The sequence below is a fragment of the Prochlorococcus sp. ALOHA_ZT_50 genome, from assembly GCF_022447305.1.
Classification (GTDB): domain Bacteria; phylum Cyanobacteriota; class Cyanobacteriia; order PCC-6307; family Cyanobiaceae; genus Prochlorococcus_A.
This window is the reverse complement of record NZ_JAKVCI010000013.1, coordinates 1-56,704: the sequence shown is the minus strand read 5'-3', so window position 1 is coordinate 56,704 and position 56,704 is coordinate 1. Positions and strand designations below refer to the sequence as shown.

Sequence of the window (56,704 nt, the reverse complement as noted above, 5' to 3'; positions counted from 1 at the left end):
TTAATTTTTCTGCGATTTTATTTTCAAATTGTTCATTTGAAGGTTGTTCTTTCATTCCTAAACCTCCAAATGTACTTCCTCTATGACAAGCAAATCCTTCAAGATCAATAGTTTGATATTTATATTTATCAAGTAATGATAATAATCTTGTCTTCCCTGTTCCCGTTTTCCCGCCAATAACTACTAAATTCAACTTATTTGAAAAACTATCTAATACCCATCTTCTATATATTTTGTATCCTCCATTAAGTGTTATTGGATTTAATTTATATTTTTCTAGTAACCAAGCAATGCTTTGTGAACGCATTCCTCCTCTAGAGCAATATATTTTGATAAATAAATCATTATCTTTATTAGGAGAATTTTTATAAGACTCAATACTCATGAATAAATTATCAAGAAGTAATTCCATTTTTTTTTCAAAAAATTTTAATCCCTCTATGACTGCTTTTTTTCTTCCTTCTTTTTTATAAATCGTGCCAATTATAGATCTCTCATCATTATCAAATAGTGGAATGTTAATAGAATTAGGCAGGTGTCCTTTATAATATTCACTCGGGCTTCTAACATCTATAAGTGGTCCTTTAAAACTTCTAAATTTCTCTAGTTCTTTTCTTTTGAAATACATGGATAGTTTTTATTTTTTTAGATTGATTTTTTAAAATGAATAACAAAGAACAGGATAACTATAGTAATGCTACATTAGATCTTATAAAAAAATTTGTAGATTCCAATCAAAGAAAAAGAATAAATTCATTAACTCAAATAGAATCTGAAGTCGAAAATATTTTTAATCTTGGCCCTTCACTTTTTGATATCTTTGATAGTGATGGAGATGACTGGGCTGCTGGTTGGATATTGCAAGTTTTAAAAAAATTTAAGCCTGAATTCTTTGAAAACTCTAAATTCAATAATTGGTTTAATACATATTCAGATATTGATATTAATTATGAAGATTTGCAATTGATGTTGGTTGAGCAAAAATTTGAAGAGGCAGATAGATTAACAAGTTCCTATTTACGAAAATTAGCTGGAAAATTAGCTGAAAAACGTGGATATGTTTTCTATAGTGAAGTTAAGAATATGTCAGGTAAAGATCTAGAAACAATAGATAGATTATGGACTATTTATTCTACTGGTAGATTTGGATTCTCAATTCAAGCAAAGATATTAAAATCAGTAGGGAAAAAATATGAATTAATGTGGCCGAAAATAGGTTGGAAAAAAGAGGGCTTATGGACTAGATATCCTGGATCTTTTTGCTGGTCATTGGATGCTCCTGATGGACATATGCCTTTAATAAATCAACTAAGAGGAGTAAGACTTATGGACTCCATCCTACGGCATCCTGCTATTGCAGAGAGACATAATAATATTCTTTAAATTGAGGTATTTAATAAGTTAAAATTAAGACAGTATCAAAATATTATTATGTCCTTACTTCGGGGCAAAAATATTTTAAAAAAATTTTTTAAAAGACCAAAGATTAACTGGTCAAACTACGAATTCGAATCATCATTACAGTTAAATGAATTTGTCGATCAATTATTAGAACCTATTAAAAATTCTCAATCAAGCTATCTTATAAAACTTGGTTTACATGAAGCTCTAGTTAACGCAGTAAAACATGGAAATAAATTAGATCCTAAAAAAAATATTAGAGTAAGAAGAATAATTACTCCTAATTGGTGTGTTTGGCAAATTCAAGATCAAGGTAATGGTTTAGAAATAAAAAAAAGAGACTACAAATTACCAAAAAAAATAAGTAGTGTAAATGGCCGTGGCCTATACATTATTAATGAATGTTTTGATGATATTAGATGGAGTAGTAAAGGTAATAGGCTTCAGTTGGCTTTAAAAAGGTGATTTTTACTAGGGCAAGGTTGATCTACGTTAATTTCTTTTAACCATTTAATACTTTCTTCTATATACTCAATAGTTTCCTTCTCATTACAAGAAATAATTAAATGGCATAATCCCGCCGAAATTAGTTCTGCAGATCGTTTATATTTATTTCCTTTATCTTTATGCCATTTAGAATGATCAATCTTTAATTTGTCATTAAGACTTTGAACAAGCTGAATAGTATCTTTATCCCAATAGGTCATAGAAGTTTTTATTTACTTTACAGCAGACCATACTTTGGTCATAAAAAAGGAATTTGATTTTACATCTTTAAACCCTACATCCTCAATTTTAGAATCTATATCCTCTTTTATGTAATCACAATAAAAAGGCTCATGAAAAGATTTATAGAAGCTTTCCATTACGGATGTAAAGTCAGGTGAATCACTTATTTGAATTGAATCAGCTAAAACTAATATTCCGCCAGGTTCAAGAACTCTAAAAAATTCATTTAATACTTTAGCTCTAATTGTTCTAGGTAATTCATGAAATAAGTAAACACAAGAAATGCATTGAAAACTATCATTTTCAAAAGGTAATTCTTCAGCATTACCTTTTATTAACTGAATTAAATCTCCATCTAAATCTGAAATATATCTACTTGCCTCTTTTAAGTATGAATCAGATAAATCAATGCCTGTAATTTTTTCTTTAGGAAATGCTGCTCTTAATTGTTTTAATGTTCTTCCTGATCCTGTAGCCACATCAAGTATTTTTATAGAACTTTTTTTTCTATCTCTAAAAATTTCAAGTCCTTCTTTTATTGGCTTAATTATTCTTCTCCTCATTGAGTCAGCACTACCATTGAAAAGTATCTCAACTTGTAGGTCATAAATGCTAGCTGAAAAATCTGATAAATAACCATCTGTTTGATGATGAAAATTTCTCAAGTAATATTGAGGATAATTATCTTTATCAATTGATTTTGGAAGATCATCAAAGTTTTGTTTTCTGCGTCTATCCCATGTATTAGGCATATCAAGCCAAATTTTAGGATATTGAGTTAGATATCTAAGCCATGGTTCGTCAAACAATAATTTTTTTGGATATATATTTTTTTCTGCATCATTCCAATCTTCTTCTCTTAAGATATCCATTGAATTTTGGATTTGCATAAGAAGGTCTCTATCTATATTAAAATTTTCAAGCTTTGAATCGGGAAGAATAAAGTTCATTAATCTTGAACTAATCTGCTTGTGAGCGAAACCTGCAATGCTTTTACTTTGTTGTAGCGTTTTATATGCAATTTTTGAGATAGATTCCCTAGCCATTTTTCAATTTATATATATATATTCCAACAAAAAAAAAATCAATTTGAGAATATTTTGTGATATTTCTCAAATTGATTAATTTAAACTAATGAGTTCTTTTAATTATGCATCGTAATACATGAAGAATTCATGTGGATGAGGCCTTTGTCTTAGTTGTTGTACCTCTTCGTATTTTATATCGATAAAGTTATCAATAAAATCTTCAGTAAATACTCCACCAGCTAATAGATAATCCTTATCTGCTTTTAGCGCATTAAGTGAGTCATTTAGAGATGAAGGTACTGTATCAATTTTTGCAAGTTCATCAGCTGGAAGTTCAAATAAATCTACATCTACTCCATCACCAGGATCAATTTGATTTTTAATTCCATCAATACCAGCAAGCATCATTACAGAGAATGCTAAGTAAGGATTTGCAAGTGCGTCACCTGATCTGAATTCTAATCTTTTAGCTTTAGGGCTTGGACCTGTTAAAGGTATTCTTACTGCAGCTGATCTATTACCCTCAGAATAAACTAGATTTACAGGTGCTTCGAATCCTGGAACCAATCGTTTATAACTATTTGTAGTTGGGTTAGTAAATGCTAAGAATGATGGTGCATGTTTAAGTATGCCTCCGATGTACCATCTTGCTGTTTGAGATAAATTTGCATATGATCCTTCACCAAAGAATAGTGGCTGTCCACTCTTCCATAAACTTTGGTGAACATGCATTCCTGTTCCGTTGTCGTTAAAAACAGGTTTGGGCATAAATGTTGCTGTTTTTCCATATTTTTTTGCAACATTTCTGACAACGTATTTATAAGTCATAACGTTATCAGCAGCATTTATTAACGAATCAAATTTCATTCCAAGCTCGTGTTGGCCGGCACCAGCAACTTCATGGTGATGTTTTTCTGTGGGGATACCTAATTCACCCATAAGAAGAAGCATCTCAGATCTGATATCTTGCGCAGTATCATTTGGAGCTACTGGAAAATATCCTTCTTTATATTGTATTTTGTATCCTAAGTTTCCCCCTTCTTCAATTCTCCCTGTATTCCATGGAGCTTCAATAGTATCTACACTATAAAAACAACCTCCTTCTTTAGAGTCATATCTAACATCATCAAATAAAAAGAATTCTGGTTCTGGTCCAAAAAATGCAGTATCTGCTATACCAGTCGAGTCTAAATATTTTAATGCCTTTTGAGCTAAAGCTCTTGGACACCTATCATAAGGTTCCCCGCTTCTTGGCTCTTGAATAGAGCAAATCATACTTAGAGTTTTATGTTTATAAAAAGGATCTATCCAAGCTGTACTTGCATCGGGCACCATTGACATATCCGAGGCATTAATTGCTTTCCAACCTCTTATTGATGAGCCATCAAATGCCAAACCTTCTGTAAAAGAATCCTCCTCTATCATGTCTGATGTAAGAGTTAAATGTTGCCATTTTCCATGAATATCAGTGAATTTTAAATCGATGAGTTCAATTCCTTCGTCTTTAATTTGACTTAAAACATCTTGAGGAGATTTAGACATAATTTTGTAATACCTTATATGAAATTAATAACTTGATGATTCTTGTTATGTATCAACGGTAACTTTTTTTAAGACTTGATGTCTTCTTTTAGTGTTTCAAGTCATAAGTTTAATAATTGTTTACCTAAATATTTAAATTGAATGAATTTCTTTAAATAAATATCGCTTATGTGGCGATATTAGTTTAATTTAAAAGTAATTGAATGTAATGCTTTGACAGAAGCAAAACTTATTTCGGCTTTAAATGAAGAGAATTTATCTCATTTCTCAAAGACTTATGTTCCCTCTAGACTTTTATTAGGTCCTGGTCCTTCAAACGCACATCCAGAAGTCTTAAGCGCTCTTTCTTTGAATCCTATTGGTCACTTAGATGAAGCATATATTTCATTGATGTCTGATGTTCAACAACTTCTAAGATATACCTGGCAATGTAATAATCGTCTGACTCTTCCAATGAGTGGTACTGGAAGTGCAGCTATGGAAGCATCAATAGCTAATTTTATAGAGGAAGGAGAAAAAATTCTTATCGCTAAAAAAGGATATTTTGGAGACAGACTTGTTGATATGGCAACAAGATATAAAGCAGATGTATCTGTTATTGAAAAACCTTGGGGTGAATCCTTTTCTTATGAAGAAATCAAGTATGAAATAGAAACTAAAAAACCAGCAATTTTTGCTATTGTCCATGCTGAAACATCAAGTGGTGTTTTACAACCTCTTGATGGTATTGGGGATGTATGTAGAAAAAATAACTGCTTGTTTTTAGTTGATGCAGTTACTTCTCTTGGAGCTCTAGAACTATTGATTGACGAATGGAAAATTGATCTAGCATACAGTTGTAGTCAAAAGGGATTAAGTTGTCCCCCAGGATTAAGCCCTTTTACAATGAATAAAAGAGCTGAAGAAAAACTAAGTTCAAGAAAAACAAAAGTACCTAACTGGTATTTAGATTTATCTCTATTAAATAAATATTGGGGTTCTGATCGTGTTTACCATCATACTGCCCCTGTAAATATGAATTTTGCTATTCGTGAAGGTTTACGATTAATTGCGAATGAGGGTTTAGAAAATGTTTGGAATAGACATAATACTAATGCAAAGAAATTGTGGAATGGTTTAGAAAGTCTTGGAATGGAATTACATGTATCAGAGGATTATAGATTGCCAACTTTAACCACAGTTAAAATACCTCCAGCAGTTGATGGGGATGGTTTTAGAAATCATCTTTTAAGAAACTTTGGAATAGAAATAGGAAATGGACTTGGAGAATTGTCTGGTAAGGTATGGCGCATAGGATTAATGGGCTTTAACTCAAGTGAGGAGAATGTAGACAGATTATTAAACCTATTTGATACTGAGTTAAAAAAATATTCTATTTTTGAGTCCTCAACTTTTTAAACCATAATTGTAAAATTTTACTGCATTCGTCTTCTAAAATACCTCCTACAATTTCCATTTTGTGATGAGCACTTTCATGTTTTGATAGGTCAATTGAGCCACCCAATCCACCTCTTTTCTTATCGTAAGCCCCGAAAATAACTTTACCCATCCGCGCTTGAATAAGAGCAGAGGAACACATAGTACAAGGTTCTAAATTTGTGATAATAGTACATTCATTAAATCTCCAATCATTTTTTATTAGAGATGCCTGCCTAAGTGCCATTATCTCAGCATGACCTAATGGGTCTTTATTTATATTCCTCCTGTTAACCCCTCTCCCGATACATCTTCCTCTCTCATCTAAAATTATTGAACAGATTGGTAGCTCAACTTTTCCAATTTCTTTGGATCTTCTTAATATCGAATTCATCCACAAAGTGTATTTTGAATTATTTGTTTTTTTTTGTTGATCTTTATTACTATTTCCATTTTCAAAAATATATCTCATTTACCAATATTGAGAATAGAATTATTAATAGATATCTTATCTGATGGCTGAAGATTTAATTAATAATAAAGATATATATTTCCCCTCATATTTAGGGACTAATGACAAATTGATTACTCTTCTGAATAGAGCAAGTCAAACTCTTTGTGACTGGTTCTCTAAAGCTGATAAAAATGGTCCTTTACCTTTTGATGAGAGTTTCAATTGTATTATGCCTGCGGAAGATGGTAACTCTGAGGAAGATTTGTTTTCTGAGATTGAATCTCTTTTGAATAATTCATTTAATCCCGTTCATCCTGGCTCACTAGCTCACCTTGATCCCCCACCTTTAATTTTCTCTATTTTGGGAGATTTAATTGCTGCTGGTTTAAATAATAATCTTCTCGCTTACGAGTTATCACCAAGTGTAACCTTGCTTGAGGAATCATTATGCAAATGGTTTGCCAAGAAAATAGGGTTTAATGATTTCTCAGGAGGTATAGCTGCTAGCGGAGGTACATTAAGTAATCTGAATGCACTTATAGCAGCTAGAAATAATGCTGGATTAGGTACAAATCCTAATTCTGTATTACTTGTTAGTGAAGATGCTCATTCTTCCTTCGTTAAATGTATAAGAGTAATGGGTCTTGATACTAGGAATCTTGTCAGGATTAAAACTGATAATCAAGGTCGAATGGATATAAACGATCTGAGAAACTCTTTAGATAAATGTTCAATAGAAAATAAAAAAATATTTGCTATTGTTGCCACCCTTGGGACAACTGTAAGAGGAGCCATTGATCCTATTAAAGAAATAAGTGAAATCTGTAAACAAAGAAACATATGGTTACATATTGATGGTTCAATTGGAGGGATTTTTGCTATAACTTCTATTCCAATAGAAGGTCTAAATAATATTAATCAGGCTAATTCGATAACGATAAATCCACAAAAAATTATTGGCATTACAAAGACTTCATCTTTGTTATTGGTTTCAAATATGAGTACTTTAGAAAATACTTTTAATACTGGACTACCATATATATCATCTAAAGAAAATATTATAAATAGAGGAGAAATAGGCATACAAGGTTCTAGACCTGCAGAGGTTATCAAACTATGGCTTGGGTTACGTTTTTTAGGTCTCAAAGGAATAGAAAATATATTAAAATCATCAATTAAAAGAAAAGATTTTTTTGTAAAAAATATTAGTAAAAATAAATTTGATATATATTCAGGTCCTCTTCATATTGTTTCATTCTTACCAAATAAACTTGAGCCAAAAGACTCTGATGCATGGACTCAAACTAAAGTTAATGAACTAATTAACAATAATTTTATGCTTTCTAGACCAAAATTTAAAGGTAAATATTTTTTACGGGTTGTCATGGGAAATTACAATACAAAAGAATCTCATATTGAAGAACTTTTGAGACTTTTAGATGCTTAACTAATGAATATGGGTAGACCAAAAATTATTGCAATAGTAACAGGGTTTATCTCTATAGCTATTTGCATTGCTTATTTACTATTAATAACTATCTTTGATTTCAGAACTTATCTAAATGATCAATTATCCAATATTAATTAGTAAATGGAGGCAAACTTTTATTTGATTTAAAATATTTTTTCATTTCAATTTTTGAAATAGCTTCTTTTACGAAATTATTTAAAATATCCTCTCTTTTACTTATTCTATAGATCTTATCTACTACTTCTTGAATTCCTCCATCTCCCCAATCTTGACCATTTTTAAAATATTCAATCAAACTTAGTCCTACTATTCTTATTAACCAGCCTGCTGTAACTGATTGTATAGATTTAGATAATATTATTTTAGTCAAGCTTGTAGCTAAAGCAGGAGAAAGAATGGCGAGACCCCCTTTTAGTATTCCTTGTTTAGCCAATGCGCTTAGCAATGAAGTCGCCAAATCTTTTGCATCTTTTTTTGTAAGCTTTATTTCATATATTTTTGATAACTCCATTATCATTTGAAGGTTTACGGAGGTAGTAGTAAGAAAATCAACAGCTGGTAGTGGATTAACTAGTATTACTCCTCCTGTTATCCACATATATTTATTAATCACTTTATTTGACATTAAATATCTTTGTTCTTGTACGAAATTTTTACTTTTAATACCTAACTTATTTGAGCGAAAAAGAATATTATCCGCCAATAACTCTTCACCATTATTATCGAGCGTTTCAATTATTTCTCTAAATAAACTTCCTACCTCTGGAACTAAATTTAAAGCATCTGATTTTATATAGGGAGATTGTTGAGGTACTGCAATTGTTTGAACAACTGAAATTTTATTTTTTCTAGCGGAAGTTATAGAAATTATATTTTCTTTGATGAGGTTATTTTCATCTCTAGACCTCAAATCACATTTATTTAGAACTATTATTATTTTTTTTCTTAATTTTAATAATTCTTTAATTAAATAGTTTTCGTATTTATTTATGTCCTGATCTAACACAAAAAGAACTAAGTCAGAATTTGATGCTTGTATAATTGTTGCTTTTTCTCTTTCTTCTCCTAATTTAGATGGTTCGAATAAACCCGGAGTATCAACTATATTAATGTTTCTTTTTAAAATTGGTATACGAATTTTATAGCTATTAATTTGCTTTGTTGTACCTATTTTTGCTGAGGTTTGTCCGACAATATTTTTCAATAAAGATCTTGCTATAGATGTTTTTCCTGAGGAACCTGCTCCAAAAAGAGTAACTTTATAATCTCCTGTTTTTAATTGGGACTCTAGTTTATTTTTTTGGTAATTTAACAATTCAACTTTTACTTTATCGTTAATTTTTTTATTAATTTTCTCGACCCCTTCCAAACTTATCTTGGCAGCACCATATGTATTTTTGAATGAAAGTGTATTTTTTTTATTTTTATATATAACTTTATAAACTATTTTTTTAAATAATTTTTTATCAATATTATAAAAAGTATAAATAATTATAATTAAAAATAAAAGAGTATAAATATTTACTATTCTTACAAATATGGAAAATAAAATATAAAGAAATAATATCAATACTACATACTTTATATACTTTAATTTCAAGTAATTCATTTTATCGATTATTTTTAAAAATGTTATACAGTAAAATAATGAAACCAATATTAATAGATATATCAGCAATATTAAATACTGGAAAATTTATAATATTTAAATTTATAAAATCAACTACAAAACCTCTATATATCCTATCTATACCATTACCAATAGTTCCCCCAAGAATAAAGCTATAAGAATATAGATCGAATGAGTTTAAAGTATTCTTCCTAAATATCAAATAAATAAGTAATATAGAAAAAAAAATACTTATTAAAGATAAAAATACTCTACTACCACTAAATATGTTAAATGCTGCTCCGTAATTTTTTACAAAGTCTAATTTGAATAAAAGAAAATCTTTATTAATAAATAATTTTTTATTATAAAACATTAAATATTTCGTAAATTGATCTATTAGAACAATAAAAATACTTAAAGATACAAAATATAATTTTGTTTTTATATTAATAATCATTATTTGCTACGTTTTAAACGTTCTATAGGTTTAATAAGTAATAAAAGTGGAAAAAGCATTAAAAAATGATATCCAATCTTACCTAATGAGTATTTCCCTAAATTATATAAAAATAAATTAAATTGACTGTAGAATATAATTTGTATGAAGTTGTAAAATATTCCAGTTAAATGCATAGCACCTATTGCTATAAATCCATTTTTTAAAAAGTTTCCAACGTTTATTTTATTTCTAGTATTTAAATTATCAATTATTTTGATTAATGGATATAAACCTAATAAATAACCAAAATTTGGAGTGAGCAAATAACCTATTGAACCTCCTTGATGAAAGACAGGAAATATAAATAACCCCAAAATTATATATATAGAAAATGCTCTGAAAACAACTTTTTTATGAAATATAAGTGTTAATAAAATTATGGTTGGAATTTGCCATGTGATAGGCAACTCAAAGTTATTACTAGATTTATAGATAAAAGGTAGTGGAATATAAACAGGTAACATTGATGTTATTACTAGTGATTGAAGACTCACCAGTATCTCAATTAATTTATAAAAATTGAGCATTATTATAAATTCTATTTATAAACTTCTCAATGCAACAATTGGATCTAATTTAGAAGCTCTTTTTGCAGGTAAAACGCCAAAGATTAAACCTATTGATCCTGAAATGATCATGGTGGAAAAAGTAGTTGTAATTCCTACTGATGCAGGAAGTGGTGTTATCAGAGATAAAAGAAAAACACCTGATAATCCCGTTGTTGTTCCAATTAATCCTCCAATTGTAGATAAAATCAATGCCTCAATTAAAAATTGAATTAATATATCTGACTGTTTAGCTCCTATTGCTTTTCTAAGTCCAATCTCTTCAGTCCTTTCGCTTACAGAAACGAGCATAATATTCATGATTCCTATGCCTCCAACCACTAAAGATACTGCCCCAATACCAGCCAATAAAAACGTTAGTCCACTTGTTATGTTGGTTACTATATTCAATGCATCTTCTTGTGATCTAACCGCAAAGTCATCATCTCTGATTATTTTATGTCTTTGCCTTAATAAGTTAGTAATCTGAAATTTAGCGGCACTAGTTGCATTTTTATTTATCGCTTCAACACTAATGAAGCTTAAACTTACTCCATATGTCGGGTCCTTCCCTGTAATCCTATTGACCATGGTGGTTAATGGAATATAAGCATTTTTGTCTTGATTACTTCCAAATACAGCACCTTTTGGTTTTAATATTCCAATAATTTCATAAGTATGATCTTTAATTCTGATTTTTTCCCCAAGTGATGAAGAATTATCTTTGAAAAATTCGTCTTTAAGATCAGGACCTATTACTACATAACTTCTTGCACTATTAATATCACTCTTAGATATAAATCTTCCCTTATCAACTTCAAAGCTTCTTACTTCAAGAAATTCAGGAGTAACTCCTGCAATTGATATATTTAGACTTTTAGAATTTGACTGCACTATTTCGTTAGCAGAAATTTGAGGCGCAACTTTTTTAACTGTTGGGACTTGATTACTTATTGCTAGTGCATCTTCTAAAACAAGATTTTTAGGAAATGAAATACCTCTTCTTCTTGTGTCATTATTTCCAGGAACAATGAATAAAACATTGGCACCTAAATTACTTAATTGGTTTTTTGCTAATGTTTGAGCACCTCTACCAAGTCCAACAAGTGTAATAACTGAAGCATTTCCTATAATTATCCCCAGCATTGTTAACGAACTTCTCAATTTGTTCGAAACTAAAGTTTTTGTGGCCATGCCTAAGGCTTCTTTTATTGAGATATTCCTAGACATATTTATATTTATCTATTGCATCATCATCTTCAATTTGTCCCATGTATATAACACCTTCATTAAGCTGGAGTGTAATAAGGTCGCCATTACTGATTTGATGATTATCCATATTTTCTAAATTACAAATTGTAGAAATCTTTTTATTATTTTTGTTAAACAAAGCATAAACATCATTTACATTTTGGTTCGTAACAATACCGGCAATATTTTTACTCAGTGGAATATTTTTCATTAATTCCTTCGGAACAAATAATATTTCTCCTGGGCAAATTAAGGATATATCAAGATTATTTTTAATTATTCTTGCTTTACCTGTAACACCGATTTCCCCTATTGAAATTCCTCTTGATACAATCTTTCTTACTAAACCGACTTTTATTAAATCTGTAGAGCCGCTAATTCCAGTTAATGTACCTGCGGTTTGAACTACTAAATCTCCTTGATTTAGGATCCCCATCTCCTGAGCAATTTGCATAGCTAAACTAAAAGTTTTTGCTGTTCTTTCATCATTTTTAACTACTATTGGAGTAACTCCCCAAACAAGTTGCAATCTTCTCGCTACACTTCTCTCTGTAGTAGTTGCCAAGATAGGTGTTGGTGGTCTGAACTTACTTACATTTCGAGCGGTAGAACCTGATTTTGTTAAAGGGATTATAGCTCCTGCATCAAGTTGTCTAGCTATATTACTTACTGCTGCACTAATAGCATTTGGGATCGTACTGGGTAAGTGGCTTTCAATAGCCTTAAGTGGATAATCCCTTTCAATTCTTCTTGCTATGGTTGCCATCGTTTCAACTGCCTCTACAGGATAATCGCCAACTGCAGTTTCGTTTGAAAGCATTACAGCATCTGTACCATCCAGAATTGCATTTGCAACATCACTAACTTCGGCCCTAGTTGGTCTTGGGTTAGAAGCCATAGAATCAAGCATTTGAGTCGCTGTAATTATTGGGATACCTAATGAATTAGCTTTTCTTATTAATTCCTTTTGTAAAAGAGGAACTTCTTCAGCAGGCATTTCTACTCCCAAATCACCTCTTGCAACCATAACCCCATCACATAAGGGTAATACTGTATCGATCTGATCAATTGCTTCAAATTTTTCTATTTTTGCGACTACAGGAGTTGAATGCCCATTTTTGTTTATTAAATCTTTTATCTCATTTATATCGGATGGATTTCTTACGAAACTTAGTGCTATCCAATCAACTCCTTCAGATAAACCGAATTTTAAATCCTCTTTATCTTTTTCTGTTAATGCTTTTACTGATAATTGAACATCTGGAAAATTAACACCTTTATTGTTTGAAAGAACCCCTCCTACAGTTACCATGCACTCCAAATTATTAGCTTTTGTATCAACTTTTTCTACAATCATTTCTATTTTTCCATCATCTAAAAGTATTCTTTTCCCTTCGCTAACTTCTTGAGAAAGTTTGTCGTAGGTTACATTTGCAATAGTATTTGTACATTCGACTTCATTTGATGTCAGTGTGAATTTATCGCCTTTTTTAACTTTTACTGGCCCATCTTTAAAGCGCCCTAATCGTATTTTAGGTCCTTGAAGATCTTGCAATATTCCAATATCTATATCTAACTTTTTTGATACTTCCCTTATGGTTTTTATTCTCTCAGCATGATCTTTATGATCTCCATGTGAGAAATTTAATCTGAATGTTGTTACTCCAGCTTTAATTAAATTTGTAATTATCTCTTCAGATTGAGTTGCAGGGCCAATAGTTGCTACTATTTTTGTTCTTCTTTTTAAATCAATATTCGACATATATAGATAATATTGCTAGATATAAATAAATTTACCATACCCAAAGTTAGTTATTTAAGTCATGGATTTTAAAACTTATCAGAAAAAAGCTAGAGAAACAGCACAATATCCAGATTTAGGCTCAAATAATATTTATCCAACTCTTGGTTTAGTTGGAGAGGCTGGTGAGGTGGCAGAAAAAGTGAAAAAGGTTATAAGAGATAAAAATGGAATATTTGATAACGAATCAAAATTAGGTATTAAAAAAGAGTTAGGAGATGTTTTGTGGTACATATCAAATCTTTGTACAGAATTAAATTTCAATTTAGAGGATGTTGCATTACAAAACCTTGAAAAATTAAAATTAAGAGCTGCTAAAGGGAAGATAAGAGGTTCTGGAGATGATAGATAAATTCAGCTATAACCTAAGCTTGCATACTGGAGATTTGTAATTAAATTTTGAATAACATTTAAAAGTAAAAAAGCTAATAAAGATGAAATATCAAATCCACCTATTGGAGGGATAATACCTCTAAAAATGTTTAAATAAGGATCTGTGATAGAAGTTAATGCAGATAAAACACCGTTACTCCAATCAATACCTGGAAACCATGTAAGTAAAATTCTTATTATCAATATGAAAGAATAAATTGATAAAGTTTGGCCCAGAACTGCAAAAATCTCAGATAACATTATCTTGTCGTAATTTAATACATCCTAACATTTACTTATTATTGCTGCTTATTGTTACCACTTCCTATATTTGAGAGATATTCATTACTTACAGCAAAAGTTTGAAAAAACTTTTCTGATAATGATAGCCAATATGATCTACCATCTTTTTGCTTCCGTTTGACGATAAATTTCTTTTCTAATAATTCTTTAATATGATCATAAGCACCTGAACCTCGAAGAAGTATAAGATCCGATTGCAGGATCTTTTTTTTGATCGCAATAGTTGCCAATGTCCTTAATTCGGATGTTTTCAAATCAGAAGGAAGTAAATCATCGACGAATTCATTAAGACTAGATTTTAGTTCGAGAGAAAAACTGTTATTAACTGCATTTAATTCAATAGCTGAGTTGGGATTAGAGTATTTATTTTTTAGATCTTTAATTGCATCATTTATTGAGTTTATATCAGAATTAGTAATTTCTGAAAGATCCTTTTTTGTTATTGGTCTGCCTTTCAAATATAGAACAGCTTCAACTTTAGTAACTAGATCTATATCAGATATTGGCGTGGTATTTAGATCAGATTGATTGATTTTAATTACCGAAATCTTTCCTAATTTACCTTAAATTTAATCTGATGCACCAAGGAATAATCTATATGTATCGTTTTGAGTTTCATCCCAAAATTTATAGCCTAGAATTCTTACAAATTTATTCCACTCTAAAATCTCATTTTTATCGATTAAAACTCCAATAACAATTTTCCCTACATCAGCACCATAATTCCTGTAGTGAAATACGCTTATAGACCAATTAGATTTCATATTATTTAAGAAGTTTATTAATGCGCCAGGCCTTTCAGGAAACTCAAATCTGTATAAAAGCTCAACAAAGTTTCTATTATCCATTTCTTTAAAATTCTTTGGTAATCTTCCACCTACCATATGTCTGAGATGATTTTTAGATAATTCATCATCACTTATGTCAATAAATGAGTACTCAGAATTTCTAAATACATTTAATAGATTTTTTTTATCATTTAAACCATAGACTTGAACCCCTACAAAGATCTGTGCATTCTTAGAATTTGACATCCTATAGCTAAATTCAGTTAAATTTCTATTATCAAGTAACTTACAAAAATCAATTAGACTACCAGCACGTTCAGGAATTTCAACAGCCATCATTACTTCTTTACACTCTCCAAGTTCTGCTCTTTCTGCTACAAATCTAAGCCTCTCAAAATTCATATTTGCACCACATGCAATCGCAACCATTTTTCTATTTGAATGATTCGAATTTAAAATATCTTTTTTCATTCCTGCTATTGATAAGGCACCTGCGGGCTCTAGTATTGATCTAGTATCCTCAAAAACATCTTTTATAGCAGCACATATTTCATCAGTATTAACCCTAATCATCTTATCTATATATTTTCTACCAATATCAAAAGTATTTTTACCAATTTTTTTAACCGCCACTCCATCTGCAAATTGACCAACAGAAGATAATTCCACAATTTTTGATTCTTCCAAAGATTTTGTCATAGCGTCTGCATCTTCAGGCTCTACCCCAATTATTTTTACTTCAGGCCATATTTTTTTAATATATAAGGATATTCCTGATATCAATCCACCACCACCAACAGCAATATAAATTGCATAAGGTTTTTCCTTTAGTTGCTGTTCAAGTTCAATAGCTATAGTTCCTTGTCCTGCTATTACATCTGGATCATCAAAAGGATGAATAAAACATAAATTTCTTTCTTTGCTAATCCTTATTGCTTCTTTGTAAGTTTCATCATAATTATCACCAAATAATATAACTTTTGCTTTTAACTTTTTCACAGCATTAACTTTTACAAGAGGTGTTGTAATGGGCATTAATATTGTCGCTTGGCAATTTAGCTTGAGAGCACTAAGAGCAACACCTTGAGCATGATTACCAGCACTTGAAGTAATTACTCCCTGAGAAAGCTGAGAATTGGTGAGCTTACTCATTTTGTTATATGCACCTCTTACTTTGAATGAAAATACATCTTGAAGATCTTCTCTTTTTAGAAAAACTTCATTATTAAGTGTATTACTTAAATTATGAGCTTTCTCTAGTGGTGTTTTTTTTGCTACTTCATAGACTTCAGCTTGAAGTATTTTTTCAAAATAATCATTCATATATATATTTTTAGCATTAATTATTAATCTAATAAAACATTACATGATCTATTTCAAAAAAAATACTCATTTTGCACCTCGGCGTTTTAGATTATATAGATACCAATTTTTGTTAAATGCTTTTAAGTGAGTTAAGTCATCCAAATCAACTTCATGGCTTAACAGTTTCACAATTAGAGGAAATTGCTTGTCAAATTAGAGAAAGACATCTTCAGGTAGTATCTACTAGTGGAGGACATCTTGGTCCTGGATTAGGTGTAGTTGAGTTGACATTGGCTTTATATCAAACTCTTGATCTTGATTTTGACAAAGTTGTTTGGGATGTAGGACATCAAGGTTACCCTCATAAATTAATTACAGGACGTTTCAGTCAATTTGATTCTCTAAGGCAACAAAATGGAGTCGCTGGATATCTAAAAAGAAGTGAAAGTAAATTTGATCATTTTGGTGCTGGACATGCAAGTACTTCTATTTCTGCTGCTTTAGGAATGGCAATAGCAAGAGATAGAAAAGGTGAAAATTATAAATGTGTCGCTGTTATTGGAGATGGAGCACTAACTGGAGGAATGGCATTAGAAGCTATAAATCATGCAGGTCACTTACCAAATACCCCTTTAGTTGTAGTATTGAACGATAATGACATGTCTATTTCACCTCCGGTTGGAGCCCTTTCATCTTACTTAAATAAGGTAAGAGTAAGTCCACCATTGCAATTTTTGTCCGATAGTGTTCAAGAAAGTGTAAAAAATATTCCCTTAATTGGTAAGGATATCCCAGAAGAACTCAAAAATATTAAAGGAAGCGTTAGACGACTATCTGTGCCTAAGGTTGGAGCTGTTTTTGAAGAACTTGGATTTACATATATGGGTCCAATTGACGGTCATGATATTGGAAATTTAGTTAATACTTTTAACGCTGCTCATAAACTTAAAAAACCTGTACTTGTTCATGTTGTCACAACAAAAGGGAAGGGTTATCCTTATGCAGAAGCTGATCAGGTTGGATATCATGCACAGTCTGCATTTGATCTTACAACTGGGAAATCTATTCCATCAAAGAAACCTAAGCCTGTTAGTTATAGTAAAATATTTGGTCAAACCTTATTGAAAATATGTGAACAAGATAGCAAAGTTGTTGGTATTACAGCAGCAATGGCTACAGGTACTGGTTTAGATATATTGCAAAAAAATATTCCAGATCAATATATCGATGTAGGAATAGCAGAACAACATGCAGTTACTCTTGCGGCAGGAATGTCTTGCGATGGTCTTAAACCTGTTGTAGCTATTTATAGTACTTTTCTTCAACGTGCTTTCGACCAATTAATTCATGATGTAGGGATACAAAATTTACCTGTATCATTCGTACTTGATAGAGCTGGGATAGTTGGAGCTGACGGTCCTACTCACCAAGGTCAGTACGATATCAGTTATATGAGATCTATACCTAATTTTGTATTGATGGCTCCAAAAGATGAGTCTGAATTACAGAGAATGTTAATAACTTCAATAAACCATAATGGTCCTACAGCTCTAAGAATACCCAGAGGCTCTGGATTAGGAGTGGCTGTAATGGATGAGGGTTGGGAACCTTTGAATATAGGCGAAGCTGAAATACTTGAAGAAGGAGAAGATATTTTAATTATTGCTTATGGTTCAATGGTCGCATCAGCAATCGAAACAGCAAAGATCTTAAAAAATATGAACATTAATGCATGTATTGTTAATGCAAGATTTGTTAAACCTCTCGATAAAAATCTTATTATGCCTTTAGCAAGTAGGATTCAAAAAGTTGTAACTATGGAAGAAGGAACCTTAATAGGTGGATTTGGTTCCGCAATAGTTGAATTATTAAACGATAATGAAATAAATATTCCTGTATACAGAATAGGTATACCTGATGTTTTAGTTGATCATGCTTCACCTGATCAGAGTAAAGAAAAATTAGGACTTATGCCTGATCAGATGGCAGATAAAATTGTTAAGAAATTTAAGTTAGATAATTAAAAATTTAATAAATAAATTTTTATAAAACACCACGTGAGGCTAATCCTAAGATTGCTCCAATTCCGAAAATATGACCTAGGCAATTAGCACCTACAACTGATGCGTGACTTAAACCACCATAGAATTTTGAATTAGGTATTTCAAAACCTTCATTAGGTTTTCTTATTGTTGCTCTAGCAATTGCATAAGCAAAAACATTACATGCAATCATTACGACGGCACACTTTGGAGACCAAGAAAAAGTTGCTGGATCTGCAGCTGCAAATAATGTAGTAAACATAAAAAATCGTTATTTTCATATATTCTCTAATACTTTTACCTAAAAAACACAAAATTGTAAAAGGTCTTAAGAGTTGTTTACTTCTAAGCTATTTAACAACTTTATAAATCCAAACAAAATAACAAAATCACTTAGAGTTAGGAAGGATTCTGCAAAGCCATGCAGGAAGTCAACCTCAACAAGGGTTTTATCATAGTAATTTAGTGTGAAGATAGATACCAATATAGTTATGAATACGAATAAAACAGTTAAGGAAAATCCTGTTTTTACAAAAATATTAACAGATTTGATTTTATATAAGTAAAACAAAAATATTGCATATGGAATTATTGATACTGCGAACAATAATGTGTTATCAATTGAACCTAATTTTTCTATAAATTTAAAAAATAAATCATTCATAAGTCTCTTTTCCTTTAAAAATTATTATTGCAGCTAAGGCTAATGTTGAATTTCCTATAAATGTAAATATTCCTTGAAGTGATACTAGACCGTAAAGATTTTCCTGATTGTCATAGATATGCCAAGTGATCGCACACATAGCACCTATTAAGTTTGGGACCATAGCGAGGCTTAACCAAAAAAATAAATTGTATTTTTTAAATGTAGAAATTTTGTATATAACAAAGATGGTAAATATCCATTCAATGACCGAAGAGATGTGAATTAACCAAGTTCCAAATGAAAGTTCGTGCAAAATTTATATTTTTTTCTTTAGTACATTAAGTACTTCTTTGGCATGATTTATAGGTAAAACACTTATCCATCTATAAGAAATTTCCCCTTCTGGAGAAATCAAAAAAGTATTTCTATCTGAAAATGGAGGAATCCAAGAACCATATTTATCGCTAATAATTCCTTCAGGATCGGATAATAAAGTGTAGTTTATGGATTTCTCGCTGCAGAAACTTTCATGAGAATCTTGATTATCAGCACTAATACCAACAATTTCGGCATTATATTTTGAAAAATCTTTTTTTAATTCCGAAAAACCTTTAGCTTCAAGAGTGCAACCTGCTGTAAAGTCCTTTGGATAAAAATACATAACAAGCCACTTACCTTGAAAATCATTTAATTCCCAAATATTTTTTGATTTTATGTTTTTATTAAAACCTTCTAATTGAAAGTTTGGAGCAATATCTCCAACTTCAGGAGCAAAGTCAAAAGCGATTGCTGAATTACAATTAAATAAAAAAATAAAAGATATTAATATACTTACAACTAAATTTCTCATCAAATTTAGAATTTTTTTAAATCAACTCCATTTGATTTAGCAAATTTATCTAAACCTACTTTTTGTATAGACTTTAGTGCTTTGGTGCTAATTTTAATATTCACCCATTTTTTGCCTTCTTCCCACCAAAGTCTCCTTTTTTGGAGATTAACTTGTTGCAATTTTTTTGTACGAATATGTGAGTGACTCACTGCCATCCCGTTATTAGCTTTTGCACCAGTCAGTTCGCAAACTCTTGACATATTTATTGAGTTATATCTTTAAAAATTCTAACACATGACTCAATTTGTTGAATTAAGTAATTCTGAAATTAATTCGGCATTATTATTTTGTAAATTAATTATCTGTTCTTGATCTAATCCACCAACGGAAAGCTTAGCCATATCGTAAACATGATTAGCAATTTTAGATGCCAATGGATTCTCAATAGGATCTTTTTCATCAATAATTATTTTGTTGCCTGTAATTTTATTAAGACCAACAATAAGTGGATGTTCTTTGTTAATTAAGAGCACATGATATTCAGGTAAGCCAGGCATCTTTTGTTCCATGTAAGCGCCCATATCATTAATTCTTCTCATTTGTTCTGGAAGCAAGATCATCGCTGGTGGAGCATCTTTACTTGAAAGTGACTGCACTTTAACTGTTACTTTCTCATTGTTAAGGGCCTTAACTATCGTATCTCTAAGATTATCTGTATTTGATTTGCCATCCTTATCTACAATTTCTTTAGATTCTTTATCTTCTAGTTCATTTATTTCTGAATCTACTCTTTGGAATTGATAATCTTCATTTTTACTTTCCAACCATGGAAGAAATTGTGCGTCAATTAAGGGATCTGATTTAATAACTTCTTTATTATCAGATAAACAGATATTTAATGCACTAGACTGTGCAATCAAATCTGAACAGTAAATTATTTTTTTAGAATCAGTTAATTTATTTCGCTCTTTGTAATTTGCGAGAGTTGTGAAATATTTATCATTGGACTTGATGAGGGATTTATTTTCAATATCTTTAGTTACGTCTTTCTCTGAATTTATTATTGTTTCGAAAATTATACTGTTATTGACTAAATCAGCAAATTTTTCATCTTCGATAGCACCAATTTTAATAAAAGCAGAGATTGAATCCCAAATTTCTGCATAAAATTCTGGAGAATTTTTTATCAAATCCTTCAGTTTATTAGCGATTTTTTTTGAGATAAATGATGATATAGACCTTACTTTTCTATCTGTTTGTAATGCACTTCTACTAACATTTAGAGGTATATCTGTAGAGTCAATAACTCCTCTTAGAGGTAAAAGGTATTTTGGTACTATCTCTTTAATTGAATCGCTTACGAATACTTGATTGCAAAATAGTTTTATTTCTCCCTTTTCCCAATCAGCTCTACCTGACAACTTTGGAAAATACAATATCCCTTGTATGTCATATGGATAATCTGTATTTAGATGAATCCATAACAGTGGATCTCCCTGGAAAGGATAAAGGTATTTATATAACTCAATATAATCTTCATCTTTTAATTCACTAGGTTGTTTTCTCCAAGGAGGATTTTTCTTATTAATTGTCTCTCCTTCTAATAAGACATCTATTGGCATAAAATCACAATATTTTTTTATTAGTGATTTAATCCTTTCAGGCTCGATAAACTCTTTTTCTTCTTCAAGTAGGTGAAGAATAACATCTGTACCAATTGTCTCTCTTTCTGATTCCTCTAACGTGAAATTTGGCGATCCATCACAAGACCATTTGAAAGCTTTTGATTCCCCAATTGCCGACTTAGTTAATATATCAACTCTATCTGCCACCATGAAACTTGAATAAAAACCTAGTCCAAAATGACCTATGAATTCATCATTATCTTTTTTGTATTTTGTTAGGAATTCTTCAGCACTAGAAAATGCAACTTGATTTATGTACTTCTTAATTTCTTCATCATTCATTCCAATTCCATTATCGGAAATTGTTAACGTATTTTTTTCACGGTTAATTGTTATTTTTACTTGAGCCTCCTCAGTATTCTCGCAATCACCTGCCATAGAGGCCATTCTTCTTTTACTAATTGCGTCAACACCATTACTAACAAGTTCTCTTAAAAAGATTTCATGGTCAGAATATACTGCCTTCTTGATAATTGGGAAAATATTTTCGGTATTAATACGAATTTCGCCTTTTTCCATTTAAAAAAAATCAAACATATTAAATCTTATTTCGTAAAAACTAGTTAATCAAGTTTAATTAGGAGTATTGTCCGAACAATATATGAATTTAAAAGTTAAATACCTTTTTAAAAGGTTTTATTTAACCCACAAAATCTCACTACAATTATTTTCTTTCATAATTTGATTGGCTTTAGCCAAGTCATCACATGGATTTAAATGTAAGACAGCAATATTTCCTTTTTTCTGTTGTACTTTTTGTTCATTCATACCTTTTTCTAACAAATAAGAATCTTTAAACATCAATAAAATCTTTTTTTTATCTGTCTTTTCTTCCTTAATTAAATTTCTTAAAATGTCTACTGAAATTGTAAATCCAATCCCATTAAATATTTTCTCATTAGGACTAAATGATCTTACTAACTCATCATATCTTCCGCCTTTTGCGATGACGCTTTTATTTTTACCATTATCCCCTATTAGTTGAAAAACTATTCCTTCATATAAATTCAAGTGAGGTTGAAAAGTGGGATCAAGTTGTAATTTAACACCATATTTATTTGATATTTTTGATAATGTTTCAAATAAAAAATTTAAGTCATCTAATGTTTTACTAGTACCATATATAGTTTTTAATTTTTTTAATATTGCAATTGGCTCTCCTCGTGTGAATAAAAGATCTTTAAGAATATATTTATCATCTTCATCTATTCCTAATTTAGATAAATTATCTTGATCAAAATTAACCAGACTTTTCTTAATTTCTTCAAAATTATTATTCTTATATTTGTTCAGTATCAAGTCCATTATTTTTGTGGTGCTTACTAGTAGAAATAAATTACAACCATCCTTCAAATTAATATTATCGATTGAATCAAACAAAATATTAATAACTTCAATTTCTGGGTATTTTGTATCATATCCAATTAATTCAATTCCACTCTGCAATTTTTCTTGTAACTTAAATGAATTTTTATTATTTTGTTTTTTATCAAAAACCATTCCATTGGTGAATAATCTTATAGGTCTTTTCTTATTTATTAATCTAGTAGATGACAATTTAACAATTGATGTTGTCATTTCTGGCCTAAGACATAATGAATTATTACTTACTATTCCTACAACCTGATTTTCGTCAATAACGCCACGGCCTTTTATGGTCTCTAAAGTATTTATAAATGAGGGTGAAACCTCTTCATATCCCCATAGTTTATAAATACTATTTAAATTATTTATGATGTTTGAGTTATTTTTTACATCGACTAATTTAATTTCCTTTATATCTGTCATTTTAATATTTAACTAATTTTAGGTATAGAGATTTTTTTTAAATGGAGAGACTTTATCTAGTTCATTTTTTAATTCATTCTCAAGGCTGGGAGAACAAGCTAAAATTCTTCCTGAACTTAAATTAAATTCGCCTGATGGATAATCAGAAATAATACCACCAGCCTCTTTAACAATAATAGCACCGGCCGCTAGGTCCCATACCTCCAATCCTCTTTCCCAATATCCATCTACCTTACCTGCCGCAACAAATGCTAGATCAACTGCTGCTGCACCTCCTCTTCTAACACCTCTAGTTTTATGTGTTAAATAACAAAATTCAGCATAATTATTATCCTCTGTCTCAAATCTGTCATAAGAGAAACCAGTTACAAGTAGACTATCAGAAAGATTAGAGGGATTCGATACTTTAAGTTCACTATCATTGCAGAATGAGCCTAAACCTATACAGGCTGAATATAGTTCATTTAAATAAGGTACTGATATAGCCCCTATAATTGGCTTATTTTTATATACAAGACCAATAGAAGTCCCAAAAAAAGGATATCCATGGGAATAATTTGTTGTACCGTCTAATGGGTCTATACACCACGTTAAATCCGAAGATTTGGTTAATTTACCCGATTCCTCTGCATTTATAGATATGTTTGGTGTCTCTTCTAATAAATATTCTTTTATTTTATTTTCAACTTCCAAATCTACATTGGTAACTAGATCACCCTTCCTACCCTTTGATGATATTTTCTGAATTTTATTGTAATTAACTTTTAAAATTTCATTACCAATTTGAGCGGAATTCTTGGCTATTTCATACAAAATGGATAAGTTTACTTGATTTGCAAGTTCCTCTATTTCACTTAATTCAAACATGATAGTTAATCTTCCTCAAATTCCCAAGGTGGCGCAACTCTTGTATTTCCCCTCCCAAAATATTGTCCAAATTGTAAATCGTAAACTTCATCTTCATATGTAGTTTCTACCTCAAGATCTGAAGTTGCTTTAGCGACACAAAGAAGTGCATAGCCTTTGTCTTTTAAAGCCTGAGATACACCCATGGCTTCAGGTTGTTGTAAGGTACCAGATTTAATTTTAACTGCACAACTTGTACAGCAACCATTTCTACATGAAAATGCAAGTTTGAAACCTTTCTTTTCAAATTCCTTAAGTATGTAATCATCACTATTAACCTGCTCTTGGTAAACCTTTCCGGTTTCCTTATTTTTAATCGTGACTGTGAAAGTCTTTTTCAAATAACTTTCCTCTAAAATGGGATGATCAAGGGTTAAAATGGTTATCTTGGGAGAGGTGGCCGAGTGGTTGAAGGCGCAGCACTGGAAATGCTGTATAGGGGCAACTTTATCGAGGGTTCGAATCCCTCTCTCTCCGTTTTATATTAGTTTATTTTGGTTAAATACATCAACACCTTTGTCTTTAAAATATCTTTTAAAATAGATAGTAATCTTTTTAACAAGTTATAAATAATCTTATTTATTTAAATTAAGTTGAAAATATTTGATTTTTACTATTATATGTAAATATCTAAGATAAAAATTAATTAAATTATTAGTAAATTTTGCTTTAATTTAGCGATCTAAAATCATGGGGCAAATAGTTGGAATTGATTTAGGTACTACTAACTCTGTTGTAGGAGTTATAGAAGCTGGACGTCCAATTGTTATTGCAAATTCTGAGGGTTCTAGAACTACACCTTCAATAGTTGGATTTACAAAAGACAAGGAAATAGTAATAGGAGACCAAGCGAGAAGACAACTTGTTCTAAATCCTAAGAATACCTTTTATAACCTAAAAAGATTTATTGGTAGTGACTGGGATGAATTAGATGAGAATAGTATTTCTGTTCCTTATAACGTAAAGGCTAATACCAATGGAAGCGTTAGGGTTCTTAGTCCAAATACAGAAAGAGAGTATGCACCAGAAGAATTAGTGAGCTCATTGATTAGAAAATTAATTAATGATGCTGAAACTTATCTTGGAGATACTGTTGATTCTGCAGTTATTACTGTCCCTGCTTACTTTAATGAATCTCAAAGGCAAGCTACAAAGGATTCTGCAATATTAGCTGGTATTAAAGTAGATAGAATTCTAAATGAACCTACTGCTGCTGCTCTAGCTTATGGTTTTGAAAAAAGTTCTTCTAATAATGTTTTGGTTTTTGATTTAGGAGGAGGAACATTTGATGTTTCATTATTGAAAATTTCTAATGGTGTATTTGATGTTAAAGCCACTTGTGGTGATACACAGCTAGGAGGAAACAATTTTGATTCAAAAATAGTTGATTGGCTTGCAGAAAAATTTCTTGCTAAACATGATATTGATCTAAGAAGGGATAGACAAGCTTTACAGAGATTAACTGAGGCTGCTGAAAAAGCTAAATGTGAATTGTCAGGATTGCAAAAAACAAAAATATCTTTACCATTTATCACAACAAGTAAAGAGGGGCCGTTACATATTGAAGAAACCTTAGATAGAAAAATATTTGAATCATTATCACAAGATTTACTTGATAGATTATTAGAGCCTGTGCAAATAGCTTTAGATGATTCTGGATGGAATGCAGAAGATATTGATGAGGTAGTTCTTGTAGGTGGCAGCACAAGAATCCCAATGGTTCAACAATTAGTAAAGACTCTTGTTCCAAATGATCCTTGTCAATCTGTTAATCCTGATGAAGTTGTAGCAGTTGGAGCTGCGATACAATCTGGAATTATTAGTGGTGATTTACAAGATTTACTCCTAAATGACGTTACTCCCTTATCTTTAGGTTTAGAAACTATTGGTGGTCTTATGAAGGTACTCATTCCTCGTAATACGCCAATACCAGTTAGACAATCTGATGTTTTTAGTACGTCTGAAGCTAATCAATCATCAGTTGTTGTTCAAGTACGGCAGGGAGAAAGGCCTTTAGCCTCTGAAAATAAATCACTTGGTAAATTTAGACTATCAGGAATACCTCCAGCTCCAAGAGGAATACCTCAAGTCCAGGTAGCATTTGATATTGATGCTAATGGTCTTTTAGAAGTAAGTGCAACTGATAGAACAACTGGAAGAAAGCAAACAGTTACAATTTCTGGAGGTTCTAATTTAAATGAACAAGAAATAAATTCGATAATTGAAGAAGCTAAAGCAAAAGCTAATGAAGATAGGAAGAGAAGATCTGTAATTGATAGAAAAAATAGTGCTTTAACTCTTATTGCGCAAGCTGAGAGAAGACTTAGGGATGCTTCATTAGAATTTGGTCCTTATGGGGCCGAAAGGCAACAACGAGCTGTTGAATTAGCTATTCAAGATGTTGAAGAGTATATAGATGACGATGATCCTCAAGAATTAGAAATTTCAGTAAGTGCTCTACAAGAAGCATTATTCGGCTTAAACAGAAAATTTGCGGCAGAAAAGAAAACTGATAATAATCCCTTACAGAGCATTAAAAATACATTTGGATCATTAAAGGATGAACTCTTTTCAGATGATTATTGGGATGATGACCCTTGGGATAATCAAATGAATAGAAATTATAGAAATTCGAGGTATGGTAATTCTAGGGACGATGATCCATGGGACAATGACTACTTCCTCTAAAAAAGACTATTTGTCGATTTTGGGTTTATCCCCTGATTTCGATGATAAAGAACTTAAAAAGGCCTTTCGAAGAGAAGCAAGAAAATGGCATCCAGATTTAAATAAAAATGATCTTAATGCAGAAGAAAGATTTAAATTAATTAACGAAGCATACGAATATCTACGTGATCCTAATGTAAGAAAAAATAGTTCGGATGTAAATATCCAGGATGATTACGAAAATAATAATTTCAAGACAGGTTTTCCTGATTTTCAAGATTATCTTGATTCATTATTTGGATATGAATACTCACCAAAGAATTACGAGGAATATGATGATGAACCATTTGAGGATGAATCGATAAATACAAATAATGATGAATTTAACAATTTTCAATACCCTACAACCTCTCCAGAAGAGCCGCCTCCAGTTAAACTCCACCAAGATATTGAAACAATTATTGAATTAACTCCTGATGAGGCCTTAAATGGAGCTTCAATTTTAATAGAGCTTGAAGATGAAACTGTAGTAGAAGTTGATACACCTCCTTTTGCTGGAGATGGATGGCGATTAAGACTTGAAAATATTGCAAGAGGAGGTAAAGATCATTATCTACAGTTAAAAGTTCAAACGGAAAGTGGTCTAAGAATTGATGGTTTAAGAGTTCTTTATAAATTAGAGTTATTTCCTCATGATGCTCTTCTTGGTTGTGCAGTAGAGGTTCCTACCCTTGATGGAAATGTCACACTTCAAGTACCACCAAAATCATCTACGGGAAGAATGTTACGTTTGAAAGGTAGGGGTTTAACTTTCGAAGATAATGTAGGTGATCAATATGTTGAAATCTTGGTAGTGATACCTGCTGATATTAATGATGAAGAAATTGCTTTATATACAAGATTACAAGAATTATCACTTTCTGATTCTTAATCAAATATTATATAAATAGAAAAATCGATACTTATGAACATATTTGTTCTTTTATATAATTCAGGAACAGATAAGGAAGGAATTCATTCAATCGAACTTAAAGGAAGGACAATTGTTCTTATGTTTGAAGATAAGGATGATGCAACAAGATATTGTGGTCTACTAGAAGCTCAAGATTTTCCTTTGCCAACAGTTGAAATGATCAACATAGAGGAAATAAAAGATTTCTGCATTAAATTAGATTATGAATGCAAATTAGTAGAAAAAAATTTTGTACCTAAAACCGCAGAAGATAGGTTATTAATTTCACCACCCCAGAAAAACCTAGAAGTTGAAAATTGGGAGGAAGACAAAAATAGTAATAAAGATAACATTGATATAAATACCATTAAGGAAAACCTTGAAAAGTTGCTTTAGCTATTAAGATATTAGAATATTTATTAAACAAATAAAACATGACAACTGCATTATTTGAAACAGAAGTTGGGAACATTAATATTGAATTTTTCTCTGACGACGCACCTAATACAGTTAAAAACTTCACGAGCCTAATTAGTGATGGTTTTTATGATGGTCTAGCATTTCACAGAGTTATTCCTGGATTTATGGCTCAGGGTGGATGTCCAAATACTCGTGATGGAGCATCTGGTATGCCTGGAACTGGAGGCCCTGGATATAATATTAAATGTGAAATTAATTCCAATAAACATCTAAAAGGCTCACTTTCTATGGCTCATGCAGGAAAGGATACAGGTGGTAGTCAGTTTTTCATAGTTTATGAACCACAGCCTCATCTCGATGGAGTTCATACTGTTTTTGGTAAGACTGATGATATGGATGTAGTGCTAAAGCTTACTAATGGGTCAAAAATTTTAAAGGCAACTTTAAAGTAGTTTTTAGCCTTCAAAAACAATACTAAATGTCTCTTTATCTAGATTAAATTTTCTTGTAGATGAATATAAGATTTCATTATTAATAGTAAATTTAGTATTGATTAATTTGATGCTACTTTTTGGGTGTAATGCTTGTTCAATGTTTCTAGAAACAATAATTCCAATCTTTGTACTATTTTCATAATTGGATAAAAACTGAATAAATAATTCTATATTCTTTATTTCTTCATCAGTAATGTTGGAATTGGTTCTATTCTGATCATGCAAAATTCGCCAAACTAATTTTGGTCGATTCCAAAAAGCCAATAATCTTGGAGTACTTTCTAGTTTAATATTAATGTTCTTATCACTACAGAATTTAATAACGTTATTTTTTATTGGAACTAGATCAATAGATTTATATTTTCCGTCAAGAAAAATTGATATAAATGGATCGATATTCCTGGAATTAGGATTATCTTCATCAATCATGTGGCCTAGCTTCGTTTTTTTTACACTCAAATATTCTGCATTATTATCGTTTGGACAAATTACTAATGGAACTCTCTCAATAACTTCTATTCCATAACCACCTAATCCAGCAATCTTTCTAGGATTGTTGGTTAGTAATTTTAATTTTTTTATACCTAAATCAGTTAAAATTTGTGCTCCAACTCCATAATTTCTGAGATCAGCTGGAAAACCTAATTTTTCATTAGCTTCTACAGTGTCTAATCCACCATCCTGTAAACTATAAGCTTTTAATTTATTTATTAGACCAATACCTCTACCTTCTTGTCTCAAGTAAACAACAACTCCCTCTTCCTCCTTTTCTATCCTTGATAAAGCAGCCTCTAACTGGGGTCTACAATCACAACGTAATGATCCAAAAGCATCGCCAGTTAAGCACTCTGAATGCATTCTTACTAGTACAGGTTCGCTTAATTTTGATGATTTTTGTTTAACTAATGCAACGTGCTCTGAACCATCAAGTTCATTAACATATCCATAAGCTTTGAAATTACCAAAAATACTTGGAAGAACAGCATCAGATTTTCTAAATACAAATCTCTCAGTTTGAAAACGATAACTAATTAAATCAGCTATGGATATTAATTTCATTCCCCACTGTTTTGCATACTCTTTAAGTTGTGGAAGTCTTGACATGGAACCGTCAGGATTTTGTATTTCACAAATCACTCCAGCGGGATAAAGACCTGACATTGCCGCAATATCTACTGCCGCTTCGGTATGACCTGCCCTTTTTAATACTCCACCTTTTTTAGCTCTTAATGGAAAAATATGTCCTGGCCTCCTTAAATCATCAGGTTTTGTATTTGGGTTTATAGCAACTTGAATTGTCTTTGCCCTGTCTTCAGCGGAAATTCCAGTAGTAACATTATTTTCAGGTCCAGCATCAATTGATATCGTAAAAGCTGTTTGATTTTCATCTGTATTTCTATCTACCATTAATGGTAAATCTAAAGAGTCAAGTTTTTCACCTTGCATAGCTAGGCATATAAGACCACGTCCCTCAGTAGCCATAAAATTAATTTGCTGTGGAGTTGCAAACTGAGCCGCACATATTAAATCTCCTTCATTTTCTCTTCTTTCATCATCTACAACAATTATGCATTCACCATTTCTTATAGCTGCCAACGCATCGCTGATAGGATCAAATTCAATTTTAAAAGATTCATTTATATCCAAAATTGTTCCATTATTTGATTTGGGACTTGTTTCTTTCATTATTCCTATCAATATAGAAAAATAGTGTTTTAGTTACCTTAAATTCAACACTTTATAATCCTATCTCAAAGTCTGCCAATTCAAAGAAATGAATGTTGCAATAGTAGGTGCTACTGGTTACGGCGGTATTCAAGCGGTAAATCTTTTAAAGAAAAATAAAAAATACAAAATTTCATTTTTAGGAGGTAATAAAACATCTGGATCAAAGTGGAATGATAATTTCCCTTTTATTTATCTAGATAATGATCCTTATATAGAAGAAATTTCAGTAGATAATATTTCAAAAAATGCAGATGTTGCTTTGCTTTGCTTACCAAATGGCCTATCTTCAACATTGACAAGGAAATTATTAGATAGAGGACTTAAAGTTATTGATTTATCTGCTGATTACAGATATAAGTCTTTAGATGAATGGAAAAAAGTATATTCCAAAGAAGCTGCTATTTATAAAAGGAATGATGATGATTTATGTAAAGAGGCAGTCTACGGTCTTCCTGAAATAAATAAAGAAGCCATTTCAAAAGGAAGATTAATTGCATGTCCAGGATGTTATCCAACATCTGCTCTTATTCCATTAGTTCCTTATCTTTCGCAAGGAATTATTGAAAATGAAGGTATAGTAATTGATTCTAAAAGCGGAACCTCTGGAGGTGGTCGAGAACCAAACCAAAAGCTACTCTTATCAGAATGTGGAGAAGGTCTATCAGCATATGGATTGATAAACCATAGACATACCTCAGAGATCGAGCAAGTAGCATCTTTAATTTCTGGAAATAAAATTGAACTGCTTTTTACACCTCATTTGGTTCCAATTTCAAGGGGTATGCATTCGACTATATATGGGAGATTAAGAGATCCAGGATTAACTTCTGATGATTGCAGAATTCTTTTGGATAATTATTATAGAAATTTCAAAAATATTAAAGTCTTACCTGTAGATACATTCCCATCAACAAAATGGGTTAAAAATACAAACCAAATTTTCCTTTCTGTTAAAGTTGATATTCGAAATGGAAGGATTATTATTTTATCTGTAATTGATAATTTGTTAAAAGGTCAGACTGGGCAAGCAATTCAAAATTTAAATATTATGAGTGGATTTTCAATGGATGAAGGTCTTGATTTAACTAATAATTTTCCATAAAATTACTTCTTATCAAAAAACCAGCATGAGAGATTGAGTGAGGTAAAATTTTATGCTCAAGCATTTGTATTCTTTTGGAAAGTGATTCAATATCATCATCATCTCTAATTGACAATGCAGCTTGCATTATCAATGATCCACTATCTACCTCCTCTTCAACAAAATGTACTGAACAACCAGTTATTTTTGAACCATTTAATATAGAGTCCTTTATCGCAGAACCACCTTTATATGCTGGAAGTAATGAAGGGTGAATATTTATTATCTTATTCTTAAATTTATTAATAAAAAATGGAGTAACAATTTTCATCCAGCCTGCCATAACCACAAGTTCAACATCGTAATGAATTAAAGTATTTACAATTTCTAATTCAAATGCCTCTTTTTGCAGAAAGTCTTTGCCTCTTATAATTTTGTGAGGTATTTTTTTACTTTCAGCTCTTTTTATACAACCTGCATCATCTTTGTTAGTTATTAGAACTTTTATATCTATATCTAATTCTCCTTTTTCTGAGAGATTAATTAATTCCTGAAAGTTTGTTCCTTTCCCAGAAGCAAGTACACCTATTTTTAATTTTGGGGAAAATCTTCTAAATTCAGATATCTCAGGCGAAATTATGTAATTAAATGATCTATCCAAAGTTTTTTATTTTATCCAATGATAAATTCATATGAAATAAAAAAAACCCTCAATTTTAATTGTTTATATTCAAAAACATATTTATTTGAAGATAATAATTTAAACAAATTTAAATGATTCAAATCTATGTACTATTCGTATAGATATAATTGAATAATAAATAAAAGAAACAAATATATAAAATGAATGGAGATTTAAACTCTTGGGATAAATTTTGTAATTATCTTTGGTTTGATAAAAAATTAAATATTTGGTTAGACATAAGCAAAATTAATTTCACAAGTAAAGAGATAAAAAATTTAGAAGATAAATTTATAGATGTTTTTTCATCAATAAAAGAATTAGAAAATGGTGCAATCTCAAATATTGATGAAAATAGACAAGTTGGACATTATTGGCTTAGAAATCCATCAATTTCACCCTCTTCAAAAATAGGAGAGGAAATTAGAGCAGATATTAATGCAATCTCTGAATTTGGAAAACAAATTTTAAATGGAGATATTAAGAATAAGAATAATCAGCAGTATACTGATGTTCTATGGATAGGAATTGGTGGAAGTGGATTAGGACCATTACTTATTACAGAGTCACTGCAGAAGTGTTCTAAAGGCTTAAATTTTTCTTATATCGATAATGTTGATCCTTTTTTAATTAGCGAAAAGTTAGAAGAGTTATCTGAAAAATTATCAACAACATTATTTGTAGTAGTAAGCAAATCAGGTGGTACGCCTGAACCTAGAATTGCTATGGAAATTATTAAAAGTCACTGCGAAAACAATTCTCTTGAATGGAATTCTAATGCTATAGCTATAACTATGAAAGATAGTAAGTTATTTAAAAAAGCCACTTCTGAAAATTGGTTAAAAATATTTAATTTGCAAGATTGGGTTGGAGGAAGAACTAGTATTACAAGCTCTGTGGGATTACTTCCATTAGCTCTTATTAATGAAAATATATTTGAATTTATTAGAGGTGCATCATTAATGGATGAAGCCACACGTATAAGTGATTTTAAAAATAATCCAGCAGCACTATTATCATCCGCATGGTATTTAACTGGGGATGGTATTGGAAAGAGAGATATGGTCGTATTACCTTATAGAGATAGGTTACAGGTATTTAGTAAATATCTCCAGCAATTAGTAATGGAATCATTAGGAAAGAAATTTAATAGGAATGGTGAAGTAGTTAATCAAGGTATTTCCGTTTTTGGTAATAAAGGATCTACAGATCAACATGCTTATGTTCAGCAACTGAGAGATGGTATTGATAATTTCTTTTGTATTTTTATTGAATTATTAGATTCTCCATCTACTAATATTTTTGATGAAAAAGAGAATCCTAAAGAATATCTTTCTGGTTTTTTGCAAGGAACCAGATCAGCACTCTCTAGTGAAAACAGACAAAGTATCACTATTACGTTAGAAAAGTTAAATTGTTTTTCACTAGGTGCCTTAATCGCTTTATTTGAGAGGGCTGTATCCTTCTACGCTGAATTGGTAAATATAAATGCATATGATCAACCTGGAGTTGAAGCTGGAAAGAAAGCAGCCGCAAATATTATTGAGTATCAACAAAAAGTAAGTAATTTATTAGATGAAGGTGGAGAATATTCTATAAATGACATAACATCATTATTTGATAATTCAGTTAGTGAACCTATATTTTTCATACTCCGTGAAATGTGTTTCGGTAATGATAATTATTTAGTTAAGGGCGATTGGTCAAATCCAAATTCATTAGTTATTCAAAAAATAAATTCTTAAACAACAATATTCATTATTTTTCCTTTAACAATAATTATTTTTCTTATTTCCTTATCTTGAGTCCATTTTAATATGTTAGGTCTTTTAAGAGTCAATTCTTTAATTTGATCTTCACTCATATCATTATTAATATTTACTTTGTCTCTAACTTTTCCATTCACTTGTATTACTAGTTCATATGAATCTTCCTTTAGTGCCTCGGCATTAAATGAAGGCCAGTGTTCTAAATGTACAGATTTTTTAAATCCTATAAGATGCCATATTTCTTCTGCAATATGAGGTGCAAATGGAGCCAACAAAATACAAAATGTTTTTAAAGCATCAATTTTTAAATTATTGTTTACGTCATTAATGGAATTTGATAATGAATTATAAAACTTCATTAGTTCTGAAATCGCAGTATTAAATTGGTTATTTAATATGTCATTTGAAATTTCTTTTATAGCGATATTCATTGACTTTATTAAACTTTTTTCTTTATCTGGATAGGAATTAGATTTACTATTTATATCTTTTGCACAATTTATATAAAGCTTCCAAATCCTGCTTAAAAATCTAAATTGTCCTTCAACATCTGTATCTCCCCATTCCAAATCTTTTTCTGGTGGTGCTTTAAATAATATAAACATTCTTGCTGTATCTGCTCCATATTTTTTAATTACTGATTCAGGGTCTATTCCATTATATTTAGACTTAGACATCTTCTCGAAAAGAACTTCGAGTTTAGAATTGTCAATTGGATCTGTAGGATTTGATAAGTCAGTAATATCGGAAGGAGAAACATATTTACCAGTTTTATTGTTTTTATAGGCTGCGGCCTGAACCATTCCTTGCGTTAATAGTTTTTTGAAAGGTTCATCAATATCAAATAGTTCATTATCTCGCAAAGCTTTAGTGAAAAATCTTGCATATAACAAATGCAATATTGCATGCTCTACTCCTCCAACATATTGATCTACAGGTAACCACTTATTAATTTCATTCTTTTCAAATGGCTTAGTTGAACATTTTGAAGATGGGTATCTTAAAAAATACCAAGATGAACACATGAAAGTGTCCATAGTATCAGTTTCTTTTCTTGCCGCTATTCCACATTTTGGACATGTTGTATTTATCCAATTATTATTATCACCTAAAGCATTAATCTTGTTAGCGGAGATTTCTATATCTTTTGGTAATGAAACAGGCAAATCCGATTGGTTTAAAGGAACAGCTCCACATTTTTTGCAATTAACGATGGGTATCGGACATCCCCAATATCTTTGTCTAGATATTAACCAATCTCTTAAACGATATTGAATCTTATTTTCGGCCCATCCATTATTTACTCCCTCCTCTGAAATTTTTAATTTAGCAATAGTATTTGCTATACCATTGTATTGATTTGAATTAATAAGATATCCATTTTCCACATAAGCTTCATCAAGCTCTTTAGTTTGTTCACTTTTATCCTTTATTATTACCTGTTTAATATCAATATTATTTTTCTTAGCAAATTCAAAATCTCTTAGATCATGAGCAGGCACGCCCATAACAGCGCCTGTACCGTATTCATCGAGAACATAACTTGCCACCCAAATAGGAATAGGTTCAGAATTAACTGGATTTATTGCTATTAAGCTAGTTTTTATTCCAATTTTTTCAAGTTCATTATTTTTATTATTTTTCAAATATTGTTTAAGATTTTCTATATCTTGTATGGTTTCTTGATCAGTAATTTTTTTAATTAATGAATGATTAACAGAAATTGCTAAATAAGTAACTCCAAATAAAGTATCTGGCCTTGTTGTAAATACAGTTATTTTCTTTTCTGGATTGGTATTGATATTGAAATTAATATTTGTACCAATTGACTTTCCAATCCAATTATCTTGCATTATTTTTACTCTTTCTGGCCAGTTATCTAATTTTTCTAAATCCTTCAATAACTCATCCGCATAATTAGTAATTCTTAAAAACCATTGCTTTAATAATTTTTTTTCAACTACTGCCCCAGATCTCCAAGATTTACCCTCTGAGTCAACTTGTTCATTCGCTAGGACTGTATTATCTATAGGATCCCAATTAACTTCTGATTCCTTTTGATATACAAGACCTGCCTTGTATAACTCTAAAAATAGATATTGAGTCCAAATATAATAATTTTCATCACATGTTGCAAATTCCCTATCCCAATCAACTGATAGTCCCAAAAGCTTTAATTGTGACTTCATATGAGAAATATTTTTTTTAGTCCAGACACTTGGACTAATTCCTCTTTCAATCGCTGCATTCTCAGCAGGCAAACCAAAAGCGTCCCAACCCATTGGATGTAAAACAGATTTGCCCTTAAACCTTTGGAATCGAGCTATTAAGTCTGTAATAACATAATTCCTAACATGTCCCATATGAAGATTACCTGAAGGGTAGGGAAACATTGATAAGGCATAAAATTTATCGCTATTCTCAGTTAATTCATCGGTTTTGTATAAATTGTTTTCTGTCCATATTGACTGCCATTTTTTTTCTATTTCAGATGGATTATATAAATTGGTATCAGCCTCATATTGTTTATCGGGAGAAATCACTTAATTTTTATTTGTTAAATTATTATTTTAATATCCATTGTATAAAATAGAAATAGATTGTTAAAAGGAATAATTTATAATTAAAATTTAAAATATATTATCTACAAATGAAAAATATAACTTTTGAAAAATATCAAGGTAACGGAAATGATTTCGTAATAATAGATTCTAGAGGAAATGAATTATATAAAAATTACAAGACAAATAAAATATTTGATATAAAAAAAATTTGCAACAGGCAATTTGGTATTGGAGCAGATGGTGTGATTTTTATAGAAGAACCTAATGAAGATAATTATGCAAAAATGATAATTTTTAATTCTGATGGTTCTGAAGCACAAATGTGTGGAAACGGAATTAGGTGTTTAGTTGAGTATCTCCACGTAAATGATTCAATGAATAATAAAAATATAGAATATAAAATTGAGACTAAAGCAGGTTTAAAAATTGCAAAATATATAAATGATGAAATTACAGTAAAAATGGGAGTTCCAATTTTAGAATGTCAAAATATTCCAACAACAATTGAAAAAAAAATAAATTCAATTCCTTCACACGAATTTATTGAGAAAGATTTTAATAATATGGGTTATGCCGTAGGAATGGGAAATCCTCATTTAATATTCTTTGTAAAAGACATAGAGTCAATTGTTCTTTCCAGACTTGGTCCTATATTTGAAAAAAATGAATTATTTCCTGAAAAAACTAATGTGCATTTTTGTCAAATTTTAAATAGAGATAATATCAAAGTAAAAGTATGGGAAAGGGGTGCAGGACCAACCTTAGCTTGTGGAACAGGTGCCTGTGCTATCCATGTGGCAGCTTATAAATTAGGCCTTTGTAATTCACAAACCATAGTAACCTTACCAGGAGGTAATCTTAAAATTGATTGGTCAAAAGACGATTGTGAAGTAATGATGACCGGTAATGCTAAAAAGGTTTTCTCAGGATCAATGTTAGTAAATTAATGGAAAATAATTTTATCTATTTAGATAATGCATCCACAACTCCATTATCTGAGAATGTTTTAAATATAATTAATTCAACTTATAGGAATTATTGGCATAACCCTTCATCTACATATGAGCTAGGGATAAAATGCTCTACATATCTTGAAAAAATTAGATCTAAAATTGCTTATATATTTGAAGCAGATCCAGAGGATATAATTTTTACATCTGGTTCTTCGGAATCGACAAATATTGTATTTAATAATATTTATGAGAAATTTAAAAATGGTAGGGTTGTTATTTCAAATGTTGAACATCAAGCAACAACTATTTGTGCTAATAAACTAAGAAAACAAAATTGGGATATTTACGAATGGACGGTAAATAATGATGGAATTTTAAATATTTCTAATATCGAAAAATTTTTAAACAATGATACTAAGCTTGTATCAATTATTTGGGGACAAAGTGAAATTGGGACAATACAACCTGTCCAATTTATTGGTTCCAAATGTGAAGAATTAAATATAATGTTTCATTTAGATGGAACTCAAATATTAAGTAATGGAATATTCAGTTGGAAAGATCTTAAATGTGATTTTTTAAGTTTATCTGCTCATAAATTTGGAGGTCCAAAAGGGATCGGTATTCTTTTAACAAAAGAAAAGTCTAGACAAATTTTAAAAAATAATGACATATCACTTACTCAGGAATTTTCAATTAGACAAGGTACACAAGCTTTGCCATTAATCGCTGGAATGTATGAATCATTAAAGAATATTAAAGGAAAAATAAAATTATATGATTACATAACTGAATTTCCTTCTAATAATATTAATAAACTTAAAAATTATTTTTTTCAAAAAATTAAGGATAATAATCATATAAAGATTACGGGTAGTATTAACCATAGACTTCCCAATCATATTTCGTTTCTACTATTAAATAAACTATTTGAGCCTATAAGGGCCTATAAGATTGTTAATTTCATGTCAGAAAATAAAATAGCCATAAGTAGTGGAAGTGCTTGTTCAAGCTCATCTGGGAAACCTAGCTCAACACTTAAAAATATTGGTTTAAAAGATGATGAACTATATTCAAATATTCGTGTTACTTTAGGTTCAATAAACAATAAGTCAGAAATAGATAAATTTTTAGAACTTATTCAAATATGTATTGACAAATTTTAATGGAAACCAATTACAGACTACCTAAAGATTTAAATGAATCTCTTAAGAATATGGAGGATGCAATTATTCCAAGTTTATTAGATTCAAATAAAAGATTTACTATAGAATTTAATTTTGAAGGATTGAAGTTTAACAGAATTGGAATAACTATCTACAAGATATTGTCTAAAAATAATAATGTATTCATAACATTTGCTGATCAAGGTGCTGTGGCTTTGGCTCAAAGAGACTATCCAGATATCAAAGATAAAATCTTTACTTTTAAATCATTTAATGAATCAAATAATATAAATAATATTGATAGTGCAATGATATCGATACTACCTCAGCCATATGATTTCGATTCATTTGAACCAATGTCTGATAATTATCAAGGTACGCATTATTCATTAAATCCAAAATTTGAAGATGCCAATATTGGTATAGGAAGTGTTATTAGAGAGCGACGTAAAAACTTTGTCAAAACATGGAAAAATATTTATTTTCTGCAGCCTTTAAATAAAGCTGCTCTTATGCATATTTATCCAAATAACTGGTTGCTTTTCAAAGAAGAAAATAAAAGATATTTTTTTAAAAAAGAATTTGAAATTAAACCCGACAATGAATCTATTTTTGTAAATTTATAGATTGAATGTGATAAAAAAAATTTATTCATTTTTCTTAATTGTTCTTGTATTAGTAACATCTCCTTTCTTAATAAGATATTTACTAGCAAATCAGAAAATAACTATTTTAAATAGTATTTATTTTAATTTCCCGGGAATAATTACTAAAAACAAAATATGTCCTACTTATGATGCTTTATTGAATCAAACGCTTGATGATTCTTTTAGTGTATCAATTATTAATAATAAAGGGGAAATAATAAGTTCCTACAATGAGGATGTTCCAAGGTTGCCGGCATCTAATCAAAAATTATTCTCATCAGCTTATGTTTTAAGTAAATATAAATTAAATAATAATTTAAAAACTTCCTTATTTAAAAATAAAAACGATTATTATTTACACGGTCAAGGTGATCCAGATCTTAATTATGAACATATAATCGAACTAATTTCAAATGTTAAAGAAAATAAAATTATTAACTTTAATATTGTAGAAATTGATTCAAAATTATATTGGCCTAATGGTTGGACAAATACTGATAAACTTTACGAATATGGATCTCCAATTACATCTCTTGCAATAGAAAGTAATCACAATAAATATGATGATATTTATGCATTAAAAAATTTTATTAAAAATTATTTAAAAAATAAATTTCCAAATTCAAAAATATATATAGATTTTTTTGATTCAGAAAAAACTTTTTATTTAAAAAATATTAAAGAGATAAATAAAATATATTCAACTCCAATTCTTTCATTATTAACTCTAACAAATTCTGAAAGCCATAATTTTACAGCTGAATCTCTCTTTAAAAATGCCTCAAATACATGGAACGATAATGACTATATAAAATTGAAAAGATGGCTTGAAAATAAAGGCCTCCCAGCAACTAATGCATACTTTGCAGATGCTAGTGGATTGTCTCGAAAAAATAAAATTACAACAAAGTTAGTTGTATTGTTTTTAGATAAAATGAGATATTTTAATGATTTTAAAGCTTATCAATCTACACTTTCAATTACGGGAGTGAGAGGAACATTAGCTAAAAGATTTGTAAATAGTGAATTGTCTGGAAAGTTTTTTGGCAAAACTGGGACTCTTTCAAATGTCTTTGCATTATCTGGCTTTTTATATAAAAATGAAAAGCCAATAATTATAAGCATTATCCAAAATTCTAATAAAATTGATAAAGAAAAAGCTTTTAAATTATTACGTGATCTTTATTACTTGAAATCTTGTTAATAAAAATATTATTTAAAATATTCTTTTAAATCCCTCTCAACAGAGGGGGGTACCATGTGATTAATTTCACCACCAAATTTTGCAACTTCTTTTACTAAAGAACTACTAAGAAAACTATAATTTGTATTTGTCGATAAAAATATAGTTTCAATATCATTATTAAGAGATTTATTTGTATGAGCAATCTGAAGTTCATACTCAAAATCACTCATTGCTCTTAAGCCTCTAAGAATAAGATTAGCTTTTAGATCATTTGCACAATCAACAGTTAGACCAGAATAAGAAATAACTTCAATATTAGGTAAATGAGAAAGAGAATTTTTTATTTGTATTATTCTTCTTTCAAGATTAAATGTTGGTGTTTTAGAAGTATTTTCTAAAACAGCAACTACTAGATTGCCAAATATTTTTTCAGCCCTTTCTATTAAATCAAGATGCCCGTTTGTTAAAGGATCAAATGTACCTGGATAAAGAATTTTCATGAATTTATTATGATCGAATAAGAAATTTAGTTAAAATAAGATTATTAGATAAATCAATTATGACATTAAATCTAGAAGCAAAAAAAATCTTATTAAGAAAAATACCTCACGGATTATTTATTTGTGGCGTTAGAGACGAGGATAAAAATGAAGTGAATGGATTTACTGCAAGTTGGGTGACTCAAGGTTCCTTCACCCCACCATTAGTTGTAATGGCTGTTAGAGCAGAGGGTTCTAGTCATGAAATAATAAAGTCAACCAATAAGTTCTCATTAAATGTGCTCAAAAGTGATCAAAAGGATCTAGCAGCTGTTTTCTTTAAACCTCAAAAAGCATTAGGAGGTAGATTTGAATCTGTTGAATTTAATTTAGGTGAGCTTGGATTGCCTATTTTAGTTGATAGTGTTGGTGGTGTTGAATGTAATGTTGTTGGAAGTGTTATGCATGGAGACCATACCGTTTTTGTAGGAGAGGTTCAATCTGCTTATCTGAATAATGATGTTGACTCACTAAATTTATCTTCAACTGGCTGGAATTATGGAGGTTAATCATTATAAATGAGTAATTCCTCTATCGAAAAAATAAATAACAAATATAATTTTAAAATTGAATATAAATTAATTAATAATAAGGAGTTATTAAAATCAAGATTATCCGAAATTCCAAAGTCATCTGGTTGTTATCTTTTTAAAGATATTGATAATAACTTACTTTATATCGGTAAATCTAAAAAACTACGCAGTAGAGTAAGTAGTTATTTCAATAATTATTCAGATTTAACTCCCCGATTAAGTTTGATGGTTCGTCAAATAACTGAAATAGAAATAATAGTCACAGATAGCGAATATGAAGCATTAAATTTAGAGTCAAATTTAATTAAAACAAACAAACCATATTTTAATATTCTTTTAAAGGATGATAAGAAATATCCATATCTTTGTATAACTTGGAGTGAAAAATATCCTCGAATATTTATTACAAGAAGAAGAAGAAATAGAAATAATTTAGATAGATATTATGGACCTTATGTTGATGTCGGATTATTAAGGAGAACATTATTTACGATAAAAAAAATATTTCCACTTAGACAAAGACCAAGGCCAGTCTATAAAGATAGAACTTGTTTGAATTATTCAATAGGAAGATGTCCAGGTGTTTGCCAAGAAGTTATATCATCTGACGATTATAAAAAAATAATGAAACAAGTATCTATGATATTTCAGGGAAGAAATGATGACTTAGAAATATTTTTACAAAAAAAAATGCTGCAATTTTCAAATGATTTAGATTATGAGAATGCAGCAAAAATAAGGGACCAAATTTCAGGTTTAAAATTATTAACTGAATCACAAAAAATATCAATACCAGATTCTTCAATTAATAGAGATATCTTTGGAATAGTTTCAGAAAAAAATGTAGCTAGTATACAAATTTTCCAAATGAGATCTGGTAAGCTCATTGGGAGAATTGGCTATAGTCAAAAATTAAATAATGAAGATGAAAATCTTATTTTACAAAAGATATTAGAAGAGCATTATATGAATGTTGAAGCTGTAGAAATACCATCAGAAATTCTTATTCAATATAACCTTCCAAAACAAGCAACCATAGAGGATTGGTTAACGGAGCTAAGAAAAAAGAAAGTAAAAATCTTAATCCCAAAAAGAAATAAAAAACATGAAACTGTAGAAATGGTTTTAAAAAATGCGAAATTGGAATTAGATAGAATATTAAATGGGATACAAGATAATGAATCATCAATTGAGGATCTTGCCCAAATACTTGAATTAAGCGAACAACCTAAAAGAATTGAAGGTTATGATATAAGCCATATTCAAGGTAGTGACCCTGTAGCATCACAAGTCGTTTTTATTGATGGGATTCCTTCTAAACAGCATTATAGGAAATATAAAATTAAAGATCCAAACGTTTTTGTAGGACATAGTGATGATTTTGCTTCGATATATGAAGTAATACATAGAAGGTTTAAAAAATGGTCAAGATTTAAAAAAAGCGGAGGGGATTTTTCAATATTAAATGATAAAACGAATAGTAAATTAGACAATGAACTTCTATCAGATTGGCCTGATTTAATAATGATTGATGGAGGAAAAGGACAGTTAAATGCAGCTATTAAAGCATTAAAAGAATTAAATCTTGAGGAAGAAGTAACTATATGTTCATTGGCAAAAAAAAATGAAGAAATATTTATTCCAGGATTTACTAAGTCTCTTGATACTGATGAAAATCAAAAAGGAGTTCTTCTATTAAGAAGGGTAAGAGATGAAGCACATAGATTTGCATTATCTTTTCATAGAGACAAAAGATCTAAGAGAATGAATAGATCTCAATTGTCCCAAATCAGTGGATTAGGACCATCAAGAATAAGAGAATTGCTTGAGCATTTTAAATCAATAGACGCGATAAGAATAGCTAGTAAAGAGGATTTATCAAAAGTTAAAGGACTTGGAAAAAATTCAGTAAATGATATATATGAATATTTTAACGAGTTATAAATATTAATTAATTTTTGAAAAATAGATTTCTTGATATTGTTAAATATAACTATATTAAAAATATATATTTTTAAATTAATCTAGTAATTTGGCAGCTGAAGCATATCTCTGGTTTAAATCACTTCACATTATTGGTGTAATCGTTTGGTTTGCGGGACTTTTTTATTTAGTAAGACTTTTTATATATCATGAAGAATCTAAAAATATGGATAATGAATTAAAAATTGCCTTTAATAAACAATACACCTTGATGGAAAAAAGGCTGGCGAATATAATCACAACACCTGGGATGATATTAGCTTTAAGTATGGCTATATGCATGGTTATTATGCAACCAAGTTGGTTAAGTGAGAAGTGGTTGCAAATTAAAATTTCTTTTGTTTTGGGATTAGTAATTTATCATTCTTATTGTTATAAAATAATGTATTCATTACAAAATGGTACTTCAACCATTTCAGCAAAAAACCTTAGATTATTAAATGAATTGCCTACTTTATTATTATTTATAATTGTACTTTTAGTTATTTTTAAAAATAATTTTCCAACTAGTGTTGCTACATGGAGCGTAGTTGGACTAATTATTTTCATGTTGGCTTCAATACAATTATATGCAAAGATTAGAAAGAAAAATGAGAATTCATTAAGTAATGAATAGGGAAGACTTAGTAAAATTAACTTCCAATATTAATAAAAATAGTTGTCCTAAAAATATTAATTTTCACTGTCATACAAAATTTAGTGATGGAAGTCTAGAACCATATGAACTTTTAGAACAAGCTTATAAAAATAACTTGAAATTTTTATCAATAACCGATCATCATACAATTAAAGCTCATGAATATATAAAAAAAAATAATATACTCAAAAATTATCCTAAAGATTCTTTTACATTAATTTCGGGAATAGAAATTAATTGTTTGATTCTAGGATGTTTAGTACATGTAATTGGATTGGGAATAGATATAAAAAGTAAATACCTAAATCCCTACATCCTTGGAGAGTCTCCAATAGGTAATGATTTAAATATTAAATCAGTTATTAAAGCAATAAATTTAGCTGGTGGTTTATCATTTCTTGCACATCCAGCGAGATACAGGATTCCCTTTTATAAATTAATTCCAGAGGCCAAAATACAAGGTATTGATGGAATAGAGGTTTGGTACGATTATGAACTTAATGAAGTATGGAATCCTAGTTTATTTGTATGTTCAGAAATAGATAAATTAGCAGATAAATATTCAATGCTAAAAACATGCGGAACAGATAGTCATGGACTTTCGCTATTAGGTAGATAATTCAGAATTCGTTTTTTTCAATTATTGAATCAGTATTAATAATTATGTTCTTTAAATTTTCAATGACATCTGATGAACAATTATTCCACATTTTTCTATTGACAATTTCAAGAAATCTTTGTGCAATATCTCTTAAAGCCCATGGATTATTCTCTAGAAAGAAATTCCTAAGATCCAGATCACATAACCATGATTTATAAACTTCCTCATAACACCAATCTGAGACTACTTCAGTAGAAGCATCAAAAGCATATAAGTAATCTAGTGTAGCTGAAAATTCAAACGCTCCTTTATAACCATTATCCTTCATTCCATTTATCCATTTAGGGTTAAGTATTCTTGATATAACAACTTTATTAATTTCATCTTGTAATTTTGAAATTTTAGATAATCCAAATTTTGATAAATCACCATGATACATTTCAGGTAATTTACCGCTCAATTTTTTTACTGCTGAAGATAATCCACCCTGAAACTGATAATAATCATCAGAATCTAAAATATCATGTTCCTTATTATCTTGGTTATGAACAACTAACTGCACATTTTTAAGAGCATTTTCTAATGATTTTTTATCCTCTATAGGTTCAAGATTATCACTGTAAATCCACTTACTCCAATTAAGAAAAGATTCTCCAAAATCATCAATATTTTCCCAATTAGAATTTGAAATTAGTTCTTGCAGACCAGCTCCATATGAACCTGGCGCTGACCCAAATATACGATTAATTGAATCACCATCCCTTGATGCCCCAGCAAGAGGGTTAAATTTATCATCCTCATTAAGATTAGAAACAAGATTTATTGCTTTAGAAGTTAATTTAACTAACTGTGGAAATGCATCTCTAAACATTCCCGAAATCCTTAAAGTAACATCAACCCTTGGTCTTTCGAGAACAGATAAAGGAATGATTTCTAGATCAACTACTCTTCTTGAAGGCCCATCCCAAATAGGCTGTACTCCTAATAAATATAGTATTTGACAAATGTCTTCACCACCATTTCTCATTGTGGATGTTGCCCATACAGATATTGCTATATTTTTTAAATCTTCTCCATTATCTTGTTTGTATAAATCAAGTATTTGTGAAGCGGATTGACAACCAACACTCCATGCTGATTCAGTTGGCAGTCCTCTCGAATCAACTGAAAAGAAATTTTTACCAGTGGGTAAAGCTTCAGTTTTACCTCTCGTAGGGGCTCCAGATGGACCACTTTTTACATATTGTCCATTTAATGAATTAATAAATGATAATTTCTCATTATATGAAGAATTAATGATTGGATATAGAATCTCTTTTTTTAATAATAAAAAATACTTATTATGTTTTTTTTCATTAAAGAAATAGTCTATTATTTTCTGATTTTTATATTTTTCTAGATTTTTTATATTGGTATTCTTTTTGTAAAAAAACAAATATATTAAATACTTTGCTTGTTGTTCCAAAAAATCAATAGCCATTCTAAAGTTTAAAATGTTTTTGTTGGAAAAAGTCAATAATATTTTTTTATCCTTTTCACTTAACATTTGATCATATTGATTTGTCCAAGGATTCAAATCTAGTTTTAAATGTTTTGCTATATATTGAATAACACCAATTCGGTTGGCATTTGGTACTCTAGCAATACACAAGAATAAATTTATTTCATTAATGTCATTCTGCCTATTGCCAAAAATATGCAAACCTGTCCTAATTTGAGATTCTTTAATTTTGCAAAGAAAGGAATCAATTTCTTCTATTTGATTATTTTTATTCTTTAAAGTAATTTCGCTAAAATCTTTTTTAATTAATTCAAAAATGGATTTTTCTATTATTTCAATCCGATTAGAATTTAATAATTTTGCTTCAAAATATTCGTCTAAATAATTTTCTAATATTGAATATTTTCCATATAATTCTGACCTATCCAAAGGAGGGGTTAAATGATCAATAATTGTTGCAGCAGTTCTTCTTTTAGCTTGGGATCCTTCTCCAGGATCATTTACGATAAAGGGATATATGTTTGGTATTGCTGGACAAATAATATTTGGAAAACATTTATTGCTGAGACCTATAGATTTACCAGGTAACCATTCAACAGTCCCATGTTTACCAATATGGCACATAGCATTTGCATTAAAAACTTTTTCAATCCAAAAATATTGTGCTAAATATCTATGGGGAGGTGGAAGATCGGGAGAATGAATATCTCTATCAGTGAAAGCGTCATAACCTCGTTGAGGTTGAATCAATAATGTTATTTTTCCAAATCTAATACCATTTATTGAGAAGCCTTTATTATCTAGATCGATCGCATCAGATGGTTTACCCCAACGATTAACAATAATATTTTTGGGATCAAGTTCTAAATAATTCCAATATTTTAAATATTCACTAAGTGGTAAGTAATCTAATGGTTTATTATTTTGAGATTCAATATCATTAGTTCTAGTTTTTATAAGCATTGACATTAATTCCGAAGAATCTTGAGGATAATTACAAGATCCAAGGTCATAACCTTCTTCTTTTAACCAATTAAGAATATTTATTATTGAAGATGGTGTATTTAGACCAACGCCATTACCGATTCTTCCGTTCTTTACTGGATAATTACTTATTACTAAACAAATTCTTTTATCAAAATTATTAAGTTTCTGAAGTTTCACATAATTTGTTGCAAATTTTGAAATCCATTGAATACCTACTTGATCAGCTTTGTAACTAGTTATTTCACTATATAGTGTATTTTTCTTAGAAATTATTTCTTTAAATGCTGAAGGACAGGTAGTAATTCTTCCATCAAATTCAGGAATAATTATTTGCATTAATAAATCAGATGAATTCATTCCAATAGATGAATTTAACCACTTTTTTCTTGATCTATTAGAAGAAAGAAGCTGTAAAATTGGAATTTTAAGAGAAGTAAAAATATTTGTTGAATTTTCAATTAAATCGTTATTTTTGATTTGAGATGAAGAAAATGAAGTTGTGGTAATTATTAGTTTAATATCTTCTTTTTTAAAAATGTCTATTAATTTCTTCTGAATAATATGATCTTTTAGTGTTGAAATAAAAAATGTTTTAGGAGATAATCCGCATTTTCTTAATTGCAAGTTAAGTTTTTCGTTTACTTCAATTTCATTAGCCAAAAAAAGTGATTTATAGGATATTATTCCTATCTTTTCGCCTTTTTCATTTTTCCAATCATATAAATAGGGATCTGCATAAAAAGTAATATTCAAAAAATCATCAGGAATTAATTTTTCATCTACAACTAAATAATTTAAACAATTAAGAAACTTTCTATAATTATCCAGTCCTCCAGATCTTAGTAATCTAGAAATATTTAATGCAATATTTTTATCTATACTACTTATTTCACATAAGGAAATTTCCTGGTCAATGGTACCTGATAGGATTACTAACTTCCTTTTTTTATTAACTGCTTGCCAATTTAAAAGTTGTTCAATTCCATAGTTCCATGTACCTTTATCTCCAAATATTCTAAGTACGACAACTTTTGCATAATTTATTGTTTTTAATAAATAATTATCTATTTGAGCTGAGGAATTTAAATTAGAAATTTCTAAAGCTCTTATATTATTTTTTAATGAAGCAAATTCTTTTTCTAACAATAAGTTTGATATAAGATTTAAATCAGCCTTGACACTTGTTATAAAAATAAAATCTGCAGCTGGTTGCTCAATTAAATCATCCTTATTCTTTTCATTTCCTGCTATATTTAATATCCTGTGCATTTTTATATATAAATAAGGTTTAGAATACGTAAGTAGGATAAAACAAGTTTACCTTAATTAAATAAATTAAATATGCATGAATTTCTTCCATACGCCTGGTTCGAAGGTAAATGTATTCCATTTAAAGAAGCAAAAATATCAATAGCTACTCATGCACTACATTACGGTACTGCTGCATTTGGAGGAATGCGAGCGATACCTAACCCAACAAACAAAGAAGAATTCCTTTTGTTTAGAACTGATAAACATATAAAAAGATTATCTCAAAGTGCAAAATTACTCTTAACTGAAATTTCTGAAGAATATATTTTTAAAGCCTTAGAAGAAGTTATAAAAAGAAACAAGCCAGAAAAACCTATTTATATAAGACCATTTGTATATACAAGCGATTTAGGTATAGCGCCAAGGTTACACAATATTGAAACAGATTTCTTTATTTATTGTATTGAACTAGGAGATTATCTATCCCCAGATGGTGTTTCTTGTAGAATGAGTAGTTGGACAAGACAAGAAGATAGATCTCTCCCCTTAAGAGGAAAAATAAGTGGAGCATATATTACTAGTTCATTAGCCAAAACAGAAGCTAGTTTATCGGGTTTTGATGAAGCCCTGCTATTAAATTCAAGTGGTAAGGTAAGCGAAGCTAGTGGTATGAATTTATTTATTGTAAGGAATGGAGACTTAATCACTCCTGGTGTTGATCAAGATATCCTTGAGGGGATTACTAGAGCTAGTGTAATTGAATTAGCAAAATCTTTTGGAATAAATGTAATTGAAAGGCCTGTTGATAAAACAGAATTATTAATAGCAGATGAAGTTTTTCTAACTGGTACAGCAGCAAAAATTACACCAGTTAAAAAAATTGAATCAACTGAATTAAATGTTGAAAGACCAATAATGAATAAATTAAAAAGTAAGCTTATAGAAATAACAGAAGGTCGTTCTCAAGACTATGATAATTGGGTAACAAGAATTTCACTAAAATAAATTAATTTTTACCTAAAAATGGAATCTTTCAGAACCTATCTAAATAGAGATGAAAAACCATTAATTATTTTTGACGGAGGTACTGGAACATCTTTTCAGAACTTAAATCTTACTGCAGATGACTTTGGAGGAAAAGAATTAGAGGGATGTAATGAAAACCTTGTTTTATCATCGCCAGAGGTAGTTGAGAAGGTTCATAATTCATTTTTAGAAGCAGGTTGTCATGTTATAGAAACTAATACATTTGGAGCCTCATCAATAGTTCTTGATGAATATGATATTGCGGATAAGGCTTATGAGATAAATAAAAATGCGGCATTTATAGCAAAAAAAGCTGCTGCCAAATACTCATCAGTTGATAAACCAAGGTTTGTAGCAGGTTCAATTGGGCCAACAACTAAATTACCCACCTTAGGACATATAGATTTTGATGAATTAAAGCAATCATATAAAGAACAAATTTATGGTCTTATAGATGGAGGAGTTGATCTTCTTTTGATTGAAACTTGTCAGGATGTTTTACAAATTAAATCTGCCTTATTAGCATCAAAAGAAATTCTTGAAAGTAAAAATATTGATATACCTTTAATGGTATCTATAACAATGGAAACAACAGGTACTATGCTTGTTGGATCTGATATTGCTTCTGCATTAACAATATTAGAGCCATTTAATATAGATATCCTTGGACTTAATTGTGCAACTGGTCCTGAGCAAATGAAGGAACATATTAAATATTTGTCTGAAAATTCTCCCTTCGCTATAAGCTGTATTCCCAATGCAGGTCTTCCTGAAAATATTGGTGGTGTAGCTCACTATAGATTAAAGCCAATAGAATTAAAGATGCAGTTAATGAATTTTATATATGACTTTAATGTTCAATTAATAGGTGGATGTTGTGGGACAACACCTGAACATATAAAATACCTGTCTTCAATAATCGATGAAATTATTGATATTGAAAGGACCTACAACAATGGTAAGAAAAATTCAAGTGGTTTTATTCCATCTGCCTCATCAATATATAACTCTGTGCCATATAAACAAGACAATTCAATTTTGATAGTAGGAGAAAGATTAAATGCAAGTGGATCGAAAAAGGTAAGGGAGTTATTAAATAACGACGATTGGGATGGCTTAGTTGCAATTGCCAAGCAACAACAAAAAGAAAATGCTCACGTTCTTGATGTAAATGTTGATTATGTAGGCAGAGACGGAGTGAAAGATATGAAAGAAATAACTTCAAGACTAGTTACCAATATAAATTTACCATTAATGATTGACTCTACAGATGCTGACAAAATGGAAAGTGGATTAAAGTCAGCTGGTGGTAAATGTATTATAAATTCAACCAATTACGAAGATGGCAATGAAAGGTTTGATCAAGTTCTAAATTTAGCCTTAGGGTATGGTTCAGGTCTTGTTGTCGGAACAATTGATGAAGATGGAATGGCAAGGAATTCAGAAAAAAAATATAAGATTGTCAAACGAGCGATTAATAGAACAAGAGAATGTGGTTTGTCAGATTATGAGCTATTTTTTGATCCATTAGCTCTGCCAATATCTACAGGGATAGAAGAAGATAGATTAAACGCTAAAGAAACTATTAGTGCTATATTAAAAATTCGTGAAAATTTCCCAGATATTCATATCATACTTGGGATATCAAACATTAGTTTTGGTCTTTCACCATTATCAAGAATTAATCTAAATTCAATATTTTTAGATGAATGCATTAAAGCAGGATTAGATTCTGCTATCATCGCACCAAATAAAATTTTGCCATTATCAAAAATTTCTGAAGAAACTAAAAAGCTTTGCTTAGATTTGATATATGACAAAAGAGAATTTGAAGATGATATTTGTATTTATGATCCATTAGTAGAATTAACAAAGGCTTTTCAAGATTTATCTATTCAAGATTTCAAAAAAGCATCTTCAGAAAATAAAAACCTAACTCTTGAAGAAAGTCTGAAAAATCATATTATTGATGGAGAAAAAATAGGATTAGAGGATCAATTAAATAAAGCGTTAAAAAAATATAAACCTCTTGAAATAATTAATACCTTTTTACTAGATGGGATGAAAGTTGTAGGAGATTTATTTGGCTCAGGTCAAATGCAATTGCCATTTGTACTCCAATCCGCTGAAACAATGAAATTTGCTGTTTCAATTTTAGAACCATATATGGAAACTGTAGATGAAAACATATCAAATGGAAAACTCTTAATTGCAACTGTCAAAGGCGATGTACATGATATTGGAAAAAATTTGGTAGATATAATACTTACAAATAATGGTTATGACGTAATAAATCTAGGAATAAAGCAAGATGTTTCAGCAATTATAGATGCACAAAAAAAGCACAATGCAGATTGCATCGCTATGAGCGGATTACTTGTTAAATCAACTGCTTTTATGAAAGATAATTTAGAGGCTTTTAACAATGAAAATATTAGTGTACCAGTAATATTAGGAGGCGCAGCCTTAACCCCAAAATTTGTAAATGAGGACTGCAGCAAAATATATAAAGGGAAAATATTGTACGGAAAAGATGCGTTCACTGATCTTAAATTCATGAATGAATATATGGATAATAAGAAAAAGGGTAATTGGTCAAATACAGAGGGTTTCATTAACAATGAGGGTATAAATATTAATTTAGCCTCATCAAAATCCAACTCTCAAGCTGTTAAAAAATCAATATCCATAAATACCGAGACTTCCAAATTAAATTTAAAAGAAAATTTTATAAGATCTAAATTTATAAATGAAGAAGATCCAATTCAAGCCCCTTTCTTGGGAACGAAAGTCTTGAACGATGTTGATATAGATTTAAATAAGTTAATATTTTATTTAGATACAAAAGCTTTATTTAGCGGGCAATGGCAAATAAAAAAAGGAAAAAACCAAAGCGTAGATGAATACAATAACTATTTGGATTCATATGCTAAACCATTGTTAGATAAATGGTTAGAGATAATTATAGAGAAAAAACTTATATCACCCAAAGCAGTTTATGGATATTTCAGATGCGGGAGAAAAGATAATAGTATTTTCTTATTTGATGAGAAATCATTAAATAAAATTTCCCAATTTAATTTTCCACGACAAAAATCTGGGAATAATTTATGCATAGCTGATTTTTATTGTGATTTGAAAAATGATAAACCGATAGATATATTTCCTATGCAGGCAGTAACCATGGGCGATATTGCTAGTGAATATTCTCAAAAATTATTTAAAGAAGATAAATATAGCGATTATTTGTTATTCCATGGACTTACAGTGCAATTAGCAGAAGCTCTAGCTGAGTATGTCCATGCATTAATTCGTATTGAATGTGGTTTTAGGTCTGAAGAACCAGACAAAAATAGAGAAATACTAGCTCAAAAATATAGAGGAGCTAGATATTCTTTTGGTTATCCTGCATGTCCAAAAGTATCTGATTCAAACATACAATTATCATTGTTGGATGCAAAAAGAATAAACTTGACCATGGATGAATCTGAACAACTTCATCCAGAACAAAGTACTACAGCTATCATTTCACTACACTCAAAAGCTAAATATTTCAGCGCTTAAGCTAAATTTTTAGTTGTTTTCTAAATATTCAATAATTTCTTCCTGTAGTTCTTCCATCGTTTCATTATCACCCAGATCAAGTCCCTCACCCGCGGCATCCTGTGTTAACTCAAGATAATATGAAGCACCATCACTAGATAAAAATTCTAATGCGGAAGTTTCATCACTATCTTTAAAAGCTTCATAAAGAGCTTTAAATGCAATGTTTTCAGTAAAGTCCCAATCCATAATGAAAAAAACCTTATTAGAATTATTACCTCCTTACCCCCCATACTCGTCAACCTTTTTTAAAGAAATGTTGGTGTTTTATTATTATTAAAAAAATCTATGACCATAAATAATCAAAATCAGTTAAATGTCCTTGGAGAAGAAATTGAGATTTGTAGTTGCGCACCTATGACAGGGTGGTTCAGGGATGGATTTTGCAACTATGACAAAAATGATGGAGGGAATCATTCCATATGTTGTGTAATGGATGATAATTTCCTGAAATATAGTAAATCACAAGGTAATGATTTAATAACTCCCATGCCTATTTATTCCTTCCCAGGACTAAAGGATGGTGATCATTGGTGTATTTGTCTTGATAGGTGGAAGCAAGCATTATTAGACGGTCTTGCACCAAAAGTCATATTAGAATCAACGAATATTGTAGTCTTAGAATCAGTACCTCTGGAAAAATTGAAAGAATATCAATTTAATAAAAAGTAATTACAAGTTTATTTTTTTTTTTAAAATGATAATGATAAATTTTTTTAAATGAGTTTAGAAATATATTGGAAAAAAGCACTAGAACAAACTCGATTATCAATTGATGATGAATCATTATATCCTCTCAAAACTGATATTATTACAAGAGATTTATATGAAAAAGACGACTTCATAATTAGGAAACTCGATACTTCAAAATTTAATAAAAAAAAAATTTATGGTCCTAAGCAAAATCCATTTTGTCCTTGGGAAAAGATACTAGAAATTGATAAAATTGGTGATAATCATCAACTAATATTAAATAAGTACCCTGTACAAAAAGGTCATATTTTACTTATTACAAATGAATGGAAACCTCAAAATGGATGGTTAGATATTAAAGATTGGAGAGCGATCCAACAAGTTAATAAAGATACTAGTGGATTATGGTTTTTCAATAGTTCTCCAATTGCGGGAGCAAGTCAACCTCACAGGCATTTTCAACTTCTGCGTAGATCTAAAGGTGAGATATCATGCCCTAGAGAAAAGTGGTTTTTAGAGATGAACTCATATCAAGATCTAGATAGTAAGCTTAAAAAAAATATTATTGTATCCAAATTTAATTTTTTAGAAAATCCATCATGTCTTTTTGAATTTTACTTAGAATTATGCAAGAAATTAGGACTTGGGGACCCTATTAGTGATAAGAAACCGATATATCCTTACAATATTTTAATAACTAATAAATGGATCGCTATTATAAAAAGAAAAAATGATCATATTCATGGTTTCAGTATTAACGGTTTAGGATTTGCAGGATATCTATTAGTAACTGAAAATTCAAATATTAATTATTTAAAGAAATTTGGCCCTGAAAAACTTCTAGAAAGTTTTGTTTGAATACTAGTTAGTTACTTCAACTTCCTTATCCCTGCTTATTTGGCTTTCTAGAACTTCTATAGATGCTGTTACGGAGGCAATTTTACGTTCAAGTGAATCCTTAATATAATTGAGCATTTCTAATTTCTTATGTTGATAAAAACTCTTTTTTTCTTTAGATGACTTGAAATAACAATTAAACATTTTTTATTTTTATTATAAAAAGACACTTAATTGACTTGTGACATAAAAATAAATTGGTTTTAATTTAAAAACAATATTCCGTATGGACTTTCAATTTTTTTTGAATAAAATTAAATAAATTCCATACTATTCAAGAAAATATTATTGAATATTCCTGAAAATTCAAATACAAAAAGAATTTCAATTGATTTACCTGAGGAACTAATTTCCAGGTTTGATCAATTACGAAAAGAGTGGGGATTTAGAGCAAGAGGACCTGTAATAGAAAAGATACTTAAAGAACTTCTTCAAGAAGATGATTTACTACCTAAGAACCAACAGCAAGAAATAGACTTTAACGAGAATAATAATAATGAAAATTTAAATATTGATGAAGATACTGCATTGGTATTAATTAAATCAGACGTAAAAAAAGAAGTTAATGAGATATCTTTGAATAAAAGATTTACAAATAACAATCAATATAAAGAAAAAGCCAACTCAAACATAAGCCTTCCCAATTTTGTTGAAAAAAAAGTAAAGAATCTAAGAAGAAGTATTAATAGTGAAAAATTAAAGGAGAATATTAATGATATTCAAATTAATACAATTAAAGAAACTGAATTAATAAAATGTCGAATTGAGTTAATTAGTCATTGGAAAACCTTATATGGATCAGTTCCTAATGATCATGTAGTAGAAGCTTCGATGGATTGGTTTGAAAGGGATATATGGCCAAATCTTGATGGAACTGAAAATCTACCCTTTACGTGGAGTGCAGCCAATAAATTAATGTCAGAATTATGCCCATTTTGGATAAAGAAAAATCCATCCCTTGAAATTGTTTTATTAATGATTGGCGTTTTAGAAGACCCTTTTGCTACATCAGATCTGATAAATAGAATACCAACACTTATGAGAAGGTTTGTAAGTAGATTTAAGCGAAATAATAGATCAAATTCATTTGAAACTTTGGACTCAACAATGACAGTACATGGAGCACTTAAATTATTGAATTTATCAACATCCGCAGGATCCGCTCATACGTTCCGTAAAATTAGGGAGGCCTATAAATCAATAGCCTTAGAGACGCATCCAGATGCTGGAGGATCAACAGATCAAATGAGAAAATTAAATGAAGCGTATCAATTGCTAAAAAATCTATATAGAAATTAGTATACTAATTCTCAAATAAGACTATTTATAAGTCTATTTAATAGTCTCATATAAGATAGCTGCTAAATTGAATATTTCTAATTTTTGTCAATTATTTTTCTTCAAATATATGGAAACAATAATTATGTATAAATGAAATAAAAATAGAATATACATCTAATGAATAAAAATTCGTTGTATAGTTATTCTTAGATGAGACTTATTATAAGTCTATTATATAGTCTTAAATAAGATATGTAAGATATATTAATTTATCAATTTGAATGATTCATTCTCAAACTGTTTATTACCTGGGAAAAATTAAAAATTGAATAATAAATCAACAAATTATGTCCTTTCAATGTCCAAGAAATTAATAACGCTTAAAAAGTCTTGATATCAGTAAGTTTAAAGTTTTCCCGTACTGCCTTAAAGACAGTACTACTTAGA

Annotated in this window: 53 protein-coding genes and 1 tRNA gene; 26 read left to right on the top strand and 28 right to left on the bottom strand. The window is 29.8% G+C overall.

From position 1 onward, the window contains the following. The coding region (gene mnmH / locus MK115_RS04810; protein WP_287609806.1) for a tRNA 2-selenouridine(34) synthase MnmH at positions 1-628 on the bottom strand (628 nt) is incomplete at its 3' end. A 35-nt stretch (positions 629-663) separates the two neighbouring features. Between mnmH and MK115_RS04805 the strand changes: the two genes are divergently transcribed. Next, a complete protein-coding gene (locus tag MK115_RS04805) occupies positions 664-1,383 on the top strand; it encodes a GUN4 domain-containing protein (protein ID WP_287609804.1) in 720 nt (239 codons plus the stop codon). 48 nt (positions 1,384-1,431) lie between these two features. Beyond that, positions 1,432-1,866, top strand: a complete 435-nt coding sequence (locus tag MK115_RS04800) for an ATP-binding protein (protein WP_079323125.1) — start codon at positions 1,432-1,434, stop codon at positions 1,864-1,866. Here the strand turns inward: MK115_RS04800 and MK115_RS04795 are convergent. The 3 genes from MK115_RS04795 to glnA all read right to left on the bottom strand — a co-directional run bounded on the left by MK115_RS04795 (position 1,845) and on the right by glnA (position 4,700). Beyond that, positions 1,845-2,108, bottom strand: coding sequence for a DUF6439 family protein (locus MK115_RS04795; protein ID WP_032518874.1), 264 nt, complete (start codon positions 2,106-2,108; stop codon positions 1,845-1,847). The two genes, MK115_RS04800 and MK115_RS04795, sit on opposite strands and share 22 nt — an antisense overlap. A gap of 12 nt (positions 2,109-2,120) precedes the next feature. Beyond that, the gene (locus MK115_RS04790) at positions 2,121-3,176 is read right to left on the bottom strand and encodes a class I SAM-dependent methyltransferase (protein ID WP_287609801.1); all 1,056 of its coding nucleotides are present in this window, start codon (positions 3,174-3,176) and stop codon (positions 2,121-2,123) included. Between the two features lie 102 nt (positions 3,177-3,278). Next, positions 3,279-4,700: a type I glutamate--ammonia ligase gene (gene glnA, locus MK115_RS04785; protein WP_011818380.1), complete on the bottom strand. Its 1,422-nt coding sequence runs from the start codon at positions 4,698-4,700 to the stop codon at positions 3,279-3,281. A 213-nt stretch (positions 4,701-4,913) separates the two neighbouring features. Between glnA and MK115_RS04780 the strand changes: the two genes are divergently transcribed. Next, positions 4,914-6,098, top strand: a complete 1,185-nt coding sequence (locus tag MK115_RS04780; RefSeq protein ID WP_287609799.1) for a pyridoxal-phosphate-dependent aminotransferase family protein — start codon at positions 4,914-4,916, stop codon at positions 6,096-6,098. Here MK115_RS04780 and MK115_RS04775 read toward each other — a convergent pair. Further along, the gene (locus MK115_RS04775) at positions 6,073-6,588 is read right to left on the bottom strand and encodes a nucleoside deaminase (protein WP_287609797.1); all 516 of its coding nucleotides are present in this window, start codon (positions 6,586-6,588) and stop codon (positions 6,073-6,075) included. The two genes, MK115_RS04780 and MK115_RS04775, sit on opposite strands and share 26 nt — an antisense overlap. A 43-nt stretch (positions 6,589-6,631) precedes the next feature. Here MK115_RS04775 and MK115_RS04770 point away from each other — a divergent pair, with 43 nt between their 5' ends. Further along, complete coding sequence (locus tag MK115_RS04770) at positions 6,632-8,017, top strand: pyridoxal phosphate-dependent decarboxylase family protein (protein WP_287609796.1); 1,386 nt, start codon at positions 6,632-6,634, stop codon at positions 8,015-8,017. A 133-nt stretch (positions 8,018-8,150) separates the two neighbouring features. On the opposite strand, the gene MK115_RS04765 is transcribed toward MK115_RS04770, so the two are convergent. Genes MK115_RS04765 through pyk form a run of 5 tightly spaced genes read right to left on the bottom strand, consistent with a single transcriptional unit; the run spans position 8,151 to position 13,710 of the window. Continuing rightward, a complete protein-coding gene (locus MK115_RS04765) occupies positions 8,151-9,650 on the bottom strand; it encodes a DUF697 domain-containing protein (protein ID WP_287609795.1) in 1,500 nt (499 codons plus the stop codon). A gap of 1 nt (position 9,651) precedes the next feature. Then, a complete protein-coding gene (gene lspA / locus MK115_RS04760; protein ID WP_075508017.1) occupies positions 9,652-10,110 on the bottom strand; it encodes a signal peptidase II in 459 nt (152 codons plus the stop codon). Beyond that, positions 10,110-10,646, bottom strand: coding sequence for a biotin transporter BioY (locus tag MK115_RS04755; RefSeq protein WP_287609792.1), 537 nt, complete (start codon positions 10,644-10,646; stop codon positions 10,110-10,112). The genes lspA and MK115_RS04755 overlap by 1 nt, the downstream gene beginning before the upstream one ends. Positions 10,647-10,694: 48 nt before the next feature. Then, the gene (locus MK115_RS04750) at positions 10,695-11,927 is read right to left on the bottom strand and encodes an ABC transporter permease (RefSeq protein WP_287609790.1); all 1,233 of its coding nucleotides are present in this window, start codon (positions 11,925-11,927) and stop codon (positions 10,695-10,697) included. After that, positions 11,920-13,710 carry a pyruvate kinase gene (gene pyk, locus MK115_RS04745; RefSeq protein ID WP_287609789.1) on the bottom strand — a complete coding sequence of 597 codons (1,791 nt, stop codon included), beginning with the start codon at positions 13,708-13,710 and terminating at the stop codon, positions 11,920-11,922. The genes MK115_RS04750 and pyk overlap by 8 nt, the downstream gene beginning before the upstream one ends. 61 nt (positions 13,711-13,771) lie before the next feature. Here pyk and MK115_RS04740 point away from each other — a divergent pair, with 61 nt between their 5' ends. Next, positions 13,772-14,101: a nucleoside triphosphate pyrophosphohydrolase family protein gene (locus tag MK115_RS04740; protein ID WP_025881386.1), complete on the top strand. Its 330-nt coding sequence runs from the start codon at positions 13,772-13,774 to the stop codon at positions 14,099-14,101. 2 nt (positions 14,102-14,103) lie between these two features. On the opposite strand, the gene MK115_RS04735 is transcribed toward MK115_RS04740, so the two are convergent. From MK115_RS04735 to ilvA, 3 genes are all read right to left on the bottom strand, one after another. After that, positions 14,104-14,382, bottom strand: a complete 279-nt coding sequence (locus tag MK115_RS04735; protein ID WP_002807500.1) for a YggT family protein — start codon at positions 14,380-14,382, stop codon at positions 14,104-14,106. Between the two features lie 38 nt (positions 14,383-14,420). Next, positions 14,421-14,927, bottom strand: a complete 507-nt coding sequence (gene scpB, locus MK115_RS04730; RefSeq protein ID WP_029969066.1) for an SMC-Scp complex subunit ScpB — start codon at positions 14,925-14,927, stop codon at positions 14,421-14,423. A 66-nt stretch (positions 14,928-14,993) separates the two neighbouring features. Further along, the gene (gene ilvA / locus MK115_RS04725) at positions 14,994-16,535 is read right to left on the bottom strand and encodes a threonine ammonia-lyase, biosynthetic (protein WP_287609784.1); all 1,542 of its coding nucleotides are present in this window, start codon (positions 16,533-16,535) and stop codon (positions 14,994-14,996) included. A 116-nt stretch (positions 16,536-16,651) separates the two neighbouring features. Here ilvA and dxs point away from each other — a divergent pair, with 116 nt between their 5' ends. Then, a complete protein-coding gene (dxs, locus tag MK115_RS04720) occupies positions 16,652-18,541 on the top strand; it encodes a 1-deoxy-D-xylulose-5-phosphate synthase (RefSeq protein WP_287609782.1) in 1,890 nt (629 codons plus the stop codon). A gap of 19 nt (positions 18,542-18,560) precedes the next feature. Here dxs and psaK read toward each other — a convergent pair whose 3' ends face one another. The 9 genes from psaK to MK115_RS04675 all read right to left on the bottom strand — a co-directional run bounded on the left by psaK (position 18,561) and on the right by MK115_RS04675 (position 24,757). After that, positions 18,561-18,821 carry a photosystem I reaction center subunit PsaK gene (gene psaK, locus MK115_RS04715; protein ID WP_011818394.1) on the bottom strand — a complete coding sequence of 87 codons (261 nt, stop codon included), beginning with the start codon at positions 18,819-18,821 and terminating at the stop codon, positions 18,561-18,563. Positions 18,822-18,887: 66 nt separating this feature from the next. Continuing rightward, positions 18,888-19,223 carry a DUF3593 domain-containing protein gene (locus MK115_RS04710; protein WP_025890776.1) on the bottom strand — a complete coding sequence of 112 codons (336 nt, stop codon included), beginning with the start codon at positions 19,221-19,223 and terminating at the stop codon, positions 18,888-18,890. Then, positions 19,216-19,518 (bottom strand): DUF2499 domain-containing protein, encoded by a 303-nt coding sequence (locus tag MK115_RS04705; protein ID WP_287609761.1) that lies wholly within the window; start codon positions 19,516-19,518, stop codon positions 19,216-19,218. The genes MK115_RS04710 and MK115_RS04705 overlap by 8 nt, the downstream gene beginning before the upstream one ends. A gap of 3 nt (positions 19,519-19,521) precedes the next feature. Then, complete coding sequence (locus MK115_RS04700; RefSeq protein WP_287609759.1) at positions 19,522-20,055, bottom strand: peroxiredoxin; 534 nt, start codon at positions 20,053-20,055, stop codon at positions 19,522-19,524. A 5-nt stretch (positions 20,056-20,060) separates the two neighbouring features. Further along, complete coding sequence (gene rpmB / locus MK115_RS04695) at positions 20,061-20,297, bottom strand: 50S ribosomal protein L28 (protein ID WP_025881448.1); 237 nt, start codon at positions 20,295-20,297, stop codon at positions 20,061-20,063. Positions 20,298-20,336: 39 nt separating this feature from the next. Beyond that, positions 20,337-22,241, bottom strand: a complete 1,905-nt coding sequence (gene htpG / locus MK115_RS04690) for a molecular chaperone HtpG (protein ID WP_287609752.1) — start codon at positions 22,239-22,241, stop codon at positions 20,337-20,339. 117 nt (positions 22,242-22,358) lie between these two features. Then, positions 22,359-23,510, bottom strand: a complete 1,152-nt coding sequence (locus MK115_RS04685; protein WP_287609750.1) for an ATP phosphoribosyltransferase regulatory subunit — start codon at positions 23,508-23,510, stop codon at positions 22,359-22,361. A gap of 18 nt (positions 23,511-23,528) precedes the next feature. Next, on the bottom strand, positions 23,529-24,377 hold the full coding sequence (locus MK115_RS04680; RefSeq protein ID WP_079296003.1) for an inositol monophosphatase family protein: 849 nt from the start codon (positions 24,375-24,377) through the stop codon (positions 23,529-23,531). A gap of 5 nt (positions 24,378-24,382) precedes the next feature. Further along, positions 24,383-24,757: a 2Fe-2S iron-sulfur cluster-binding protein gene (locus MK115_RS04675; RefSeq protein WP_025890783.1), complete on the bottom strand. Its 375-nt coding sequence runs from the start codon at positions 24,755-24,757 to the stop codon at positions 24,383-24,385. 49 nt (positions 24,758-24,806) lie between these two features. Between MK115_RS04675 and MK115_RS04670 the strand changes: the two genes are divergently transcribed. The 5 genes from MK115_RS04670 (at position 24,807) to MK115_RS04650 (ending at position 28,907) form a co-directional block, all read left to right on the top strand. After that, positions 24,807-24,893: transfer RNA gene (locus MK115_RS04670), tRNA-Ser, on the top strand. A 213-nt stretch (positions 24,894-25,106) separates the two neighbouring features. Further along, positions 25,107-27,104 (top strand): molecular chaperone DnaK, encoded by a 1,998-nt coding sequence (gene dnaK / locus MK115_RS04665; protein WP_287609747.1) that lies wholly within the window; start codon positions 25,107-25,109, stop codon positions 27,102-27,104. Beyond that, positions 27,055-28,014: a DnaJ C-terminal domain-containing protein gene (locus tag MK115_RS04660; protein WP_287609745.1), complete on the top strand. Its 960-nt coding sequence runs from the start codon at positions 27,055-27,057 to the stop codon at positions 28,012-28,014. The genes dnaK and MK115_RS04660 overlap by 50 nt, the downstream gene beginning before the upstream one ends. Positions 28,015-28,047: 33 nt before the next feature. Further along, positions 28,048-28,431 (top strand): DUF3110 domain-containing protein, encoded by a 384-nt coding sequence (locus MK115_RS04655; protein WP_287609743.1) that lies wholly within the window; start codon positions 28,048-28,050, stop codon positions 28,429-28,431. Positions 28,432-28,469: 38 nt separating this feature from the next. Continuing rightward, positions 28,470-28,907: a peptidylprolyl isomerase gene (locus MK115_RS04650; RefSeq protein WP_079330948.1), complete on the top strand. Its 438-nt coding sequence runs from the start codon at positions 28,470-28,472 to the stop codon at positions 28,905-28,907. 3 nt (positions 28,908-28,910) lie between these two features. Here MK115_RS04650 and ribBA read toward each other — a convergent pair whose 3' ends face one another. Further along, a complete protein-coding gene (ribBA, locus tag MK115_RS04645; protein WP_287609740.1) occupies positions 28,911-30,635 on the bottom strand; it encodes a bifunctional 3,4-dihydroxy-2-butanone-4-phosphate synthase/GTP cyclohydrolase II in 1,725 nt (574 codons plus the stop codon). Between the two features lie 88 nt (positions 30,636-30,723). Between ribBA and argC the strand changes: the two genes are divergently transcribed. Beyond that, a complete protein-coding gene (gene argC / locus MK115_RS04640) occupies positions 30,724-31,779 on the top strand; it encodes an N-acetyl-gamma-glutamyl-phosphate reductase (RefSeq protein ID WP_287609737.1) in 1,056 nt (351 codons plus the stop codon). Here argC and purN read toward each other — a convergent pair. After that, entirely contained in the window at positions 31,763-32,419 is a 657-nt protein-coding gene (gene purN / locus MK115_RS04635) for a phosphoribosylglycinamide formyltransferase (RefSeq protein ID WP_287609735.1), read from the bottom strand. The two genes, argC and purN, sit on opposite strands and share 17 nt — an antisense overlap. Before the next feature lie 182 nt (positions 32,420-32,601). Here purN and MK115_RS04630 point away from each other — a divergent pair, with 182 nt between their 5' ends. Continuing rightward, positions 32,602-34,185 (top strand): glucose-6-phosphate isomerase, encoded by a 1,584-nt coding sequence (locus MK115_RS04630; RefSeq protein WP_287609733.1) that lies wholly within the window; start codon positions 32,602-32,604, stop codon positions 34,183-34,185. Here MK115_RS04630 and leuS read toward each other — a convergent pair. Next, complete coding sequence (leuS, locus tag MK115_RS04625; protein WP_287609731.1) at positions 34,182-36,752, bottom strand: leucine--tRNA ligase; 2,571 nt, start codon at positions 36,750-36,752, stop codon at positions 34,182-34,184. The genes MK115_RS04630 and leuS overlap by 4 nt on opposite strands. Before the next feature lie 107 nt (positions 36,753-36,859). On the opposite strand from leuS, the gene dapF reads away from it, so the two are divergent. From dapF to MK115_RS04605, 4 genes are read left to right on the top strand one after another with little or no spacing between them, the layout of a single operon-like run. After that, positions 36,860-37,720, top strand: coding sequence for a diaminopimelate epimerase (gene dapF, locus MK115_RS04620; RefSeq protein ID WP_287609729.1), 861 nt, complete (start codon positions 36,860-36,862; stop codon positions 37,718-37,720). Continuing rightward, complete coding sequence (locus MK115_RS04615) at positions 37,720-38,892, top strand: cysteine desulfurase family protein (protein ID WP_287609727.1); 1,173 nt, start codon at positions 37,720-37,722, stop codon at positions 38,890-38,892. Before dapF ends, MK115_RS04615 begins: the two co-directional genes overlap by 1 nt. Further along, entirely contained in the window at positions 38,892-39,518 is a 627-nt protein-coding gene (locus tag MK115_RS04610; RefSeq protein WP_011818414.1) for a DUF1995 family protein, read from the top strand. Before MK115_RS04615 ends, MK115_RS04610 begins: the two co-directional genes overlap by 1 nt. 7 nt (positions 39,519-39,525) lie before the next feature. Beyond that, positions 39,526-40,743: a D-alanyl-D-alanine carboxypeptidase gene (locus MK115_RS04605; protein ID WP_287609725.1), complete on the top strand. Its 1,218-nt coding sequence runs from the start codon at positions 39,526-39,528 to the stop codon at positions 40,741-40,743. Positions 40,744-40,751: 8 nt separating this feature from the next. Here the strand turns inward: MK115_RS04605 and coaD are convergent, their stop codons facing one another. After that, a complete protein-coding gene (gene coaD / locus MK115_RS04600; RefSeq protein ID WP_025961160.1) occupies positions 40,752-41,225 on the bottom strand; it encodes a pantetheine-phosphate adenylyltransferase in 474 nt (157 codons plus the stop codon). Between the two features lie 59 nt (positions 41,226-41,284). Here coaD and MK115_RS04595 point away from each other — a divergent pair, with 59 nt between their 5' ends. From MK115_RS04595 to MK115_RS04580, 4 genes are all read left to right on the top strand, one after another. Then, positions 41,285-41,773, top strand: a complete 489-nt coding sequence (locus tag MK115_RS04595) for a flavin reductase family protein (RefSeq protein WP_011818417.1) — start codon at positions 41,285-41,287, stop codon at positions 41,771-41,773. Positions 41,774-41,782: 9 nt separating this feature from the next. Then, positions 41,783-43,741 carry an excinuclease ABC subunit UvrC gene (uvrC, locus tag MK115_RS04590; protein ID WP_287609719.1) on the top strand — a complete coding sequence of 653 codons (1,959 nt, stop codon included), beginning with the start codon at positions 41,783-41,785 and terminating at the stop codon, positions 43,739-43,741. An 88-nt stretch (positions 43,742-43,829) separates the two neighbouring features. Beyond that, positions 43,830-44,396 (top strand): protoporphyrinogen oxidase HemJ, encoded by a 567-nt coding sequence (gene hemJ / locus MK115_RS04585; RefSeq protein ID WP_079292514.1) that lies wholly within the window; start codon positions 43,830-43,832, stop codon positions 44,394-44,396. Next, positions 44,389-45,036 (top strand): PHP domain-containing protein, encoded by a 648-nt coding sequence (locus MK115_RS04580; protein WP_025923179.1) that lies wholly within the window; start codon positions 44,389-44,391, stop codon positions 45,034-45,036. The genes hemJ and MK115_RS04580 overlap by 8 nt, the downstream gene beginning before the upstream one ends. A gap of 1 nt (position 45,037) precedes the next feature. Here MK115_RS04580 and cobN read toward each other — a convergent pair whose 3' ends face one another. Then, positions 45,038-48,775, bottom strand: a complete 3,738-nt coding sequence (gene cobN, locus MK115_RS04575; RefSeq protein ID WP_287609716.1) for a cobaltochelatase subunit CobN — start codon at positions 48,773-48,775, stop codon at positions 45,038-45,040. A gap of 72 nt (positions 48,776-48,847) precedes the next feature. Between cobN and MK115_RS04570 the strand changes: the two genes are divergently transcribed. Together MK115_RS04570 and metH are read left to right on the top strand one after the other, a co-directional pair. Further along, on the top strand, positions 48,848-49,762 hold the full coding sequence (locus MK115_RS04570; protein WP_025894521.1) for a branched-chain amino acid transaminase: 915 nt from the start codon (positions 48,848-48,850) through the stop codon (positions 49,760-49,762). An 18-nt stretch (positions 49,763-49,780) separates the two neighbouring features. Beyond that, on the top strand, positions 49,781-53,347 hold the full coding sequence (metH, locus tag MK115_RS04565; protein ID WP_287609714.1) for a methionine synthase: 3,567 nt from the start codon (positions 49,781-49,783) through the stop codon (positions 53,345-53,347). A gap of 9 nt (positions 53,348-53,356) precedes the next feature. Here metH and MK115_RS04560 read toward each other — a convergent pair whose 3' ends face one another. Beyond that, entirely contained in the window at positions 53,357-53,575 is a 219-nt protein-coding gene (locus MK115_RS04560) for a DUF8667 family protein (protein ID WP_025888346.1), read from the bottom strand. Positions 53,576-53,674: 99 nt separating this feature from the next. Here MK115_RS04560 and MK115_RS04555 point away from each other — a divergent pair, with 99 nt between their 5' ends. The 3 genes from MK115_RS04555 (at position 53,675) to MK115_RS04545 (ending at position 56,275) form a co-directional block, all read left to right on the top strand. Continuing rightward, positions 53,675-54,058, top strand: a complete 384-nt coding sequence (locus MK115_RS04555; RefSeq protein ID WP_025923183.1) for a DUF2237 family protein — start codon at positions 53,675-53,677, stop codon at positions 54,056-54,058. Positions 54,059-54,106: 48 nt separating this feature from the next. Then, complete coding sequence (locus MK115_RS04550; RefSeq protein ID WP_287609709.1) at positions 54,107-54,937, top strand: ATP adenylyltransferase family protein; 831 nt, start codon at positions 54,107-54,109, stop codon at positions 54,935-54,937. 327 nt (positions 54,938-55,264) lie between these two features. Beyond that, the gene (locus tag MK115_RS04545; RefSeq protein ID WP_287609706.1) at positions 55,265-56,275 is read left to right on the top strand and encodes a molecular chaperone DnaJ; all 1,011 of its coding nucleotides are present in this window, start codon (positions 55,265-55,267) and stop codon (positions 56,273-56,275) included. Positions 56,276-56,704: the final 429 nt, after the last annotated feature.

Bases quoted from the DNA above. Each gene is read 5' to 3' on its own strand.
- MK115_RS04805 (WP_287609804.1), top strand. From the start codon at position 664: ATGAATAACAAAGAACAGGATAACTATAGTAATGCTACATTAGATCTT.
- MK115_RS04800 (WP_079323125.1), top strand. From the start codon at position 1,432: ATGTCCTTACTTCGGGGCAAAAATATTTTAAAAAAATTTTTTAAAAGA.
- MK115_RS04795 (WP_032518874.1), bottom strand. From the start codon at position 2,108: ATGACCTATTGGGATAAAGATACTATTCAGCTTGTTCAAAGTCTTAAT.
- MK115_RS04790 (WP_287609801.1), bottom strand. From the start codon at position 3,176: ATGGCTAGGGAATCTATCTCAAAAATTGCATATAAAACGCTACAACAA.
- glnA (WP_011818380.1), bottom strand. From the start codon at position 4,700: ATGTCTAAATCTCCTCAAGATGTTTTAAGTCAAATTAAAGACGAAGGA.
- MK115_RS04775 (WP_287609797.1), bottom strand. From the start codon at position 6,588: ATGAGATATATTTTTGAAAATGGAAATAGTAATAAAGATCAACAAAAA.
- MK115_RS04770 (WP_287609796.1), top strand. From the start codon at position 6,632: ATGGCTGAAGATTTAATTAATAATAAAGATATATATTTCCCCTCATAT.
- MK115_RS04765 (WP_287609795.1), bottom strand. From the start codon at position 9,650: ATGAATTACTTGAAATTAAAGTATATAAAGTATGTAGTATTGATATTA.
- lspA (WP_075508017.1), bottom strand. From the start codon at position 10,110: ATGATTATTAATATAAAAACAAAATTATATTTTGTATCTTTAAGTATT.
- MK115_RS04750 (WP_287609790.1), bottom strand. From the start codon at position 11,927: ATGTCTAGGAATATCTCAATAAAAGAAGCCTTAGGCATGGCCACAAAA.
- pyk (WP_287609789.1), bottom strand. From the start codon at position 13,710: ATGTCGAATATTGATTTAAAAAGAAGAACAAAAATAGTAGCAACTATT.
- MK115_RS04740 (WP_025881386.1), top strand. From the start codon at position 13,772: ATGGATTTTAAAACTTATCAGAAAAAAGCTAGAGAAACAGCACAATAT.
- MK115_RS04735 (WP_002807500.1), bottom strand. From the start codon at position 14,382: ATGTTATCTGAGATTTTTGCAGTTCTGGGCCAAACTTTATCAATTTAT.
- ilvA (WP_287609784.1), bottom strand. From the start codon at position 16,535: ATGAATGATTATTTTGAAAAAATACTTCAAGCTGAAGTCTATGAAGTA.
- dxs (WP_287609782.1), top strand. From the start codon at position 16,652: ATGCTTTTAAGTGAGTTAAGTCATCCAAATCAACTTCATGGCTTAACA.
- psaK (WP_011818394.1), bottom strand. From the start codon at position 18,821: ATGTTTACTACATTATTTGCAGCTGCAGATCCAGCAACTTTTTCTTGG.
- MK115_RS04710 (WP_025890776.1), bottom strand. From the start codon at position 19,223: ATGAATGATTTATTTTTTAAATTTATAGAAAAATTAGGTTCAATTGAT.
- MK115_RS04700 (WP_287609759.1), bottom strand. From the start codon at position 20,055: ATGAGAAATTTAGTTGTAAGTATATTAATATCTTTTATTTTTTTATTT.
- rpmB (WP_025881448.1), bottom strand. From the start codon at position 20,297: ATGTCAAGAGTTTGCGAACTGACTGGTGCAAAAGCTAATAACGGGATG.
- htpG (WP_287609752.1), bottom strand. From the start codon at position 22,241: ATGGAAAAAGGCGAAATTCGTATTAATACCGAAAATATTTTCCCAATT.
- MK115_RS04685 (WP_287609750.1), bottom strand. From the start codon at position 23,510: ATGACAGATATAAAGGAAATTAAATTAGTCGATGTAAAAAATAACTCA.
- MK115_RS04680 (WP_079296003.1), bottom strand. From the start codon at position 24,377: ATGTTTGAATTAAGTGAAATAGAGGAACTTGCAAATCAAGTAAACTTA.
- dnaK (WP_287609747.1), top strand. From the start codon at position 25,107: ATGGGGCAAATAGTTGGAATTGATTTAGGTACTACTAACTCTGTTGTA.
- MK115_RS04660 (WP_287609745.1), top strand. From the start codon at position 27,055: ATGGTAATTCTAGGGACGATGATCCATGGGACAATGACTACTTCCTCT.
- MK115_RS04655 (WP_287609743.1), top strand. From the start codon at position 28,048: ATGAACATATTTGTTCTTTTATATAATTCAGGAACAGATAAGGAAGGA.
- MK115_RS04650 (WP_079330948.1), top strand. From the start codon at position 28,470: ATGACAACTGCATTATTTGAAACAGAAGTTGGGAACATTAATATTGAA.
- ribBA (WP_287609740.1), bottom strand. From the start codon at position 30,635: ATGAAAGAAACAAGTCCCAAATCAAATAATGGAACAATTTTGGATATA.
- argC (WP_287609737.1), top strand. From the start codon at position 30,724: ATGAATGTTGCAATAGTAGGTGCTACTGGTTACGGCGGTATTCAAGCG.
- MK115_RS04630 (WP_287609733.1), top strand. From the start codon at position 32,602: ATGAATGGAGATTTAAACTCTTGGGATAAATTTTGTAATTATCTTTGG.
- dapF (WP_287609729.1), top strand. From the start codon at position 36,860: ATGAAAAATATAACTTTTGAAAAATATCAAGGTAACGGAAATGATTTC.
- MK115_RS04615 (WP_287609727.1), top strand. From the start codon at position 37,720: ATGGAAAATAATTTTATCTATTTAGATAATGCATCCACAACTCCATTA.
- MK115_RS04610 (WP_011818414.1), top strand. From the start codon at position 38,892: ATGGAAACCAATTACAGACTACCTAAAGATTTAAATGAATCTCTTAAG.
- coaD (WP_025961160.1), bottom strand. From the start codon at position 41,225: ATGAAAATTCTTTATCCAGGTACATTTGATCCTTTAACAAACGGGCAT.
- MK115_RS04595 (WP_011818417.1), top strand. From the start codon at position 41,285: ATGACATTAAATCTAGAAGCAAAAAAAATCTTATTAAGAAAAATACCT.
- uvrC (WP_287609719.1), top strand. From the start codon at position 41,783: ATGAGTAATTCCTCTATCGAAAAAATAAATAACAAATATAATTTTAAA.
- MK115_RS04580 (WP_025923179.1), top strand. From the start codon at position 44,389: ATGAATAGGGAAGACTTAGTAAAATTAACTTCCAATATTAATAAAAAT.
- cobN (WP_287609716.1), bottom strand. From the start codon at position 48,775: ATGCACAGGATATTAAATATAGCAGGAAATGAAAAGAATAAGGATGAT.
- MK115_RS04570 (WP_025894521.1), top strand. From the start codon at position 48,848: ATGCATGAATTTCTTCCATACGCCTGGTTCGAAGGTAAATGTATTCCA.
- metH (WP_287609714.1), top strand. From the start codon at position 49,781: ATGGAATCTTTCAGAACCTATCTAAATAGAGATGAAAAACCATTAATT.
- MK115_RS04560 (WP_025888346.1), bottom strand. From the start codon at position 53,575: ATGGATTGGGACTTTACTGAAAACATTGCATTTAAAGCTCTTTATGAA.
- MK115_RS04555 (WP_025923183.1), top strand. From the start codon at position 53,675: ATGACCATAAATAATCAAAATCAGTTAAATGTCCTTGGAGAAGAAATT.
- MK115_RS04550 (WP_287609709.1), top strand. From the start codon at position 54,107: ATGAGTTTAGAAATATATTGGAAAAAAGCACTAGAACAAACTCGATTA.